This is a genomic window from Acidovorax sp. GW101-3H11, assembly GCF_001633105.1.
In the GTDB taxonomy this organism is placed as follows: Bacteria; Pseudomonadota; Gammaproteobacteria; order Burkholderiales; family Burkholderiaceae_C; genus Acidovorax.
The window spans coordinates 57672-112515 of the sequence record NZ_LUKZ01000006.1 but is presented as its reverse complement, the minus strand read 5'-3'; the positions used below and the strand labels follow the sequence as shown (position 1 = coordinate 112515).

Annotated in this window: 53 protein-coding genes and 2 pseudogenes (2 of these 55 only partly in view); 30 read left to right on the top strand and 25 right to left on the bottom strand. The window is 66.1% G+C overall.

Going from position 1 to position 54844, the window contains the following annotated elements:
- Positions 1-54, bottom strand: partial view of a WYL domain-containing protein gene (locus A1D30_RS05245; protein ID WP_063459735.1) — the 5' portion only. 972 nt of this gene lie to the left of the window's left edge; only the first 54 of its 1026 coding nucleotides appear in the window; its start codon is at positions 52-54; its stop codon lies beyond the left edge, outside the window.
- Positions 55-335: 281 nt separating this feature from the next.
- Here A1D30_RS05245 and A1D30_RS05240 point away from each other — a divergent pair, with 281 nt between their 5' ends.
- Positions 336-1109: an NIPSNAP family protein gene (locus A1D30_RS05240; protein ID WP_242421795.1), complete on the top strand. Its 774-nt coding sequence runs from the start codon at positions 336-338 to the stop codon at positions 1107-1109.
- Between the two features lie 20 nt (positions 1110-1129).
- Complete coding sequence (locus A1D30_RS05235; protein WP_063459734.1) at positions 1130-1663, top strand: hypothetical protein; 534 nt, start codon at positions 1130-1132, stop codon at positions 1661-1663.
- A 108-nt stretch (positions 1664-1771) separates the two neighbouring features.
- On the opposite strand, the gene A1D30_RS05230 is transcribed toward A1D30_RS05235, so the two are convergent.
- Positions 1772-2683, bottom strand: a complete 912-nt coding sequence (locus tag A1D30_RS05230) for an oxidoreductase (RefSeq protein ID WP_063459749.1) — start codon at positions 2681-2683, stop codon at positions 1772-1774.
- A gap of 169 nt (positions 2684-2852) precedes the next feature.
- Here A1D30_RS05230 and A1D30_RS05225 point away from each other — a divergent pair, with 169 nt between their 5' ends.
- Positions 2853-3836: a LysR family transcriptional regulator gene (locus A1D30_RS05225; RefSeq protein WP_063459733.1), complete on the top strand. Its 984-nt coding sequence runs from the start codon at positions 2853-2855 to the stop codon at positions 3834-3836.
- A 16-nt stretch (positions 3837-3852) separates the two neighbouring features.
- Here the strand turns inward: A1D30_RS05225 and A1D30_RS05220 are convergent, their stop codons facing one another.
- Positions 3853-4632 (bottom strand): SDR family oxidoreductase, encoded by a 780-nt coding sequence (locus A1D30_RS05220; RefSeq protein ID WP_063459732.1) that lies wholly within the window; start codon positions 4630-4632, stop codon positions 3853-3855.
- Between the two features lie 138 nt (positions 4633-4770).
- Between A1D30_RS05220 and A1D30_RS05215 the strand changes: the two genes are divergently transcribed.
- Together A1D30_RS05215 and A1D30_RS05210 are read left to right on the top strand one after the other, a co-directional pair.
- Positions 4771-5694, top strand: coding sequence for a LysR family transcriptional regulator (locus A1D30_RS05215; RefSeq protein ID WP_063459731.1), 924 nt, complete (start codon positions 4771-4773; stop codon positions 5692-5694).
- Between the two features lie 117 nt (positions 5695-5811).
- On the top strand, positions 5812-6882 hold the full coding sequence (locus A1D30_RS05210; RefSeq protein ID WP_063459730.1) for a serine hydrolase: 1071 nt from the start codon (positions 5812-5814) through the stop codon (positions 6880-6882).
- Between the two features lie 156 nt (positions 6883-7038).
- On the opposite strand, the gene A1D30_RS05205 is transcribed toward A1D30_RS05210, so the two are convergent.
- Positions 7039-7608, bottom strand: coding sequence for a hypothetical protein (locus tag A1D30_RS05205; protein WP_063459729.1), 570 nt, complete (start codon positions 7606-7608; stop codon positions 7039-7041).
- 178 nt (positions 7609-7786) lie between these two features.
- Here A1D30_RS05205 and yjjJ point away from each other — a divergent pair, with 178 nt between their 5' ends.
- Positions 7787-9121, top strand: coding sequence for a type II toxin-antitoxin system HipA family toxin YjjJ (yjjJ, locus tag A1D30_RS05200; RefSeq protein WP_063459728.1), 1335 nt, complete (start codon positions 7787-7789; stop codon positions 9119-9121).
- Positions 9122-9383: 262 nt separating this feature from the next.
- Here yjjJ and A1D30_RS05195 read toward each other — a convergent pair whose 3' ends face one another.
- The 4 genes from A1D30_RS05195 to A1D30_RS05180 form a co-directional block, all read right to left on the bottom strand.
- Complete coding sequence (locus tag A1D30_RS05195; RefSeq protein WP_063459727.1) at positions 9384-9635, bottom strand: hypothetical protein; 252 nt, start codon at positions 9633-9635, stop codon at positions 9384-9386.
- 182 nt (positions 9636-9817) lie between these two features.
- On the bottom strand, positions 9818-10294 hold the full coding sequence (locus tag A1D30_RS05190) for a GNAT family N-acetyltransferase (protein WP_063459726.1): 477 nt from the start codon (positions 10292-10294) through the stop codon (positions 9818-9820).
- Complete coding sequence (locus A1D30_RS05185) at positions 10291-11076, bottom strand: tRNA-uridine aminocarboxypropyltransferase (protein WP_063459725.1); 786 nt, start codon at positions 11074-11076, stop codon at positions 10291-10293. Before A1D30_RS05185 ends, A1D30_RS05190 begins: the two co-directional genes overlap by 4 nt.
- Complete coding sequence (locus A1D30_RS05180) at positions 11073-11681, bottom strand: class I SAM-dependent methyltransferase (protein WP_063459724.1); 609 nt, start codon at positions 11679-11681, stop codon at positions 11073-11075. The genes A1D30_RS05185 and A1D30_RS05180 overlap by 4 nt, the downstream gene beginning before the upstream one ends.
- A gap of 100 nt (positions 11682-11781) precedes the next feature.
- Between A1D30_RS05180 and A1D30_RS05175 the strand changes: the two genes are divergently transcribed.
- Both A1D30_RS05175 and A1D30_RS05170 read left to right on the top strand, forming a co-directional pair.
- The gene (locus A1D30_RS05175) at positions 11782-13029 is read left to right on the top strand and encodes a hypothetical protein (RefSeq protein WP_063459723.1); all 1248 of its coding nucleotides are present in this window, start codon (positions 11782-11784) and stop codon (positions 13027-13029) included.
- A 69-nt stretch (positions 13030-13098) separates the two neighbouring features.
- Positions 13099-13839, top strand: a complete 741-nt coding sequence (locus tag A1D30_RS05170) for a hypothetical protein (protein ID WP_242421794.1) — start codon at positions 13099-13101, stop codon at positions 13837-13839.
- Between the two features lie 7 nt (positions 13840-13846).
- On the opposite strand, the gene A1D30_RS05165 is transcribed toward A1D30_RS05170, so the two are convergent.
- A complete protein-coding gene (locus tag A1D30_RS05165; protein ID WP_063459722.1) occupies positions 13847-14227 on the bottom strand; it encodes a VOC family protein in 381 nt (126 codons plus the stop codon).
- A gap of 241 nt (positions 14228-14468) precedes the next feature.
- On the opposite strand from A1D30_RS05165, the gene A1D30_RS05160 reads away from it, so the two are divergent.
- The gene (locus A1D30_RS05160; protein WP_063459721.1) at positions 14469-15056 is read left to right on the top strand and encodes a flavin reductase family protein; all 588 of its coding nucleotides are present in this window, start codon (positions 14469-14471) and stop codon (positions 15054-15056) included.
- 70 nt (positions 15057-15126) lie between these two features.
- Here the strand turns inward: A1D30_RS05160 and A1D30_RS05155 are convergent, their stop codons facing one another.
- The 4 genes from A1D30_RS05155 to A1D30_RS05140 all read right to left on the bottom strand — a co-directional run bounded on the left by A1D30_RS05155 (position 15127) and on the right by A1D30_RS05140 (position 18734).
- Positions 15127-16389 carry a DUF4172 domain-containing protein gene (locus tag A1D30_RS05155; protein WP_063459720.1) on the bottom strand — a complete coding sequence of 421 codons (1263 nt, stop codon included), beginning with the start codon at positions 16387-16389 and terminating at the stop codon, positions 15127-15129.
- Between the two features lie 682 nt (positions 16390-17071).
- Positions 17072-17350: a hypothetical protein gene (locus A1D30_RS25980; protein WP_063459719.1), complete on the bottom strand. Its 279-nt coding sequence runs from the start codon at positions 17348-17350 to the stop codon at positions 17072-17074.
- Positions 17316-17801, bottom strand: coding sequence for a hypothetical protein (locus A1D30_RS05145; protein ID WP_063459718.1), 486 nt, complete (start codon positions 17799-17801; stop codon positions 17316-17318). Before A1D30_RS05145 ends, A1D30_RS25980 begins: the two co-directional genes overlap by 35 nt.
- A 183-nt stretch (positions 17802-17984) precedes the next feature.
- Positions 17985-18734: a tyrosine-protein phosphatase gene (locus A1D30_RS05140; RefSeq protein ID WP_063459717.1), complete on the bottom strand. Its 750-nt coding sequence runs from the start codon at positions 18732-18734 to the stop codon at positions 17985-17987.
- 330 nt (positions 18735-19064) lie between these two features.
- Between A1D30_RS05140 and A1D30_RS05135 the strand changes: the two genes are divergently transcribed.
- Positions 19065-19898 carry a helix-turn-helix domain-containing protein gene (locus tag A1D30_RS05135; protein WP_242421793.1) on the top strand — a complete coding sequence of 278 codons (834 nt, stop codon included), beginning with the start codon at positions 19065-19067 and terminating at the stop codon, positions 19896-19898.
- Between the two features lie 74 nt (positions 19899-19972).
- On the opposite strand, the gene A1D30_RS05130 is transcribed toward A1D30_RS05135, so the two are convergent.
- The 6 genes from A1D30_RS05130 to A1D30_RS05105 all read right to left on the bottom strand — a co-directional run bounded on the left by A1D30_RS05130 (position 19973) and on the right by A1D30_RS05105 (position 25685).
- Positions 19973-20311, bottom strand: a complete 339-nt coding sequence (locus tag A1D30_RS05130; protein ID WP_063459715.1) for a DUF2834 domain-containing protein — start codon at positions 20309-20311, stop codon at positions 19973-19975.
- Between the two features lie 143 nt (positions 20312-20454).
- Positions 20455-20805 carry a DUF4124 domain-containing protein gene (locus A1D30_RS05125; protein ID WP_063459714.1) on the bottom strand — a complete coding sequence of 117 codons (351 nt, stop codon included), beginning with the start codon at positions 20803-20805 and terminating at the stop codon, positions 20455-20457.
- Between the two features lie 67 nt (positions 20806-20872).
- Positions 20873-21466: a YbhB/YbcL family Raf kinase inhibitor-like protein gene (locus A1D30_RS05120; RefSeq protein ID WP_082836330.1), complete on the bottom strand. Its 594-nt coding sequence runs from the start codon at positions 21464-21466 to the stop codon at positions 20873-20875.
- A 226-nt stretch (positions 21467-21692) separates the two neighbouring features.
- Complete coding sequence (locus A1D30_RS05115) at positions 21693-22466, bottom strand: helix-turn-helix transcriptional regulator (protein ID WP_242421792.1); 774 nt, start codon at positions 22464-22466, stop codon at positions 21693-21695.
- 88 nt (positions 22467-22554) lie between these two features.
- Entirely contained in the window at positions 22555-22776 is a 222-nt protein-coding gene (locus tag A1D30_RS05110) for a hypothetical protein (RefSeq protein WP_063459712.1), read from the bottom strand.
- Positions 22773-25685, bottom strand: a complete 2913-nt coding sequence (locus A1D30_RS05105; RefSeq protein WP_063459711.1) for a DNA topoisomerase III — start codon at positions 25683-25685, stop codon at positions 22773-22775. Before A1D30_RS05105 ends, A1D30_RS05110 begins: the two co-directional genes overlap by 4 nt.
- Before the next feature lie 121 nt (positions 25686-25806).
- Between A1D30_RS05105 and A1D30_RS05100 the strand changes: the two genes are divergently transcribed.
- From A1D30_RS05100 to A1D30_RS05090, 3 genes are read left to right on the top strand one after another with little or no spacing between them, the layout of a single operon-like run.
- On the top strand, positions 25807-26361 hold the full coding sequence (locus A1D30_RS05100; RefSeq protein ID WP_063459710.1) for an SET domain-containing protein-lysine N-methyltransferase: 555 nt from the start codon (positions 25807-25809) through the stop codon (positions 26359-26361).
- Positions 26358-27212 (top strand): biotin--[acetyl-CoA-carboxylase] ligase, encoded by an 855-nt coding sequence (locus tag A1D30_RS05095; RefSeq protein ID WP_063459709.1) that lies wholly within the window; start codon positions 26358-26360, stop codon positions 27210-27212. The genes A1D30_RS05100 and A1D30_RS05095 overlap by 4 nt, the downstream gene beginning before the upstream one ends.
- A 27-nt stretch (positions 27213-27239) precedes the next feature.
- A complete protein-coding gene (locus tag A1D30_RS05090) occupies positions 27240-27956 on the top strand; it encodes a hypothetical protein (RefSeq protein ID WP_063459708.1) in 717 nt (238 codons plus the stop codon).
- 186 nt (positions 27957-28142) lie between these two features.
- On the opposite strand, the gene A1D30_RS05085 is transcribed toward A1D30_RS05090, so the two are convergent.
- Positions 28143-29594, bottom strand: a complete 1452-nt coding sequence (locus A1D30_RS05085; protein ID WP_063459707.1) for a sensor histidine kinase — start codon at positions 29592-29594, stop codon at positions 28143-28145.
- 80 nt (positions 29595-29674) lie between these two features.
- Positions 29675-30349, bottom strand: coding sequence for a response regulator transcription factor (locus A1D30_RS05080; RefSeq protein ID WP_063459706.1), 675 nt, complete (start codon positions 30347-30349; stop codon positions 29675-29677).
- 148 nt (positions 30350-30497) lie between these two features.
- Between A1D30_RS05080 and A1D30_RS05075 the strand changes: the two genes are divergently transcribed.
- The 3 genes from A1D30_RS05075 to A1D30_RS05065 all read left to right on the top strand — a co-directional run bounded on the left by A1D30_RS05075 (position 30498) and on the right by A1D30_RS05065 (position 33876).
- Positions 30498-31154: a response regulator gene (locus A1D30_RS05075; protein ID WP_063459746.1), complete on the top strand. Its 657-nt coding sequence runs from the start codon at positions 30498-30500 to the stop codon at positions 31152-31154.
- Positions 31151-32563, top strand: coding sequence for a HAMP domain-containing sensor histidine kinase (locus A1D30_RS05070; protein ID WP_063459705.1), 1413 nt, complete (start codon positions 31151-31153; stop codon positions 32561-32563). Before A1D30_RS05075 ends, A1D30_RS05070 begins: the two co-directional genes overlap by 4 nt.
- A gap of 101 nt (positions 32564-32664) precedes the next feature.
- Entirely contained in the window at positions 32665-33876 is a 1212-nt protein-coding gene (locus A1D30_RS05065; RefSeq protein WP_063459704.1) for a serine hydrolase domain-containing protein, read from the top strand.
- A 24-nt stretch (positions 33877-33900) separates the two neighbouring features.
- Here A1D30_RS05065 and A1D30_RS05060 read toward each other — a convergent pair whose 3' ends face one another.
- Both A1D30_RS05060 and A1D30_RS05055 read right to left on the bottom strand, forming a co-directional pair.
- Positions 33901-34833, bottom strand: a complete 933-nt coding sequence (locus tag A1D30_RS05060) for an N-formylglutamate amidohydrolase (RefSeq protein ID WP_063459703.1) — start codon at positions 34831-34833, stop codon at positions 33901-33903.
- A gap of 254 nt (positions 34834-35087) precedes the next feature.
- Positions 35088-36053: a tripartite tricarboxylate transporter substrate binding protein BugE gene (locus A1D30_RS05055; protein ID WP_063459702.1), complete on the bottom strand. Its 966-nt coding sequence runs from the start codon at positions 36051-36053 to the stop codon at positions 35088-35090.
- A 108-nt stretch (positions 36054-36161) separates the two neighbouring features.
- Between A1D30_RS05055 and A1D30_RS05050 the strand changes: the two genes are divergently transcribed.
- Positions 36162-37133 (top strand): LysR substrate-binding domain-containing protein, encoded by a 972-nt coding sequence (locus A1D30_RS05050; protein WP_063459701.1) that lies wholly within the window; start codon positions 36162-36164, stop codon positions 37131-37133.
- Here the strand turns inward: A1D30_RS05050 and A1D30_RS05045 are convergent.
- Positions 37106-37606, bottom strand: a complete 501-nt coding sequence (locus tag A1D30_RS05045) for a helix-turn-helix domain-containing protein (protein WP_063459700.1) — start codon at positions 37604-37606, stop codon at positions 37106-37108. The two genes, A1D30_RS05050 and A1D30_RS05045, sit on opposite strands and share 28 nt — an antisense overlap.
- A 142-nt stretch (positions 37607-37748) precedes the next feature.
- On the opposite strand from A1D30_RS05045, the gene recA reads away from it, so the two are divergent.
- Together recA and recX are read left to right on the top strand one after the other, a co-directional pair.
- Positions 37749-38828 carry a recombinase RecA gene (gene recA, locus A1D30_RS05040; RefSeq protein ID WP_063459699.1) on the top strand — a complete coding sequence of 360 codons (1080 nt, stop codon included), beginning with the start codon at positions 37749-37751 and terminating at the stop codon, positions 38826-38828.
- A gap of 138 nt (positions 38829-38966) precedes the next feature.
- On the top strand, positions 38967-39425 hold the full coding sequence (recX, locus tag A1D30_RS05035) for a recombination regulator RecX (protein WP_063459698.1): 459 nt from the start codon (positions 38967-38969) through the stop codon (positions 39423-39425).
- Between the two features lie 73 nt (positions 39426-39498).
- Here recX and argC read toward each other — a convergent pair whose 3' ends face one another.
- Complete coding sequence (gene argC / locus A1D30_RS05030) at positions 39499-40431, bottom strand: N-acetyl-gamma-glutamyl-phosphate reductase (RefSeq protein ID WP_063459697.1); 933 nt, start codon at positions 40429-40431, stop codon at positions 39499-39501.
- 180 nt (positions 40432-40611) lie between these two features.
- Here argC and sucC point away from each other — a divergent pair, with 180 nt between their 5' ends.
- From sucC to A1D30_RS04985, 11 genes and pseudogenes are all read left to right on the top strand, one after another.
- Positions 40612-41772, top strand: a complete 1161-nt coding sequence (sucC, locus tag A1D30_RS05025; protein ID WP_063459696.1) for an ADP-forming succinate--CoA ligase subunit beta — start codon at positions 40612-40614, stop codon at positions 41770-41772.
- Between the two features lie 15 nt (positions 41773-41787).
- The gene (gene sucD / locus A1D30_RS05020) at positions 41788-42684 is read left to right on the top strand and encodes a succinate--CoA ligase subunit alpha (RefSeq protein WP_007860711.1); all 897 of its coding nucleotides are present in this window, start codon (positions 41788-41790) and stop codon (positions 42682-42684) included.
- 436 nt (positions 42685-43120) lie between these two features.
- Positions 43121-45742 (top strand): serine/threonine-protein kinase, encoded by a 2622-nt coding sequence (locus A1D30_RS05015; RefSeq protein WP_242421791.1) that lies wholly within the window; start codon positions 43121-43123, stop codon positions 45740-45742.
- Between the two features lie 17 nt (positions 45743-45759).
- On the top strand, positions 45760-46548 hold the full coding sequence (locus tag A1D30_RS05010) for a Stp1/IreP family PP2C-type Ser/Thr phosphatase (protein ID WP_082836328.1): 789 nt from the start codon (positions 45760-45762) through the stop codon (positions 46546-46548).
- 41 nt (positions 46549-46589) lie between these two features.
- The gene (locus A1D30_RS05005) at positions 46590-47240 is read left to right on the top strand and encodes an FHA domain-containing protein (RefSeq protein WP_063459694.1); all 651 of its coding nucleotides are present in this window, start codon (positions 46590-46592) and stop codon (positions 47238-47240) included.
- Between the two features lie 84 nt (positions 47241-47324).
- Complete coding sequence (locus A1D30_RS05000; RefSeq protein ID WP_063459693.1) at positions 47325-49589, top strand: adenylate/guanylate cyclase domain-containing protein; 2265 nt, start codon at positions 47325-47327, stop codon at positions 49587-49589.
- A 30-nt stretch (positions 49590-49619) separates the two neighbouring features.
- On the top strand, positions 49620-50405 hold the full coding sequence (locus A1D30_RS04995) for a 3',5'-cyclic-nucleotide phosphodiesterase (RefSeq protein ID WP_063459692.1): 786 nt from the start codon (positions 49620-49622) through the stop codon (positions 50403-50405).
- 312 nt (positions 50406-50717) lie between these two features.
- Positions 50718-51164, top strand: coding sequence for a pilin (locus tag A1D30_RS24650; RefSeq protein ID WP_082836327.1), 447 nt, complete (start codon positions 50718-50720; stop codon positions 51162-51164).
- 1886 nt (positions 51165-53050) lie between these two features.
- Positions 53051-53815: a TfpX/TfpZ family type IV pilin accessory protein gene (gene tfpZ, locus A1D30_RS25440; protein WP_131798418.1), complete on the top strand. Its 765-nt coding sequence runs from the start codon at positions 53051-53053 to the stop codon at positions 53813-53815.
- A 183-nt stretch (positions 53816-53998) separates the two neighbouring features.
- Positions 53999-54387: pseudogene (locus A1D30_RS04990) on the top strand (transposase); the annotation flags it as partial.
- A 114-nt stretch (positions 54388-54501) separates the two neighbouring features.
- Positions 54502-54844: pseudogene (locus tag A1D30_RS04985) on the top strand (integrase core domain-containing protein) (it continues 624 nt past the right edge of the window).

Here is a 54844-nt window from a genome sequence, read left to right as displayed (position 1 = left end):
GCGGCCCCGGGTTTCGAGCAGCATCTGAAGGGAAAGCAGGCGGCTGGCGCGCATGGGGCAAAAGGGCGTGGTGGGTGCAACAAGAGCGGCTAACAAAACTCAGCGAAGCGGTTCTGGCCAGGCGCTGCGTCGCAGGCAGTACGAGTAGTACGCGCAGTACGCCTGGTACGACAAGACGCGGCAACGACGCGGCAACGACGCCAAAAGAGTTTTTTAGCCGCTCTGAAAAGCGATGCACAAAGATATCCCAAATACCTGCCATAAGGTGGCAGGTATGGCGGCGCAGACTGCGGGCTCGTTGTGTTTTTCTGCCCTTTTCTCACCAGGAGCCCCGCATGTCCGAAGCCCTCATGGCCCCGCCACTCCCTCCCTGCGCAGCCCCGCCTGCCGCCGACGAATGCGCCGTTGTCGAGCTGCGCCAGTACACATTGCACCCGCAGCAGCGCGAGGTGCTCATCGACCTGTTCGACCGCGCGTTGGTGGAGACGCAGGAGGCCCAGGGCATGCGTGTGCTGGGCCAGTTCCGCGACCTGGACCGGCCCGACATGTTTGTGTGGCTGCGCGGCTTTGCCAGCATGGAATCCCGCCGCCGCGCGCTCGAAGGCTTCTACGGGGGCCCGGTGTGGGCCGCGCACCGCAACGCAGCCAACACCACCATGGTCGATTCGGACAACGTGCTGCTGCTGCGCCCCGCCTGGCCCGGCGCCGCCATCGCTTTGCCCCAGCACACGCGCCCTGCGCCCGGCAGCAGCGGTGCAGCACCGGGCGTGCTCACGGCCACCGCCTTCCCCCTGCGCGAGAGCCCCACGCCCGCGCTGCTGGACTTCTGCCACCACCGCATGGCCCCGCTGCTGCAGCGCAGCGGCGCGCGCCAGGTGGCCTGGTACTGCACCGAGGCCAGTGCCAACACCTTCCCCCGCCTGCCCGTGCGCGAGGGCGAACCCGTGCTGCTGGCGCTGGCCCTGTTTGGCAGCGCGGCAGCGGCCCAGGCCGTGACCACCACCGGCGCGTGGCAGCGCGGCGTGGCCCCGGGCCTGGCGCCCTGGCTCGCAGGCCCGCCCCACACCTTGCGCCTGCAGCCCACGGCGCGCAGCGCCTTGCACGCGTGATGCCTCAGCGGAATACGACCATGACCACACCCCATCTCATCACCATCCCCTCGCCCGCCGTGGCCCCCAGCGCCGCGCGCGACTTTGATTTCCTCATGGGCCCCTGGCGCATTCGCAACACGCGCCTGGTGCGGCGCCTGGCAGGCTGCAACGACTGGGAGGTTTTTGATGCCGCCGGCACCGCGCATCCATTGCCCGGTGGCATCGGCAACCACGACAGCTTCACGCCCCTGGCCTGGAAGCCCGGCTTTGTGGGCATGGCGCTGCGGGTGTTCAGCCCCGAATCGCAGCGCTGGAGCATCTACTGGCTCGACAACCTCACCGGTGGCCTGGACCCTGCCACCGGCCAGCTGCTGCCGCCCGTGGTGGGTGGCTTTCAGGACGGTGTGGGCATTTTTGAAGGCGAGGAGCTGTTCGAGGGCCGCCCGGTGCGCGTGCGCTTCGAGTGGTCCCAGATGCACACCGGCGCACCACGCTGGCAGCAGGCGTTCTCGGCTGACGGCGGCGCGACGTGGGAGGTGAACTGGGTGATGGAATTTGCGCGGGCGGTGTGAGCGCGGGCAGCCCCTCGCCCGCAGCTCCCGGGTCCAGAAACTTGAGCCAAAATAACCCCTGCCGCCCGATGGCAGGGCGTCATAAGCTATCAAAAAAAGAGCAATTACTCACGCCGCCTGAAGCGCGGCTTCCTGCGCCGGGAAGTCCGTGGACGCTGCCACCGCACGCCACTGCGCCGTCTCGTTCGCCACAAAGGCATGTTTGTCGGCAATGGTTTGCAACGTGTCCGTGCCCAGCGGCAGGCGCAGCGGGGGCGTGGGGCTGGCCACCAGCTGCATCACAGCCCGGGCCAGGCGCACGGGGTCGCCGGGCTGGTTCAGGTTGATGCGGCGGGCGGCCTCGCGCACGGCGCCAGCGCTTTGGGCGTAGTCGTCCAGCACGCGGGGCGACACGGCCAGCGAGGCGCTGTCCAGAAACTCGGTGCGGAAGTACCCGGGCTCGACCACCGTGGCGTGGATGCCCAGCGGCGCCAGCTCGGCATGCAGCGCCTCGGTGATGCCCTCGACCGCGAACTTGGTGGAGCAGTACAGGCCAAACCCGGCGGCCGACTGCACGCCGCCCAGCGACGAGATGTTGATCACATGCCCGGCGCGGCGTGCGCGCATGGCGGGCAGCACGGCGCGGGTCGCGTGCAGCAAGCCGAACACATTGGTGTCGTACAGGCGCAGCACCTCGTCGGCGGTGGCTTCTTCCACCGCGCCCAGCAGGCCGTAGCCCGCGTTGTTGACCAGCACGTCGATGCGGCCGAAGCGGTCGAGCGCCGCGCCCACGGCATGGCGGGCCTGGGTCTCGTCGGTCACGTCCAGCGCCAGGGGCAGCAGAGCGTCGTGTGCGCCCAGGCGCTGCTCGACGGATGCGGCGCTGCGCGACGTGGCGACCACGGCATCGCCCTGCGCCAGCGCGGCCTCGGCAATGCGCGCTCCGATGCCACGCGAGGCGCCGGTGATCAGCCAGACGCGGGGGTACGAAGAAGAAGTTGAAGTGGAAGACGAGGGGGTGGATGAAGAGGCAATGGCCATGGCAATTCCTTGGGTGGTGGTGTTCGGTCGTGGGTGGGCGCTTTGGGTGCCCACGGCGGCGAACTTTAGGGATTCCATTGCCATGCGACTAGCCCATAATTTGGCGATTCATTCGCAAGCAATGCTTGCCAATCACCCTCCAACACAGCCTCACCACCGCCCCACCACCATGGCCATCAATGAACTGCGCGCCATCGCCAACTTTGCCAAGGCCGCCGAGCTGGGCAGCCTGCGCCAGGCAGCGGCCGCGCAGGGCATCACGCCCCAGGCAGCGAGCCAATTGCTGGTGCAGCTCGAATCGCACCTGGGCGTGCGGCTGTTCCACCGCACCACGCGCAGCCTGAGCCTGACCGAAGAGGGGCGGCAGTTTCTGGCCTCGGCGCAGCCGGGCCTGGCCACGCTGCAGCATGCGGTGCAGGGCGCGCGGCGCGGGCGCGAAGAAATGGCGGGGCCGCTGCGCATCGTGGCGCCGCGCTCCATCCTGCTGGAGGTGATCTGGCCGGTGCTGCACGCGTTCTGCCGCCGCCACCCGCTGGTGGAGCCCGATGTGCAGCTGGACGACCGCATCGGCAACTGGGTGGAAGACCGCGTGGATGTGGGCTTCCGTTCAGGCTACCCGCCCGAGGGCGGCGTGGTGGCGCGGCGGCTGCTGACGCTGCAGCTCATCGTGTGCGCCGCGCCCGCCTACATCGCACGCCATGGCGCACCCGCCAGCATCGACGACCTGGCGCAGCACCGCTGCAGCGGCTTTCGCCATGCATCCACCGGCAAGCCCATGCCCTGGGAGTTCCAGGTGGGCGACTACATCGTGGCGCGCACCATCCACCCCACGTTCTGCACCAACGACATCGAAGCCGAGGCGCGCGCGGTGCTGGGCGGCCATGCGGTGGGCCAGCTGGTGGGCGTCACGGCCGCGCCGCTGGTGCGCAGCGGCCAGCTGGTGCCGCTGCTGCCCCAGCATGTGGCGCAGCACCTGGCGCTCTACGTGTACTACGGCAGCCGCACGGCGCTGCCTGCGCGTGTGCGGGCCTTCATCGACCTGGCGGTGGAGATGGTGGCGGACAACCCCGCCTACCTGCTCACGCCCAGAGAGCTGGTGACCCACGGCCCTGCGGTGCAGAAAAAGCCCCGCGCGCGAAAGCCCACGCCGTGAGCGCCGTGCTGACTACTCAGGCCGCAAACCCGCCGTCGATCAGCAAGCTCGCCCCCGTCACCATGCCCGATTCGGGCCCGGCCAGGTAGGCCACCATGCCCGCGATCTCATCGGGGTGAGCGTGGCGGTTCAGCGCCATCAGGCCGTGCATGTCGCCCGCCATGGGGCCGTCGGCGGGGTTCATGTCGGTGTTCACGGGGCCGGGCTGCACGTTGTTCACCGTGATGCCACGCGGGCCCAGGTCGCGTGCCAAGCCCTTGGTCAGGCCCACGATGGCGGCCTTGCTCATGCCATAGACGCTGAAGCCGGGCCATGGCACACGGTCGGAGTTGGTGCTGCCGATGGTGATCACGCGGCCATAGGCGCCGCCCTGGCCCATGTGGCGCACGGCGGCCTGCGTGGCCACGAACACGGCGCGCACGTTCACGTTGAGCGTGTGGTCAAAGTCGGCCAGCGAAAAGCTGTCCAGCACACCCGCCACGGCCACGCCCGCGTTGTTGACGAGGATGTCCAGGCGGCCCAGCGTGCGGGCGGCGTGGTCCACGGCCTGCGTGAGGGCGGCGGCGTCGGCGCTGTCGGCCCGCAGGGCCAGGGCCTTGCCACCGGCGGACTCGATGGCCGCCACCAGCGCCTGGGCCGGTGCGGCAGAGCTGCTGTAGGTGAAGGCCACGGCTGCGCCGTCGCGCGCCAGGCGCCGCACGATGGCCGCGCCAATGCCGCGCGCGCCGCCGGTGACGAGCGCCACCTTGCCCGCCAGGGGTTGGTGTGTGGGGGGGCTTGCCAGAACAGAAGACATGGTGTTTCTCCAAAAAAGAAGGGGATCAAAAAGGCCCGAAAACGAACCAGGAACCCCTGCAGTGTCAGAAAACCATTGCCCGCGCGGTAGCCACCAATGGGCTGGATGAATTTCAACCCAAGGTTGAAAATACCGGCCATGCAACCGCTCAGCCACCTTGAATCCTTTGTGCAATCTGCCGAGTCCGGCAGCTTCTCGGCCGCCGCGCGCTTGATGGGCCTCACGCCAGCGGCGGTGAGCAAGAACGTGGCGCGGCTTGAAGCCAGCCTGGGGGTGCGGCTGTTCCAGCGCAGCACGCGGCGCCTGGCGCTGACCGAGGGCGGGCAGCGGCTGCTGGCGCAGATCGGGCCGCCGCTGACCGCGCTGGCCGACGCGGTGGACCACGCGGCCGAGGCCGAGCAGCAGCCTGCGGGCACACTCAAGGTGAGCATGGGCCAGGCCTTTGGCCGCGCCTACCTGGTGCCGCTGCTCACCGAGTTTTTGCAGCGCTACCCGGCCATCCAGCCCGACTGGCGTTTTGAGAACCGGCAGGTGGACCTGATCGGCGAGGGCTTTGACGCAGGCATTGGCGGCGGCCTGAACCTGAACCCCGACATGGTGGCGCGCACGCTCGGGCCCATCCACCTGGTGGTGGTGGCGGCCCCTGCGCTGCTGCAGGGCCGCAAGGCGCCGCGCCACCCCGCCGACCTGGCCGCCTGGGACGGCATTGCGCGCCGCGCCATCCGCACCGGGCGCGTGCCGGTGACGACCCTGCGCAACAAGGCGGGCGAGGCCGCGCCGGTGGAGTTTCGCCCCCGCATCGTGTTTGACGACCCCGAGGCCATGTGCCAGGCCGTGCTGATGGGCCTGGGCGTGGCCGTGCTGCCCATGCCGTTTGCCCAGCCCTGGCTGGCGCGCGGCGACCTGGTGCGCCTGCTGCCCGGCTGGTGGGCCGACGCGGGGCCGACCATGCTGTACTACCCCAGCAAGAAGCTGCTGCCCGCACGCACGCGGGTGTTTGTGGACTTTGTGGTGGAGCAGTTCAGCCAGCGCGGCTTTGCGCAGCGGGTGCGGGCGGATTGAGGCGGGCGCTGCCCCTGCATCCATGCACCACGTCATCACTTCATCTTTGGCTGGCGCAAAGGTGGCGGCTTCTACACTGGCAGGCACATCCCCGCGCCCCCACTAAAGGAGTCCCGCATGCCCATCCGCTGGCCCGCCTGTTGTGCCCCGTTGTCGCTTTGCCTGCTGGTCGGCGGGGTGGGCCTGGCGGCCAGCACTGCGCATGCGCAAACCGCCGCCACATCCGCCTGGCGCGAAACCGCCACCGCAGAAGAACAGGCGCTGGACGCCGCCGCCTTCCAGCCCGTGGAGGCCGCGCTGGCCACGCAGTACCCCGATGTGCAAAGCGCGGTGGTCGTGCTGCGCGGCCGGGTGGTGTACCGCTTCTACCGCGATGGCGAGCCGGAGAAACTGCGCGACACCCAGTCCGCCTCCAAAAGCGCGCTGTCGGCCCTGTTGGGCACGGCCCTGGCGCAGGGCCGCATCGGCAGCGTGGACCAGCGCGTGGTGGAGCTGATGCCCGAATGGGCGCCACTCAACCCCGACCCACGCGCCGCCACCCTCACGCTGCGCCACCTGCTGACGCTGACGGCGGGCTTTGCGCTGGATGGCGGCCCGCGCACCCGCTCGGGCACCGCCGCCCCTTTGCCCGTGCGCGAGGCCTGGGTCAGGCCGCTGGCGGCCGACCCGGGGCAGGTGTTTGCCTACGACAACTCCGTCACGCCACTGCTGGTGGCCGTGCTGGAAAAAACCACCGGCATGCCCCTGGCCGACTACGCGCAGCAGCAACTGGTGGGCCCTCTGGGCCTGGCCGCGCCGCGTTACCAGGGCAGCATCGTGCACCTGCGCACGCTCGACATGGCCAAGCTGGGCCAGCTCTACCTGCAGCGCGGCCAGTGGAACGGCCAGCCGCTGCTGCCCGAGGCGTTTGCCGATGCCTCCGTGCAGGTGCAGCACGCGGCCCGCCCGCCCGTGGGGCTGTCCTATGGCTACCTGTGGTGGGTGGTGCCCGGCAAGGCCGCGCGGCCCACCTTCATGGCCAGCGGGTTTGGCGGGCAGTTCATCTGGGTGCACCCGCCGCTGGACCTGGTGGTGGCCACCACGTCCACCGTGTCGCCAGAGAGCGGCCAGCGCGGGCAGGCGCTGCACCTCATCCGCAACCCGGTGTTTGCGGCGGTGCAGCGGCGGGTGGCAGCGGAGCCGAAATAACGCGGGGCGGGGCTGGCTCCCTCTCCCCTCGCGGGAGAGGGTCGGGGAGAGGGGGCCTGTGCAAGGCGCTGTGCCTTATCGCCCCCTCTCCCCCGCCCTCTCCCACAAGGGGAGAGGGAGTGAACCCCGGCGCCTTAGTGAAGACATGGAGAGCCCCTATGGCTTGCGCACAAACGCCACCTCCAGCCCCTTGGCCGTCACGGTGATGGGCCCGGGCTGCAGGCCCAGGCCGTCGAACACCGCCGTGTCCTGCGGGCGCAGCTGGTGCAGCGTGACTTCGCGCAGCGACTGCTCGGCCAGCACCGGGCCATAGGCGTTGAGCAGGTCGGTCACGGCGGGCTTGAGGGTAGGGAAGTCCAGCCGCCCCAGCTTGATCTGGTGCGCGCGCAGCGTGCGGTCGCTGGCCTCGTAGCGCAGCGCAAACTCCACATCGAAGGTGCCGCCGTGGCTGCGCCGCAGCGCGGGGCCCGCTGCATCCACGGCCATGGTGGCGCCCAGGCGGTTCACGGCGGGCAGCAGGCGCAATTGCGGTGCCTGCAGGTTCAGATCAAACAGGCCCTGCACCGGCACGCTGCGCGGGAACTTGGTGGCCACCATCTCCTGCAACTGTGCGAGCGGCACGGTGTAGCTGGGCTGGGCCAGTGCGCCGCAGCCGATGAACAGGGCCACGCCGCCCAGGGCCAGGCTGCGGGTGGTGACGGCAAGAAAACGGCGGCGGTGGGGCATGGGGTGAAGTCTCCTCGGAAGGCGGTGGGACACGGGGCGATGCAAAAGGTGCCCTTGTGGCCAAGCCGTGACCTTCATGCCCTGAACATTCTCAATTCCTATTTTCTATTCACCAACCCATGTAAACCCATGATTTCAATGTGAATTTGAATGAATTTATCTATTCATATAATCATTCATGCCCGCCCCCCATGAACTCTCCACCAAAGCCCTGTTGGCCCTGCGCCGCCAGGGGGGCGTGCTGACCAGCGCCGAGCTGCAAGCGCTGCTGGGCGTGAGCCAGCCCACGGTGTCGCGCGCGCTGGCGCCGCTGATCCATGCAGGCCAGGTGCAGAAGGTGGGCGCGGCGCGCTCGCAGCGCTATGTGCTGCCGCGCAACGTGCCCGGCGTGGGCAGCGAGGTGCGGGTGATGCGCATCGACGCACAGGGCCGCCCGTCCCCGTTTGCACGCCTGGTGCCGCTGGAGGGCGGCGCCTTCTGGGTGGACGAGGCCGACGGCGTGAGTGCGCGGCACGATGGCCTGCCCTGGTTTCTGGACGACATGCGGCCCCAGGGCTTCATGGGGCGCACCTTTGCGCATGCCCACCCCGCGCTGCAGCTGGGCCACGACCCGCGCCACTGGAGCGACGACGACGTGCTGCGCGCCATGACGCTGTATGGCGACGACCTGCCGGGCAACCTCATCATGGGCGAGGCCGCGTTCCAGCGCTTTCACACGCTGCCCGCGCGCGCGTCGCGGGTGGCATCGGCCGACAGCTACCCGGCGCTGGCCGAGCAGGCCATGCGGGGCACCCACCCGGGCTCGTCGGCCGGGGGCGAGCAGCCCAAGTTCTGCACCATCACCGCCGGGCGGCATGTCATCGTGAAGTTCTCGCCCGCAGGCGACGCGCCCGCCGACCAGCGCATGCGCGACCTGCTGGTGTGCGAGCACCTGGCGCTGCGCACGCTGGCGCAGGCAGGGCTGCCCGCCGCGCCCACGCAGCTCTTCATGGGCGCGGGGCGGGTGTTTCTGGAGTCGGAACGGTTTGACCGCACGCCCCTGGCGGCCGATGCGCCGCTGGGCGGGCGCATCGGCATGGTGTCGCTGCAGGTCTACAACGCCGAGTACGTGGGCGAGATCGACAACTGGGCCGCCACTGCCAATCGCATGGCCGCGCGCCACCTGCTCACGCAGGCCGATGCGCGCACGCTGCGCCTGCTGGAGGCCTACGGCCAGCTCATCGCCAACACCGACCGGCACTACGGCAACATCTCGCTGGTGCTGAAGGACGACGACTGGGCGCTGTCGCCCACCTACGACATGCTGCCCATGCTGTACGCCCCGGTGAGCGGCGAGCTGGTGCCGCGCGACTTTGCCAGCCGCCCGCAGCAACCCACGGCGGCCACGCTGGGGGAATGGGACGAGGCGCAGCGGCTGGCGCGGGTGTTCTGGCTGGCGGCAGCGGCGGATGAGCGGGTGTCAGCAGACTTCCGGGCCATTGCGGCCGAGAACGCACGCCAGGTGGGCGGCTGAACAGCCCCCGCCTCCCAGAGGGTTCACGGACACTCCCTCTCCCCTCGCGGGAGAGGGTTGGGGAGAGGGGGCGCGAACCAGCGCAGCGCCCTAGAAAATACCCCTCTCCCCCGCCCTCTCCCACAAGGGGAGAGGGAGCCATTCAGCGCCGCGCGACGTACAAAGGGCGGTTGCAGAAAAGACGCCGAGGCTTCTGAAACTTCAGATCACAACAGGCCTCTGCGCCTGTCCATCAAGCGCCAGGCGCTATTGTTTTTGATACTTACCGCCCCACCACCGACCAGCCCGCCTGCTGGTTGGTCTTGTCGTTCTCATACTCCCACGCCGTGCCGCAGCGGTCGCACACATAGCGGGTGAAGGTCACGGGGCCGTGGTCGCGGTCTTCCTTGCGGTTGCCGCGCTGCACCAGCTCGGCATGGCCGGGGGCCTTGCGCCAGTTGCGCTGGATGCCCTGGCAGGGCTCGCACAGGGCCATGGGTTGCAGTTCTCGTTGGCGGGCCGGGTCTTTGGTCATGGTGGGGGGGCCTTCTTTGCAGGCGGGTAGGTGGGTGGGATGCGCCGCGTGTGCGGTAGGGCGGCTACTGTAAGGCACTGGCGCCACCAGCGGGCAGCACGCAGGCAACATCACATGCCAAAAAGGCCTTCACCGCGCGATAGCTATGCCTCAATAGCTATCAAAAATAGAGCATCCCTCGACTACAGCGCCTTGCCCATGCGCGCGTTGTGCAGCACCATATCCGCGCGCTCCACCGCCTGGCGCTTTTCCACGGCAAAGCCCCGGGCCACAAAAAAGGGTTCGGCCGCCAGGCTGACATCCGCCCACAAGCGCGCCAGCCCCTGCTGCGCGGCCTGCGCATGGATGTACGCCATCAGCGCGCTGGCCACCCCCTGCCGCGCAAACGCCGGGGCCACAAAAAACATGTCGATGTAGCCGCTGGGCTGCAGGTCGGCAAACCCCGCGATGGCACCGCCATCGGCCTCGGCCACAAAGGGCTGGTTGGCCTGCATGCGCGCGGCCCATTGCGCGGCGTCGTGTTCGGCGGGGGCCCAGGCGCCACACTGCTGGGGGGTGTAGCAATGGCAGGCCAGGCCATGCACCGAGGCGTGGAACACCGCGCGCAAGGCCGGTGCGTCGCCCGTGCGGAAAGGGCGGATCTGGACGGTGGCGGTCATGGCGCAGGCGCCGTGGCCAGGCTGCGCAGCCGCAGGTGCGTGGGGTCGTCGGCCGCCACCGGCAGCTGGTGCTTGGACTGCAGATAGTGGTGGGTGAAAACGTCCAGGTACGCATCCAGCAACTGCGCGGCCTTCGCCTCGCCTGCCAGCTCCAGGCACAGGCTGGCCACCTCGCTGGTGCAGAAATGGTCGTCGCGGCGCGAGCGGCGCAGCTGGTAGCGCGAGATCTGTTCGGGCGCCAGGCTCAGCACCGGAAAGCGGTCGAGGTAGGGGCTTTTGCGGAACATCTTGCGCGCCTCGGGCCAGGTGGCGTCGAGCAGGATGAACAGCGGGCGCTTGTCTGCGGGGGCGTCGTCTGCAGGCGCCACTTGTGTCACCACCCGCTCGGGCGCCACAAACTCGCCGGGGAACACCACAACCGGCTGCCACTGCGCGTCGGCCAGCAGCGCGAGCAGGCCCGGTTGCACCTCGGTGCGCGCCCAGCCAAAGGCAAAGGTATCGGCCACCACATCGGCGATCAGCCAGCCGGTGTTGCTGGGCTTGAGGGGCTCGATGTCGGCCATCAGCAGGCACATGCCCGCGCGCGTGGGTACCTGGGGGCGCAGCGCGCAGATGCAGTGGCTGGGCACCAGGCGGCAGCCTGCGCAGCGCTCGCCCTTGGGGCCGCCGCGCGCCAGAAAAGGCTTGGCGCTGCGGGCCAGGCGCTCGGCGCGCAGGCGCGACACGGCGTGGGGCGCGCGCGGCGCCGTTGCCGCAGGCGACGGTGCGGGCGTTGTCGTCACAGCCCGGCCGCTTGTTCCAGCGCAAACAGCGGCAGCTCGGCCTTTCGGCTCAGCCACACGCCGCCGCCCAGCTCGATGGCGCCCTGCTGCAGGCCGCGCCGGTACAGCTCGGCGCGGTGGCGGAACACGCGGTTGTCGGTCAGGTCTTCGTCGATGATGTCGCGTTCATAGTCCTCGCGCGAGACGGCCTCGACATACAGCGCGCCCTTGCTGAGGCGCCCCAGGTTGTGCAGCGCGGTCTTCAGATCGGGCGGGCTCAGGTAGGGCAGCACGCCCTGGCAGATCACGAAGTCAAACGGCTCGCTGGCCACATAGTCCACCACCGAGCTCTGCTGCCAGCCAAAGCGCTCGCACAGGTAGGGGCTGAACTCGACGCCCTGGTAGCTCGCTGCGGGAAAGTGCTGCGCCACGATGTCCTTCCACAGCCCGATGCCGCAGCCCACGTCCAGCACGCGGTGCACCGGCACGCGCAGGTACTTGAGGTAGCTGCACACAAAGGTGCCCAGGCGCTCCATGTGCTGCGGGTCCACCACGCTGGTTTTCTTGTCGAAATAAAAGCGCTGGTAGTAGGCCTCGTCGAAGGTGGTGGCGCTGGCGGATTTCAATGGGCGGTCCTTGTGGGCGGGGGAAGGGCGGGGGAAGAGAAGGCAGGGAGGGCGAGAGTATCCCGCACCTCCACCGGGACGGGGCGTGTAGTCTGTCGCCATGGATTCGATGATTGCTGCCGCCGCCCGCGCGCTGGCGGGGGGCGACGCCCTCACCGCGCTGCAGCGCGTGGCCTTGCGCGACGACCCGCCTGCGCTGGCCCTGCGCGGCATTGCCATGGCCCAGCTGGGCGAACACCCGCGCGCCCGCGAACTGCTGCGCCGCGCCGCCCGCGCGTTTGGCGCGCACGAGCCCGTGGCCCGCGCCCGCTGCGTGGTGGCCGAGGCCGAGGTGGCCCTGGCCCAGCGCGACCTGGGCGGCGATGGCGGCAAGGGCCCCGCAGCCCTGCTGGCAGCGGCCCACACGCTGCAGGCCCACGGCGACACCACCAACGCGCTGCAAGCCCGGCTGGTGGCGGCGCGCAGGCTGGTGCTGCTGGGGCAGCTGGCCGAGGCATCTGCCCTTCTGGCGGCCCACCCGAACGACAGCACACCCATTCACCTGCCCGCCCCGCTGGCCACCGTGGCCGCACTCACCCGCGCAGAACTGGCGCTGCGCGCGCTGCACACCGACGCCGCCCATGCAGCCCTACAACACGCCGAGCGGGCCGCGCAACATGCCGGTGTGCCCGCCCTGCAGGCCGAGGTGGCCCACGCGCGTGCGCTGCTGGCCCAGCCCGCTGCGCGCCTGCTGGCGCCGGGCGGCGAGCAGGCGCTGCGGCTGCAAGACGTGGCCGCACTGCGTGCATCCGGCCACACGCTGGTGGTCGATGCCTGCCGCCACGCCGTGCATGCCAGCGGCGTGGCGCTGCCCCTGGCGCGCCGCCCCGTGCTGTTTGCGCTGGTGCGCGCACTGGCCCAGGCCTGGCCGGGCGATGTGGACCGCGAGGCGCTGATTGCCAGCGTGTTCCGCACCCGCCACCCCGACGAGACGCACCGCGCCCGGCTGCGCGTGGAGATGGGCCGCCTGCGCAAGCTCATCGCACCGCTGGCGGGCGTGGAGGCCACGGCGCGCGGCTTTGTGCTGCGGCCTTTGGCGGGCCGCACCGTGGCCGTGCTCGCCCCCCCGGTGGATGGCGAACAGGGCGCGCTGCTGGCGCTGCTCGCCGACGGCGCGGCCTGGTCCACATCGGCCCTGGCACTGGCGCTGGGCGACAGCCAGCGCACCGTGCAACGCGCGCTGGCCGAGCTGGAAAGCAACGGCCAGGTGCGCGCCATCGGCCAGGCCCGCGCCCGCCGCTGGGTGGCCGCGCCGCTGGTGGGATTCACGACGATCTTGTTACTCCCCACCACGCAGCCAAATCCCTAAAGTGGCCACACCGCCCACCGCACCATCTCATCCGCGTGCACCGGGCACCCCCCGCAAGGAGCCATCGACATGACCGACACCACCCTGGAAGCCACCCGCGACACCGCCTGCAGCAGCCAGCCCGGCGACACGCCCCCATCGCACCTGCAGCTGCCCATTGCCTCGCGCCGCCCCGCCGAGGTGGTGCGCGAGTACGGCCCCTTTGGCAGCGCAAGCGCCATCCACGGCGTGACGCACGACGGCCAGCGTGTGTGGGCCGCCACGGGCGAGCGACTGGTGGGCTTTGACCCGGCCAGCGGCGCCACCACCCACACGCTGGACGTGGTGTGCGACGCGGGCACTGCGTTCGATGGCACGCACCTCTACCAGATCGCCGAGGCGCGCATCGACAAGATCGACCCCGCCACGGGCCAGGTGCTGGCCACCATCCCCGCGCCCGGCTGCGGCAACGACTCGGGCCTGACCTGGGCCGAAGGCAGCCTGTGGGTGGGCCAATACCGCGACCGCAAGATCCACCAGATCGACCCCGCCACGGGCGCGATCCGCCGCACCATCGAATCCAACCGCTTCGTCACCGGCGTGACCTGGGTGGACGGCGAGCTGTGGCACGGCACCTGGGAGGGCGAGGAAAGCAGCCTGCGCCACATCGACCCCACCAGCGGCGCCGTGCTGCAGCAGCTGGACATGCCCGCTGGCGTAGGCGTGAGCGGGCTCGAATCCGACGGGGCAGGCCTCTTCTACTGCGGTGGCGGCGGCAGCGGCAAGGTGCGCGCGGTGCGGCGCCCCGGCGCCCAGAGCCAGAGCGCCTGAACCCGCATCACTTCGGCGGGCGGTGCAGCGCGCAGAGCTTGTTGCCGTCCGGATCGCGCACATAGGCCAGGTAGAGCCGCCCGCCCGGGCCTTCGCGCCAGCCCGGCGGGTCTTCGCAGGTGGTGCCGCCATGCGCCACCCCGGCGGCGTGGAAGGCATCGGCCTGCTCGGGCGACTGCATCGCAAACCCGATGGTGCCGCCATTGGCAAAGGTGGCGGGCTCGCCGTTGATGGGCGTGGTGATGCAAAACGTGCCGTGTGGGCCCCGGTAGAAATAGCGGTTCTTGTTGGCCACACCGGGCGGCACACCCAGCGTGCCGAGCAGCGCGTCGTAGAACACCTTCGACACCTCCAGGTCGTTCACGCCGACCATCACATGACTGAACATCGTGTTGTCTCCATAGGGCCCCGGGGGGCAGTTGATAGAAGCTGAGCAGCAAGAGCATGTTACTTGTTGGTAGCACCGGGACGGCGCGGCCCCGGGTGCGCGGCTTTCTCCAAAACCCTGCGGCTGTCTCGCCCCAGTTTTTCAAGCCAAAATGGCCGTCTGCGCGCGACCATCATGCGCCAGCAGCTATTAAATACATAGCAACCAACCCCCATCCACAGCGCCCAACGCGCCGCCCCACATGCCCACCCCGCCCCACGCCCGCCCCGTCCCCCTCGACAAGGCCTACCGCCTGCTCAACCACGGCCCCACTGTGCTGGTGTCGGCCGCCCACGCGGGCCAGCACAACGTGATGGCGGCGTCCTGGGCCTGCGCGCTGGACTTTGCGCCGCCCAAGGTCACGGTGGTGCTCGACAAGGCCACGCGCACCCGCGAGCTGGTGGAGGCCAGCGGCCAGTTCGCCCTGCAACTGCCCACCGTGCCCCTGGCCGCCCTCACCGTCGCCCTGGGCACCGACAGCGCCAAGACCCAGCCCGACAAGCTCCAGCGCCATGGCGTGGAACTGTTCAGCGCCCCCGGCCACCCCGCGCACACCACGCCCCCGCTGGTGCAAGGCTGCGCCGCCTGGCTCCTGTGCCGCGTGCTGCCCGAGCCCCACAACCAGCAGGCCTACGACCTGTTCATCGGCGAGGTGGTGGCCGCCTGGGCAGATGAGCGCGTGTTCCGCCAAGGGCACTGGGAGTTCGACACCACGCCGGAGGAGCTGCGCACGCTGCACTACGTGGCGGGGGGGCAGTTTTATGCGACGGGGGTGTCGGTGCGGGTGTAGGACCGCGTTCAAGGCCGGGGCCATGCTTGGTGATTCAGCAGCAGGGGCAGCTGCTGGGGGGCACGCAGGGCTATTCCACCGCAGGCTGCGTCCACCCAGGCACCGCAATCGCATAACGCGTGCCCTTGCCTTGGCCGCTTACCAGCAACAGACCTTTGTCCACCAGGTCCGCCAAGTCTCGCGTGGCCGTGGGCTTGCTGGTACCGGCAAGCTTGGTGTACTTGTCGGCCGTCAGGCCACCCAAGAAGCCGCCCCCCAGCTCCACACTGCCTGCCGTCATCAGGCGCTCCAGCACCTTGACTTGGCGCGCATTGACACCCGCACCGACCATGCGCGCCCTGAATGCGGCTTTGTCCACCGCTTGCCGCACCACGGCCTGCGATGCGATGCACCCCTGCGCAAATGCCTGCACAAACCACAGCACCCATGCCGTCACGTCGAGCGTGCCTTTTTGGGCGGCATTGAGCGCGTCGTAGTACGCGGCGCGTTTCGCCAGCATGTGGCGCGCCATGCCGAATATGGGGGCGGAGAAGCGCAGAGACTGCTCCGGTCCTGCAGCACTGCCCGCTTGCTGTGCCGCCAGGTCTTGTGCCAATGCCATGTCGGCCAGCGCCCGGCCAATGCGGCCATTGCCGTCTTCAAACGGGTGCACCGTCTCAAACCACAGGTGCGCCAAGGCAGCGCGCACCAGCCCATTCAAGCGGCCTGTCGCCGCTGGCACACCCGGCGCAACGGCGGAGGGCTGCGTCGCGTCAAACCACGCAATGAACTGCGCCATTTCAGCGGGCACCTGATGTGATGGTGGCGCCTCGTAGTGCACCACCTCACGACCCATCGGCCCGCTCACGATCTGCATGGGGTCTTCGTGGTCCCGCCACCGGCCCACGGTGATGCGCTGGATACCCGACGTGCCCCCCGGAAACAGCGCCGACTGCCAACGCCAGAGCCTGTCCGCATCCACGGGAGCGGTGCAGCGCTCTACTGCGTCCTGCATCACATCCACCAGCCCCTCCACAGACCGGTTGGACGCAGCAGGGACTCCATCGTCTTCCAGCCCCAAGCGCCGCGCCACGGACGAACGCACCGCCTCCAAATCCAGCCGCTGCCCCTCAATCTGCGCGGTGGCCAGCGCCTCTTGCACCCACAAATCTCGGGCAATTTCTTGCGCGGGCCACAGGCCAATGGCATCCAGCAACCCCAGCAGACGGCCCTGCTCGATGCGTGCCGAGTCAAGAGCCTGTGCGAGCGCCACCACATCCACTTGCAGGGTGGGCCAACCGGGCTGCTGCCACAGGTAGCGGGGTGACGGAAGAGGCGTTGAAGAGGGAGGCATGAGCCGCATTGTAGGAAATACGGCTCATTTTTTGAGCCGTATTTACAAAAATACGGCTCAAGCCTCTGGTGGAAACCTTGCACAAACAGCCAGATGGCTGGGCAAATGAACCCGTAGGGCCTTGCTTTCAGTGAACGATGCAATGCCTGGGGAACGAGGCAGATTCAAGACGAAATTGGCCGCTAGCACACGCTCCAGGTGTGGGTGGCGGCCTGGCTGGCGTAGAACTGGCGTGTGACCTCGGTTTTAAGAACCTGTTCAAGATCTTTTCAGGGTCGCACAAGTCCCTTGCCGGGATGGGATGCTAGGCGCGGTGCGCCGCCAATAGCTCGGCTATTGGCAAGCGCCGCAACGCCGCAGACCGCCCGGCAAGGCACTTGCCCGAAGGGTTGGAGTGAAATCGGGCGATTGGACGCCCCGGCTGCTTGCATGGGCATGAGCCCATGCGGCGCATCCGAGGCATCCACTCATCCCGATTGCACTCCAATGCGATCCCCGAAAAGATTTTGAACAGGTTCTAAGGGGCAGCAGGTTCACAAAGTGGCTCCAGCTCAATTGTCGCGACAGCGTCGCGATAATTTCTGGCTGCGGGTAAGCCTGTGCAAACTTCACCATGCGGCGCAGGTTTTGGCCTCAAACCCACGGCCAAACTCTTGCGTCAGTTGCTCGCCCACGCGCTCGATCAGCTGGTCGCCATATTTGCACGGTCTGCGCCACCCAGCACTTCGGTGCGCAGGTCGGCCATAGCGGCGTTCAACTCGCGCATCACCATGCGGGCCACCAGTGCGGGTTCGTCGTGCTGGGCGTCTACCGTTTCTGCGCTGTCGTCTTTGAGCCAGCCGATGTCCAGGTCGCCGCCACGGGCCTTGATTTGCTCGTGGGTGAACTTGCGCCAGCGGCATGCCGCGCCCGTGCCCCCTCCGCCCTCACAGCCCGCCCGACGACTGCGACTGCAGCTCACGGATGCGCAGGCCGCCGGGGGTGCGGGCCAGCACCAGCGCGTCTTCGCTGGTCACCGTCATGCTGGGCAGGCCGCCTGCCTGCACGGTGGTGCGCTGGGTGTACTGCAGCCGGGCGGTGGTCCATGGAAAGCCGCCGCGTGTGATGCGCACGTTGTCGAACTCGGTTTGGGTGGTGGCCTGCAGCACCGTCAACGCGGCCGCCGATTGCTTGAGATAGCCACACATCTCGGCCTTGCCGCCCTCGACCTCCCAGCGCCCGCGCTGGCCTTTGGCGGTCAGCTCGACCTTGAGGTCGTCGGCGTAGTCATCACAGGCCACGCTGTCGCCCTGCATGCTGCGCGCAGCGTGTTGTGTCATCCAGCCCATCACGCGCGGCTCGGAAAACGCCAAACGGCCATGCGCATAAAAGCCGCCCAGCAACACCAGGGCGATCAGTACCAGTCGGATCATGAGAGCATGGGCGCACCAAAGCGCAGCAGAAAAGTAAAGCTGGGCATGCTACCCACGCGGGCCCGCTGAATCCGGGGCATCGGCCGCGCGCCGCAGAAAAAACAGGGGCCTGCAGCGCACAAGCAACAGTGCGCCGTGGTCGGTAGGCTGCGCGCACGCCAACCAGCAAGGCGCATCAGGGCGTCACACCGCCTGCAGGTACCGCCCCGCCAATTCCTTCTGCGCAACGGCATCCACGCCCAGCACATCCACCAGATACGCATGCACGCCGCCAAAGTCGTTGTCCACCATGTGCAGGGCGGCGTCCAGAAACTCCTCCTGCACGCGCCACAGCACGGCCAGCACTTCTTCGGGGGCGTGGCCGCCCATGCCGGGCGGGCGTTGGTAGAGCGCGTTGGTGAGCAGGTAGTCGTGCATGACCACGTCGCGTGGCACGCCCAGCGTGAGCAGGATGAGGGCGGCGGCAAAGCCGGTACGGTCTTTGCCTGCGGTGCAGTGGAACACCATGGGCGCGTCGCTGGCCAGCAGCAGACGGAACAGCTCGGCAAAACGCGGGGCGTTGTCGTGCACAAAGCCCCGGTAGGTGTCCTGCATCAGGCCCACTGCGTCTTGGGCGGTGAGCTGGCGGCCGGTGCGTTGCAGCTCCAGTGCACGCTGCACCACGGTGGGCTCGATGTGCAGGGGGTGGTAGGCCACGCCGGGCAGTGCGTAGGCGTAGGCGGCGCTTTCGGCCTGGCCACGAAAGTCCACCGCGCGGGCCACGCCCAGCTCGGCCAGCAGGGCCTGGTCTTGTGCGGTCAGGCCCGCCAGGTGGTCGGAGCGGAAGATGCGCCGCCACTTCACGGGCCGCCCGCCGTGGCCGGTGTAGCCGCCCAGGTCGCGGAAGTTGGTGGCGCCTGCCATGGGCAGGGATCGGGTGGGGGTGGGCTGCATGGTGCGGGGCGCGGGTGTGCGTGGGCCGGTGGGCGAAGCGCAAAGCATAGTCGGGGCGCGCGGCAGGCGCGTGTCGCGCGGGTGGCTGGCGCACCTGCCAAGGCGCTGGTGGATTGGCCACCACGCCTGGCCCTAGGGATCCTCTGCACGAATCGAGCGGCAAGTGTGCGCTGCGGGTCGGGATGGGCTGCAAGGCGCAAAACGCAGCAATAGCCGTAGCTATTGCGAGTATTTGCAACGCCGCAGGCCGCCCGAGTCCGCAGATGCACACGGCGCGGTGATTCGTGCAGAGGGTCCCTCGGTGTGCAGAATCCGGGCATGCAGCGCCTGATGCCCGTCCCCTCCGATTTACAGCCCTGGCTGATGGCCGCCGTGGTGGTCGATGCTCCAGTGGCGCTGGCACAGTCGCATTTCCCGGCCATGGTGTCGAGCATGTTGGTGGTGCGGCTGGCCGGGCAGGTGGTGTGCCGGGGCGCGCCCGTGCCGCCAGCGGCCTGGATGAGCGCCAGCACCACGGCCACGGTGTATGAACACAGCGGGCCGGTGCAGGCCGTGGGGCTGGTGCTGCAGCCCGAGGCGGCTGCGGCGCTGTTTGCCAGCGCGTGCGGGCTGGTGAACACGCTGCGGCCGCTGGCCGAACTGGTGGGCCCCGGGTGGGCTGAGGTGGAACACGCGGTGCGCGCGGCGGCAGACGATGGTGCGCGGCTGCAGATGCTGTGCGACTTCATCCGCCAGCGGGTTGCACCGCCATCGCCCTGCGAAACGCGTCGGCAGCAGGCGCTGACCCTGCTGCAGGCAGCCAGCGACAACGCCACGGGCGCGTGCCAACCCTTGGGCCTGAGCCAGCGGCAGTTTGAACGGCGCTTTGTGGCGCATTGGGGCATGTCGCCCAAGCAGTTTCAGGTGATTGCGCGGCTGAACAACACGTTGGGCAACGCCCTGGCCGCGCCCGGCAGCCCGGTGGTGGGCCTGGCGGTGGACCAGGGCTACTACGACCAGTCGCACATGGCGCGCGATGTGCGCAGGCTGGCGGGCCAGCCGCTGCAGGCCCTGGTACAGGGCAGCCGCAGCCCGGTCACCGAACACTGGCCCCTGCAGGTGGGCGCGCAGGCGCAGCCGGGTCGTACTGGTATGCGTTCAAAAATACAAGTCCGTTCACGCTGAGCCTGTCGAAGCGCCACGCAAGGCTTCGACAGGCTCAGCCCGAACGGCTTTTGTTGATTGAACGCAAACCGGTATCAACCGCCGGAGCGGGCTGCGTCCATGCGCAAGCGCTGAGCCAGGTACAGCGGCATCACAAACGCGAGGCCAATGCCAAAGCAGGCCGCGATGCAGGCCCAGCGCCACGCGCCCAGGCGGCGGTCGGCCGCCACCCAGGCCGAGAACGCCACGGCGGCCAGGTACACGTCGCAGGTGATGCCGGTGGTGAGCGCATTGGCAAAGGCGTCGCGCCAGAAGACATCGGGCATCACACTGCCACCGGCCAGAAAGTACAAGGTGTTGAAGTACCAGGGGACGGCCAGGCCCAGTGCGGCCAGCAGGAAAAGAAAAACGCGCAGGGGTTGGTGGTGGTGCATCGGTGCATGTGGCCCCCAAAAATGAGAGAGGCCTGAGGTAGTGAGTCAATGCACCGATTGAATCCGCGCAGCCCCCTCGCGGGCTAGGAAAAAAACGACATCTGCCCCACGGGCCAGCGCGCCACTGGTGGCAGATCAGCCGCTTACTGCGCAGGCGGCAGCGACGTGACTGCGCCATCCACCGGCAGCTCCTGGCTGCCCTGGGGGCAGGGCTGGTCGGTGTAGGTGGTGCGGCCGTCCCGCACACATTTGCGCGGCTGTGGGGCCACGGGCTGGGATGCACCCGCTTGCGCGGGGCGGGCCTGAGTGGCAGCGGGGCGCTTGTCGGGCGGCAGGGATTCGGGCCCGGGACGGGTGATCTTTTTCCAGGCCTGTTCGGTCCAGGGCCCGGCCTGGGGCAGCCACTGGTCGGATGTCCACCAGGCCGCCGCTGCGGCGGCCAGCAGCAGTGCGGCCAGAAGGGACCAGAGGGCTCGTTCGCGGGTGCTGCGCATGGGGTGGGCCTGTGGTGGGGTGGAGGACCACCGAGCTTAAAACATCACAGCGCCCCACCCCACACGGTCACGGCTGCTTGCCTTTGGCCGCAGGGCGCCCGTAGCGCGCCGTGAGCGTGGCCTTGCCCAGGCTGTTGGCGTTGATCATGTACCCGGCCAGCGCGGCGGTGGCGTCGGCGGGCAGGTCCAGGCGCGGCACCTTGAGTGCATGCACGGTGAAGATGTAGCGGTGCGGCGCATCGCCCTCGGGCGGGCAGGTGCCGCCCCAGGCGGCCACGCCGTAGTCGATGCGCACATGGCTGGCGCCTGCGGGCAGCTTGGCACCGCCTGCAGCGCCCGCGTCGGGCCGCAGCTCGGCCGTGCTGGCGGGGATGTTGACCACCGACCAATGCCACCAGCCCGAGCCCGTGGGCGCGTCGGGGTCGTAGGCGGTGATGGCAAAGCTCTGCGTGCCTGCGGGTGCGCCGCTCCAGCGCAGGGCGGGCGACTGGTTATCGCCCGCGCAGCCAAAGCCCTTGAACTCGAAGCGCTGGGGCAGCATGCTGCCTTCGGCAAAGTCGGGGCTGGTGAGCGTGAAGGCCTGGGCTGGGGCGGCCAGTGCAAGGCCCAGGGTGGTGGCGGCGGTGAGGGCGCGAAGGGGGCGCGAAAGAGGAAAAGACATCAGAAAGGCTCCTTGCGATAGCGGGGTGAAACAAGGCCTTGATGGTGCGGTGCGCCGCGCCGTGGCGCTGGCCCGGCGGCGTCAAAGGTTGTGCGCGGCGCGTCAGGGGGGCCTGCGTCCGATCCAGCACCACCGTTCTGGCTGAGCTTGTCGAAGCCTCTCGCGGCGCTTCGACAAGCTCAGCGTGAACGGGTTTTGTTGTTGGAGAGGGTGCTTCGATTCAGCATCAGGGGCGCAGCTGCGATGGCGGAAATCCAAAACGCTCGCGGAATGCGGCGCTGAAGCGGCTGTGCGATTCGTACCCGCAGCGTGCCGCGATCTCGGACACCTGCAGCGCGGAGCTTTGCAGCAGCACCAGGCCCGTCTCCAGCCGCACGTCGCGCAGGCACTGGCTCACGGTTTCGCCCTCTTGGGCCAGGCGGCGCTGCAGGGTGCTGGCGCTCATCGCAAACGCGGCGGCGATGCGCTCCAGCGTCCAGTCGGCCTGGGGGCTGGGGCCGATGAGGCGGCGCACACGCTCGGCCCAGCCCAGTTCGCCGGGCGGGGCAAACACGATGCCCGCCTCGGCCAGCATCAGCAGCACTTCGAGCGCGCGGTGTTCGCGCAGGGCCTGCGAGCTGGTGTCGCTCTCCAGCGCGGCCACGGCGCGCCGGTAGCTGTCTTCAAACGCCGCATCCGCCGCCAGGCCCGCGCAGCCTTGCACTGCGGGCACGGCTGCAAACTGGCCGAACTGGCGGTGGAACTGCGCCACCAGCTCGGGCGCAAAACAAAGGAGCCGCGCCACATAGCGGCCCTGCGGGGCGGGGTCGTTGACGATTTCCCACTGCGCGCCGCGTGGCAGCACAAACACGCGACCGCTGGGGTAGCGATGCCCGCCCCCGGGCGTGACCAGGTGTTTGGTGCCCGACACCACCCAGCCCACCGAATCCATGCGCACCGTGACGGTGTGGATGCGGTGGTGGACGGCGGTGGCGATCTGCAGGGACAGTGCGGGTTCCATCATCTTTCTCTCCCGTGCGGCGCCCGCTCCATCCATCGCGCTGCGCCGTGCTGGGCGGCGGCAGGCTTCGCGCGGGCGCGGGGTGCCGTCAGCGCGTGCGCTCTCGCGTCACGCCCACATCGATGTCGCCAAACACGGTCACGCCGCTGGCGCCCTGCGATGGCTTCGGGCTGGCGGGGTCGCTGGACCGTGCGGAGCCCGGCGTGCTGCTGCAACCGCCCAGCACAGCGGCAACCGCCACGGCCACCAGCGCGGTGCGCCACACGCCCAGGGCGGGCGATGCGGCGGGCTTGGCGCCGTGGGGCGTCATCCTTCGCCGCCCAGGTGGTTGCCGAGGATGCCCGCCAGCTCGAACATGCCTGCGCTGTCCTTGCCAAACACGGCGCGCAGCTTGTCGTCGGCCACGATGGTGCGCTTGTCCTTGGGGTCCTGCAGGTTGTGGGTCTTGATGTACTCCCACATCTTCTTCACGGCCTCAGGCCGGGCCACCGGCTCGTTGCCAATCACGGCGGCCAGGGCGGCGCTGGGCGCTTTGCCTGCAGCCGCCTTGCGCGGGGCTTTGGCGGCCGTGGTTTTGGCAGCGGCCTTCTTTGCAGGGGCTTTTTTGGCCGCTGCGCCCGTCTTACTTGCCTTGGCAGCTACTGTTTTTGCAGCAGCGCCGGGGCGCGGCGGGAACTTGCTGGGCGCAAATTCAAAGTTGACCTTGCCCGCCTCCTTGTCCCACGCCAGGTGGGCCTTGAAGTTCCGGCGCGTGCGCATGCTCACAAACTTGTCGAGCAGGTCGGTCTTGCCCGTGTCCAGCAGCTTGGTCATCTGCTCGCGCTCCACGGGCTGCTGCAGGATGATCTTGCCGCTTTTGAAGGTGCAGCTGGGCGTGGGCTGCGCGGTGGTGGGCACGGCCTTGCTGCACACGTAGTTGCTGCCGTGTTCGTGCACTTCCGAGCCGCAGATGGGGCAGGCGCCCAGCGAGGCGTCTTCAAACTCCACGATCTCGCCAGACTCTTCGCCCTTCTTGTCGTCGCCAAAGTCGAATTCGAGCTTGTAGTTGTGCGCCTCGTCGTCATACTTAATGACGATCTCGGACGTGAAGGGCCAGCCTGCCTTGGAGCGGAAGCCCTCCAGCGGGCCGATCTTCTTGTCGCGCAGCAGGGTGTTGGCCTCGGCGGTTTCAAAGGTGCGGCCTGCGGGCGACTTGCCGAAGCTGAAGCCACAGCCCTCGGCGCCCGCCTTGCCTACACAGGCAAAGCGGCGGTAGTTCTCTTTGACCACGCCACCGCAGTTGGGGCACGGCGATTCGAGCGTGGCGTAGTCGCCGGGGATGGTGTCGCGGTCGTATTCCTTGGCCTTCTTGACCATGCGCTCGGTCATGGCGGCGATCTCGGCCATGAAGGATTCGCGGCTGAGCAGGCCCTTTTCCATTTGCGAGAGCTTGAACTCCCACTCGCCGGTCAGGTCGGCGCGGCAGAGTTCTTCGACCTCCAGCCCGCGCAGCAGCGTCATCAGTTGAAACGCCTTGGCCGTGGGGATGATTTCGCGGCCTTCGCGCAGCATGTACTTTTCGGTCAGCAGGCCTTCGATGATGGCCGCGCGCGTGGCTGGCGTGCCCAGGCCTTTTTCCTGCATGGCTTCGCGCAACTCGTCGTCGTCGATCTGCTTGCCGGCGCTTTCCATGGCGCCCAGCAGCGTGGCTTCGGAATAACGTGCGGGCGGTTTGGTCTTGAGGCCCTTGGGGTCCACCTGCAGGGTGTTGACCATTTCACCGGGCTTCACGGGCACCAGGTTCTGGCCCTTGTCGCCGTCCTTCCCGCCTTCCACCTCCTCGGCCGCTTCCTTGCCGTAGATGGCCAGCCAGCCCGGCTTGACCAGCACCTTGCCTTCGGTCTTGAAGCTGTGGGGCGCCACGGTGCTGATGCGGGTAGTGACGGTGTATTCAGCGCTTGGGAAGAACACGGCCATGAAGCGGCGCACGACCAGGTCGTACAGCTTCTGCTCGGCTTCAGACAGGCCGCTGGGCGCCTGCAACGTGGGGATGATGGCAAAGTGATCGCTCACCTTGCTGTTGTCGAAGATACGCTTGGACGGGCGCACGTAGTTGTTGTTCAGCGCGGTGAGCGCGTGCGGGGCCAGATGGCGCATGCCGCTGTCGGCCAGCATCTCGAAGGTCTGCTTGGCCACGGGCAGGTAGTCCTCGGGCAGCGCGCGGGAGTCGGTCCGTGGGTAGGTCAGGGCCTTGTGGCGTTCGTACAGGCTCTGCGCCAGGGCCAGCGTGGTCTTGGCACTGAAGCCGAACTTGCCGTTGGCCTCGCGCTGCAGGCTGGTCAGGTCGAACAGCAGGGGCGAGGCTTGCGTGGTGGGCTTGCTCTCTTCGGTGACCGTGGCCTGCTTGCCGCGCACGGCGTTGGCAATCGCCTGGGCTTCTGCGGCAGACCACACGCGGTCGGCGCGGGCTTCCACATCCTCGCCCTTCTTCCACTTGGGGTCGAACCACTTGGCGGGGTATTCACCGGCCTGTGCGCCGAAGGTGGCGTGGATCTCCCAGTAGTCGCGGCTGATGAACTTGCGGATCTTTTCTTCGCGCTCCACCACCAGCGACAGCGTGGGCGTCTGCACGCGGCCCACGGTGGTCAGGAAGAAGCCACCGTCACGGGAGTTGAACGCCGTCATGGCGCGCGTGCCGTTGATACCGACCAGCCAGTCGGCCTCGGAGCGGCTGCGCGCTGCGTGGGCCAGGCCCGCCATCTGCTGCTCGGTACGCAGCGCGCTGAAGCCGTCGCGGATGGCCTGGGGCGTCATGGACTGCAGCCACAGGCGCTTGACGGGTTTGCCCAGGGGTTTGGCACCACCGGCGTACTGCTCGATCAAGCGGAAGATCAGCTCGCCCTCGCGGCCCGCGTCACAGGCGTTGATGAGTTCGGTCACGTCCTTGCGCTTGGCCTGCTTGACCACCGCGTTCAGGCGGCTCTTGGTCTTGTCCACGGGCTTGAGGTCAAAGAACGGCGGGATCACGGGCAGGTGGGCAAAGCTCCACTTGCCGCGCTTCACGTCGAACTGCTCGGGCGCCTGGATCTCCACCAGGTGGCCCACGGCGCTGGTGACTACATAGCGGTCGTTCTCGAAGTGGTCTTCGTGCTTGTCGAACTTGCCCGCCACGGGGGTCAGTGCGCGCACGATGTCTTGCGCCACCGAGGGTTTTTCTGCAATTACCAGGGTCTTGGTCATTTTTTGGTTTCTCGCCAGTCTGGCTGTCCGGCATCCGGCCGGTCGCTTCTACAATTCGTTGCCTCACGCGTACACGCGCACGCGCATGTGTGTGCATATTCAAGTTAACAGAGTTTTTGCCATGCCCCGCACCGCACCGCCCGCTGCCCCCCCTGTTGCACCAGGCCGCCGCATCCAGACCCGGCGCTCGGGCGTGCACGGCAAGGGCGTTTTTGCCGTGCAGGATATTGCGGAGGGCGAAGTCCTTGTCGAATACACGGGCGAAGTGATCGGCTGGCAGGAAGCGCAGGACCGCCACCCGCACGACCCGCTGCAACCCAACCACACGTTCTACTTCCATGTGGATGAAGACCATGTGATCGACGCAAAGTTCGGCGGCAATTCGTCGCGCTGGATCAACCACAGCTGCAACCCCAACTGCTACGCCGACGAGCAAGACAAGCGCATCTTCATCACCGCGCTGCGCAACATCAAGGCCGGGGAAGAGTTGAATTACGACTACGGCCTGATCATCGAAGAGCGCTACACCCCGAAGCTCAAGGCCGAATACCCCTGCTGGTGCGGCAGCAACAACTGCCGGGGCACGCTGCTCGCGCCCAAGCGCGGCTGGGCGCCGCCCGTGCCGCTGCCGCCATCCAAACCCTCCGCCAAGGCCGCCAAAAAGGCCGGGCGATGAATGCCCCCATCCGCTGGCCTGCCGAGGCCGTCTGGGAAGCAGTGTCACCGCTGTTACCGGGCTTTACCGTCGAGGTGCTGCCCACCATCGACTCCACCAACACCGAACTCATGCGTCGCGCGCGTGCAGGCCAGTGCGAGCCCACCCTGCTGGTGGCCGAGCAGCAGACCGCCGGGCGCGGGCGGCTGGGGCGGGTGTGGCAAAGCGATGTGGGGGCTTCACTGATGATGTCTCTGGGGTTGCCGCTGGCGCCCAAGGACTGGTCCGGCCTCTCGCTGGCTGTGGGTGTGAGCGTGGCCGAGAGCCTGCAACCCGTGCTGCCGCCCCTGGGCGCAGGCCAGCCCGCGCGCGTCGGCCTGAAGTGGCCCAACGACCTGTGGCTGGGCGGCGCGGCGGGCGACCGCAAGCTGGGCGGCATTCTGGTGGAGACCGCCAGCTTTGTGGCGCCCCAGGCGGTGGCCTCGCAGGCCAGCACCAGCACCGCGCGCTATGTGGTGGTGGGCATTGGCATCAACGTGCTGCCGCGCAGCCCCGAGGGCATGAGCATGCCCCCCGGCAGCCTGCAGGACGTGGAGCCGGGCCTGGATGCGCCCACCGCCCTGCTGCGCATCGTGCCCCCGCTGGTGGCCATGCTGCAGGCCTTTGAAGGCTATGGCTTTGCGCCCATGCAGCCCCGGTTTGCGGCACGTGATGTGCTGCAGGGCCGCGCGGTGACGCTGAGCGACGGCCACACCGGCACCGCGCATGGCGTGGGCGATGATGGCGCGCTGCTGGTGCACACAGCCGGTGGCATGCAGGCCATCACCAGTTCTGAAATCAGCGTCCGGCCCAGCGCCGTTCCGCCGGTTTAAGAACGCCCACAGAAAGGCCCTCCCCCCATGCTCCGACTCGCCGTGATCGTGCTGCTGCTGGCCAACGCGGGCTACTTCGCGTGGTCGCAGGGCCATCTGCGCCCTTGGGGCTGGGCCCCGCAGGAGCAGGCCGAGCCCCAGCGCATGAACCAGCAGATCCGGCCCGAAACGCTGCAAATCCTGAAGGTGAATGCGAGCAAGACCTCCTCCAGCGCMCCCATGCCCGCCCCTGCCACACCGGCAGCCCCCGCCGCCAGCACCGCAGCCACCGACACCCCCGCATCCGCCGCCACCGACCCCGCCGAATGCCTGCAGGCCGGTGTGTTTGACGAGCGCCAGGCCGAGGCCCTGCGCACCGCCGCTGCAGGCCTGCCCCAGGGCAGCTGGGCGCTGGAGCCCACGCCCATTGCAGGCCGCTGGATGGTCTACATGGGCCGCTTCGAAGACCAGGAAACGCTGGACAGAAAACGGGCCGAGCTGCGCGCCCGCAAGGTGGACCACGACCGCGCCGGGGGCACGCTCGAACTGGGTCTCTCGCTGGGCCGCTTCACCACCAAGGACGCCGCCGAGCGCGAGCTGGCCAACCTGGGCACCAAGGGCGTGCGCACGGCCCGCGTGGTGCAGGAGCGCCCCGACGCCCCCGGCTTCACACTGCGCCTGCCCGCCGTGAACGATGCCCTGCGCCCCCAACTGGACGCCCTGCGCAGTGCCATGGCGGGCAAGACGCTGCGCAGTTGCACCTGACAACAACCCCCTGAGCGGCTGCGCCGCTTCCCCCTTCTCTCGAACTGCTGCGCAGTTCGGGAAGGGGGACGATGCCCTCGCTGCGGGGCGGCCCTTGCTCGGCATCTCTGGCGAGGCTGCGCCAGCGTCAAAGAACGGCTGCGTGTAGCACACAGCGCGCCCCCCCCCCCCGCAATCGCAGACACGCTAGCCTTCCGCCACCACGTCCCGCGCCACAAACCGCACGCTGAAGCGCGCCCCCGGCGGTTGCTGGCCGGGGCGGGCGTCTTCAAGCGTGACCTCGGCGCCGTGCTTGCGCGCGATCTCCAGCACGATGGGCAAGCCCAGGCCCGAGCCGTCGGCCTCGCTGCCCAGCGCGCGGTAGAAGGGCTGGAACACCAGCTCGCGCTCGGCCTCGGGCACGCCGGGGCCGGAGTCTTCGACCTGTAGCAGCAGAACCTGGCCAAAGGTGTCTGCCAGCACGCGGGCGGTGACCACGCCGGGTTTCTCGGCCGTGGAGGGGGTGTAGTTGATGGCGTTGTCCAGCAGGTTGCGCACCAGCTCCTTGAGCAGCGTGGGGTTGCCGTCCAGCGCCACGCCGGGGGCGCCGGGCTCGGCGCCGTCGTAGCCCAGGTCGATGTGTTTGTCGAGCGCACGCGGCACCGAGTCGCGCACCACCTCGATGGTCAGGCGCGCCAGGTCGCAGGGCTGGCGGGCAATGCCCACGCCGCTGCCCTCGGCACGGGCCAGCGCGAGCAGCTGGTTGACGGTGTGGGTGGCGCGGATGCTGGAGCGGCCGATCTGCTGCAGCGAGCGCTTGAGCTCTTCGGTGCTGGTGCCTTCGCGCTGGGCCAGGTCGGCCTGCATGCGCAGGCCCGCCAGCGGGGTCTTGAGCTGGTGCGCGGCGTCGGCCAGAAAGCGCTTTTGCGTGGCCAGCGAGTCGTTCAAGCGCTGCAGCAGGTCGTTCACCGACGCCACCAGGGGCGCCACTTCGAGCGGCACGGTGCGGTCGTCCAGCGGCGAGAGGTCGTCGGGCTTGCGCGCGCGGATGCGCTGCTCCAGCTGGTTCAGCGGCTGGATACCGCGCGCCAGCGCCAGCCACACCAGCAGCACGGCCAGCGGCAGGATGACGAACTGCGGCAGCATCACGCCCTTGATGATTTCGGTGGCCAGCACGCTGCGTTTTTCGCGCGTTTCGGCCACCTGCACCAGCGCCATGGGGGTGCCGGGCAGCGGCAGCCGCACCCAGATGTAGGCCACGCGGATCTCGATGCCACGCATCTCGGCGTCGCGCAGGCGCACCTCGCCGGACAGGGGCACCTCGTCGGCTGCGGGCTCGGGCAGCTCGCGTTCGCCCGACAGGAACTCGCCCCCCGGCCCGATGACCTGGTAGTAGACGATGTCGGAGTCGTCGGCGCGCAGGATCTCGCTGGCGGGCTGGGGCAGGTTGAACTGTGCGGCATCGCCCGCCACGGTGACCAGCTGGGCCAGGGCGTGGGCGTTGTACTCCAGCGCGCGGTCGAACGGCTTGTTGGCCAGGCCCTGCGCCACCAGCCAGGTCAGCGCCAGACTCACGGGCCACAGCAGCAGCAGCGGCGTGAGCATCCAGTCAAGGATCTCGCCGAACAGGGAGCGCTGCTCTCGCTGAAAGATCTTCAAGGCGTTTGCCGTGCTGGTTTTATGAAGAAAATTGGCCGCTACCGCGCATCCATCATGCCTTGATAGCTATCAATTTCATACTATCCAGGGATTTTCTCGAGGCAGTAGCCCAGGCCGCGCACGGTGGCGATGCGGATGGGCCCGCCCTCGATTTTTTTGCGCAGGCGGTGGATGTAGACCTCGATGGCGTTGTTGCTCACCTCTTCGCCCCACTCGCACAGGCGCTCCACCAGCTGCTCCTTGCTCACCAGGCGGCCCGCGCGCTGCAGCAGCACCTCCAGCAGGCCCAGCTCGCGCGCCGACAGCTCGATCATCTTGCCGTCGATGGTGGCCACGCGGCCGGCCTGGTCGTACACCAGCGGGCCGTGCTTGATGGAGCTGCTGGTGCCGCCCATGCCCCGGCGCGTGAGGGCACGCACGCGGGCTTCCAGCTCCTGCAGGCTGAAGGGCTTGGCCATGTAGTCGTCGGCGCCAAAGTCCAGGCCCTTCACGCGCTCTTCCACGCTGTCGGCGGCGGTGAGGATGAGCACCGGCAGGGCCGAGCCCCGGCTGCGCAGCTTTTTGAGCACTTCCAGCCCGTGCATCTTGGGCAGGCCCAGATCCAGGATGAGCAGGTCGAACTCGTTGTTGGTCATCAGCGCCGCATCGGCCTCGGTGCCGCTGGCGACATGGTCCACCACGGCGCCCGAGGCACGCAGGGTGCGCAGCAGGCCATCGGCCAGCACCTGGTCGTCTTCGGCAATGAGGATGCGCATGCGGACTGTCTCCTTGGGTGGTGCGGCCCGTGGGCGGGCCTGTGTCGTCATTGTCTGCCTGTGCGAGGATTTTAGGGGGCCCAAGGCGCCAGCTCACCGTCCGGCGCCTTTGGCTGGCTGCAAGCTTGGGGCACGGAAAATGGCGGCCATGCACATCCTGCTCATCGAAGACGACCTGGACCTGGGCCAGGCTCTGCTGCAAGCCCTGCAGCAGGGCGGCTTCACAGTGCAATGGCTGCGCAGCGTGGCCGCCACGCCGCCCCTGCCCGACGCCAACGAGATCGCCGCCGTGCTGCTGGACCTGACCCTGCCCGACGGCCAGGGCATGGCGCTGCTGCGCCGCTGGCGCCGCGCGGGCCTCAGCCTGCCGGTGATCGTGATCACGGCCCGCACCGCCTTGCAGGACCGGCTCGACGGCCTGGACGGCGGCGCCGACGACTACGTGCTCAAGCCCTTCGATGTGCCCGAGCTGCTGTCGCGCCTGCACGCCGTGCTGCGGCGCAGTGCGCGCCAGGCCAGCGAGGAATGGGCACTGGGCGCGCTGCGCCTGGCGCCCCGGCGGCACGAAGCCTGGCTGGGCGACGAGCGCCTGGCGCTGTCGCCGCGCGAGTTCCGGCTGATGGTGGAGCTGGCGCGCGAACCCGGCAAGGTGGTGGCCAAGAACGTGCTTGCCCAGCGGCTCGAACCCCTGGGCGACGCGCTGGACGCCGCCACGCTGGAGGTGCATGTCTCCAACCTGCGCAAGAAGATCGGCGCAGAGCGCGTGGTCACGGTGCGCGGCGTGGGCTACCGGCTGCAGCCATGACACCACCGACCGAAACCCCCGCGCCCCCACGCGGCTGGTGGGGCCCGAGCCTCATGCGCCGCACCCTGCTGGCGCTGCTCGCGGCCATGGCGCTGGTGTGGCTGGTGCTGCTGGGCCAGGCGGCCATCACCCACTTCCGCGCCATGGACACCAACCCCGGCGTGCGCCAACTCGCCCAGGGGCTGGCAGGGGCGCTGGCCACGCTGGACCAGCCCGCCGAGGCCCGCGCGCTGGTGCACGGCATGGCCCATACCCTCAACGCCATGCGCGCCGATGTGGACCTGTTGCAGGGCACCTCGGTGCTGCTGCAGCTGCAGGACCGCACAGGCCAGCTGCTGCACAGCAGCACGGCCGGGCTCCCGGCCGTCCCGCTGGCAGGCGACACGGGCCATGCCGCGATGGACGTGGCCGGCATACCCCATTGGGTGGCGTGGGAAAGCACGGGCCCCTGGCGCGTGGTGGTGGCCGAGCCCCGCCTGGCCGACGCGCGGCTGCTGGGCTTCATGGGCGAAGACCTGGCGGCCTCGGTGCTGCTGGCGCTGCCGCTGGTGGGCCTGCCGCTGTGGCTGGCCGTGCGCACGGGGCTGCGCCCGCTGGCGCGGCTGGGTGCCCAGATCGCCGCACGCTCGGCCCACGACCTGCGGCCGCTGCAGCACCTGCCGCCCCAGCGCGAGCTGCACGGCCTGGCCCAGTCGTTCGACCAGCTGCTGGCCCGCCTGCGGGCCCACCTGGCGCGTGAGAAGGCGCTGGTGCATGACGCCGCCCACGAGCTGCGCACGCCCATGGCCGTCATCGCCACCCAGGCCCATGTGCTGGCGCAAGCCCCCGAAGGGCCCGCACGCGCGCAGGCCAGCGAGGCGCTGACGCGCGCCGTGCAGCGCGCCGCGCACCTGAGCGAACAGCTGCTCACGCTGGCGGCACTGGAAGAAGCCCCCGCGCTGCACCCCACCGCGCCCCAGGACCTGATGGCGCTGCTGCAGGACTGCCTGGCCGAGCGCGCGGGCTGGGCCGAGGGCCTGGGCGTGGATCTGTCGCTTGACGGCCCGGACACCCTGGCGCTGCCGTTCGACCGCCAGCTGCTCTGGTCCGCCCTGGGCAATGTGCTGGACAACGCGCTCAAACACGGCTGCGGCCCGGGCGCGGGGCGCGAGGTGCAGTTGCGGGTGCGGCAGGAGGGCGGCGACGTGGTGGTCTGGATTGCCGACGACGGCCCGGGCATAGCGGCCGGTGAGCAAGACCGGGTGTTCGAGCGCTTCTGGCGCTCACCCCGCGCGCGCAGCAGCGGATCGGGCCTGGGGCTCACCATTGCGCAGCAGGCCATCAGCCACCTGGGTGGGCAGGTCCGCCTGGGGCCGGGGCTGCACGGGCGGGGCGTGGGCTTCACGCTGCGCTGGCCGGTGGCGGGCTGACAACCCGCACCCGGCAGCCTCCATTGCCCACACAGATCTTTGGGTTCGCCCAAGGTTGGCGTTTCAACAATCCCGGCATCTTCTTCACTTCATGAGATGCCATGAACCCTACCCGCCTTGTTACCCCGTTCACGGCGCGCGGCGCCCTCCTCCTCTCACGCCGCCACTGGCTGGCCGCTGCAAGCCTGTCCACACTGGGCAGTGTGCTCACCGCCTGCGGTGGGGGCGACGACGACGGCCCCCGCGAAGCCCACAAGCGGGTGCAGGCCCTGGCCCAAGGGCTGGTGAAGCAGGGCGTGGTGGGCGCCGCAGCCGGGTGGGCGGACCCGCACCAGGTCCACACCGCCGTCGCGGGGCTGCGCCGCCTGGGTGGCAATGCGCCCCTGGCCACCGGCGACCTGATGGCCATCGGCTCCAACACCAAGGCCATGACGGCCTGCGCGGCCGCGAGCGTGGTGGACCAGGGCCTGCTGCGCTGGGACAGCACGCTGGCCCAGGCCTTGCCCGAGCTGGCGCGGAGCGCCCTGCCCGCCTACCAGCAGATCACGCTGCGCGACCTGCTGGACCACCGCGCCGGGGTGATGGGGTTTTCGGCCATCGAAGACGTGGACCTGTTCGTGAATGCAGTGGGCCCCGAGGTGCTGGCGCGCTGGCAACAACCTGCGCAGGCGGAGGCGTTCTTCCTGCAGTGGCTGCTGCGCCAGCCGCCCGTTCGCGGGACGGGCGCAGACCCGGGCTTTGCCTACTCCAACGCAGGCTATGCGCTCGCGGCCCGCATGCTGCGCGCGGCCACGGGCCTGGGATGGGCAGATCTGCTGCGCCAGCGCGTGGCCCAGCCTCTGGGCCTTTCGCTCTTTGTGGGGGAGCCAATGCGTGCGGGCAGCCAGCAGCCCGCCGGGCATGAAATCCTGGACGGGCGGCTGCAGCCCCTGCCGCTGGTCGAAGCGCCGGAACGTGTGTGGCTGGAGATTCTGGACCCGGCAGGCGCCGTGAGCCTGACGGTGGAGGAGGACGCACGGTGGCTGCAGTGGCACCTGCAGGCATTGCGCGGCGACGCAACCCCCTTGCCGCGCAGCTATGTGAAGGGCCTGCAGGACCTGGGGCATGCCCCCGCAGGCCGCTATGGCCTGGGCTGGCTGGTGCATGCGGCGCACGGCACAGGCTGGCTGCTGCACAACGGCCAGGACGCGGGTTTTCAGGCGCTGTCGGTGGTCGCACTCGATGGTTCGCGCGCGGGCCTGGCACACAGCAACATCGCCACGGCGGACAGCATGGGCCTGCTCTACGAAGGGGTCTCCACGCTGCTGGCCTGAGCCCGCCGGGCCTGCGCCGGTTGCTCAGCGCGGGTCGTGCGCCAGCAGCTTCTGCACCAGGGCTTTCAGATCCGCCTGCAGCCGCGCCATGCCCTCGGGCACCTGCGCGAGCGTCTGCTCGTCCATGTAGAGCTTGCGGTTGATCTCGACCTGGATGCTGTGGCGGTGCTGCGCCGGGTGGCCATACCGGCGCACCAGCTCCACGCCCTTATAGGGGTGGTTGTATTCGACGCTGTAGCCACACGCGCGCAGGTGCTCGCAAATCAGCGCCGACAGCGCCGGGCTGGCCGTGGTGCCGTCGCGGTCACCCACCACAAAGTCGGCATGCTCCAGCCCCGGAAACTCGGTGGCAAAGCGCCCCGCCACGGCGGGCATCGAGTGGCAGTTGAGGTGGATGCTGTAGCCGTGGCGTGCATGGGCCGCGTCAATGGCCTGGGCCACGGCCGCGTGGTAGGGGCGCCAGCAGCGGTCGATGCGCGCGCGCACTTCGGCCACGGTGAGCAGGCGGTGGTAGATGGGCTCGCCTTCGTCGGTGAACTTCCAGACCAGGCCCTTGCCCAGGCGCACCTTGCTGAGCACCTTGGGGTCGGTGGAGATGGGGTCGGGCCAGTCGCCGTCGAGCAGGGAGGTGTCCAGCTCGGTGGTGTCGCGGTTGGCATCCAGGTAGATGCGGGGGAAGTGCGCCTCCACCCAGGCCACGCCGAGCGCGGGGGCAAAGGCATAAATTTTTTCGACGTGGGTGTCTTCGGCCCGGCGCAGGGTGGCCAGGTCGCAGGCGGAGCCGAAATCGGCCGGGTACTGCGTGCCGCTGTGGGGCGAGTCAAGCACCAGCGGGGTGCTGCCCGGCACGGCGGTGACGGTGGCTGCCGATGGCGTGGCGGCCATCCCCGGCGAGCCGGTGACGCCGGGCTGGGCTTGCTGGAATCGGTGGTGGATCAGTCTCAAGGCTGCATGCATAGGCAGAGTGTGCGCAAAGTGGGGCGGCTGGCCTAGCCGCCCAGACCGGATGGAGGCCATGGTTATCCCTTAAAAAAGAGTCATCCATCTTCTCCATCGGCTGTGGCCGCCGGGCTCCCGGGCCCGGCATGGGAATCTTTCTGTGATGCGGGCACGGCCCGGTCAGAGCCGCCGCGCTGGCCGCCTTCCCCTCGGGGAAGGTGCCAAGCGGCTCAAAGGGCTCAATGGGCTCAAGGGGCGTCCGATCTCGGATCTCAATCGAGCACCACCTTGGCATAGGCGGCAACCCCCTTCATCTTGTCGATCTCGTGGGCAATTTGCGCGGTGAACTCCTTCGAGGTCGTGCCCGAGGAATACAGCCCCTGGCCTGCAAGGCGCTCGCGCACGGCGGGCTCTTTGAGGGCAAGCGCCACGGCCTGCTGGATGCGGTCTACCGCTGCCGTGGGCGTGCCAGCCGGGGCCACCAGGCCAAACCAGGAAGGCTCGTTGGCCTGTTTGTAGCCCAGCGCGGCGTAGGTGGGCACATCGGGCAGAACGTCCAGTCTCACGGGCCACGACACGGCCAGGGCCTTGAGCTTTCCCGCCTTGATGTGCGGCAGCGAGGAGGCCACCTGGTCAAAGTACACCCCCACCTGCCCAGCCAGCACGTCGTTGATGGCCGGGCCTGCACCCCGGTAGGGGATGTGAACCATGGAGACACCTGCGCTGCGCTTGAACAACTCGCCCCACATGTGGCCAATGGTGCCGTTACCCGGCGTTGCATAGGACACTTTGCCGGGGTTGTCCTTGAGGTGCCTCACCAGGTCCGCCAGGTCCTTGGCAGGCAGGACAGCGGGATTGACCACCACCACACCGGGCGCCTTCACGATCTCTGTCACGCCCACGAAGTCCTTGATGGGGTCATAGGGCAGTTTGCTGTAAACGGCAGGGTTCACGCCGTGGGTGGACAGCGTGGCCACACCCAGTGTCAAGCCGTCCGCAGGGGCCCGTGCGACTTCGGCCATGCCGATGGAGCCCCCCGCGCCGCCCCGGTTCTCCAGCACCACGGGCTGCTTGAGGATGCGGGCCAGTGGCTCCTGCAAGCTGCGGGCCGTGATGTCGGTCGCGCCCCCGGGCGGGAAGGGCACAAGGATGCGCAAGGGCTTGCCCTCTTGCGCCAAAGATATTCCAGGAACGAAAGATACAGCGGCCAGCGCTGAAAGCATGTGACGGCGTTGCATGGGCTCATCTCCTTTAAGGAGCCCAGAGATTAAGGGAGGCACACCCAAGAACCAAGCAATGGATACGCCTGATAACATTCCACAATGGAATGAACTGACCCCAAGACCATGTCCTCTCTGCGCCGACTTTCACCCCCTTTGCACCTGCTGCGCGCGTTTTCCATGGTCACGCGGTTCGGCAGCGTGTCGCGCGCGGCCGAGGCCTTGCACCTCACACAAAGCGCCGTGAGCAAGCAGGTCAAGGAGCTGGAGGGCTGGGTGGGTGTGCCGCTGTTCGAGCGCAGCCGCAAGCGCCTGGCGCTGACCCCGGCGGGCGAGCGCTACGAAAAGGCCGTGCGCGCGGTGCTGGCCCAGCTGGAGGCCGCCACGCTGGAGCTGATCACCAGCGACGACGGCGGCGGCGCGCTGCACCTGTCCAGCCTGCCCACCTTCGCCGCCAAGTGGCTGATCCCGCGCCTGCCGCAGTTCCAGCAGCAGCACCCGCAGGTCACGCTGCATTTTGTGCCCTACATGCACAGCTACAACTTCGACCGGCCCGAGCTGGACTGCGCCATCCTGTTCGGCGACGGCCACTGGCCCGGCGCCCACGCGCACTACATCACCGGCCACGACGTGGCTCTGATCGCGCCCCGCAACAAGGTGGCCGACTGGCCCATCCACACCCCGCGCGATGTGGCGCGCCACACCCTGCTGCGCCATGTGACCGTGCCCGAAGCCTGGCTGCGCTGGAGCGAAACCCATGACGTGCCGGGCCACATCGACCCGCTGGCCGGGCCCCAGTTCGACCAGTTCCAGACCATGATCCGCGCGGTGATGGCGGGCATGGGCCTGGCGCTGGTGCCGCGCTGCCTGGTGCAGGACGAGATCACCGCCGGGCTGGTGCGTGAGCCCCTGGCCGACGCGGCGCTGCGCGGCGGCTACCCCAGCACCGTGGGCTACTGGCTCTGCTACCCCGAGGGGCGCACGCAGCTGCATGCGCTGCAGTGTTTTCGGCAGTGGCTGCTGGCCTGTGCAGAGCCGGTGGTGGCGGGCGAGGGCGTCGCCAGCCCCCTTCAGCCTGCAGCGCCCCCGCCTGCATAGGCTTCCAGCCCGATGGCCACCACTGTGGCCACGTCACGCCCCACTTCTTCGCGGAACTCGGCCTCGGCCTGGGCCACGGCGTCCTGGAAGGCCTGCAGCCAGGCCAGCCCTACGGGCGTGAAGCACACGCGGCGCGCACGGGCGTCCAGCGGGTCGGCCTCGCGCGTGACCAGGCCCCAGGCCTCGCACTGGTCCACCAGGTTGGCCATGGCCTGCTTGGTCATGCCTGCGCGCTGTGCCAGGTCGGTCAGCCGGTCGCCCGAGAGCGCCAGGTGGCGCGTGATGTGCACATGGGCGGCCGTCACCTGGTCGCGCGCAGCCAGGTTGGACAGGGCCAGCGGCACCTCCACGTTGTGCGCCATGAGCTGCAGCACCCGCGCGTCGAAACGGCGCATGGCGTGGCCCAGCAGGCGACCCAGGTGGGTCTGGCGCCAGCCGTCGTCGGCAGGGGATGGAAGGGGCGAATCAGGCATGTTCAAATTGTCAGGCAAACTGACCAAATTATCCTTGAACAACAAAAGACGGCTCGCATAAACTACTGTTCAAGCATCCAGCCTGTAATTAATTGCAGAGCCATGCAAACACCCAACCCGTTGTTTCTCAAGGAGTTTTCTCATGGACGTCGCAGTCAAAGGCACCAACCCCGCATTGCCCGTGAACACCGAAAAGGCCAAGGCCCTGGCCGCTGCGCTCGCCCAGATCGAGAAGCAGTTTGGCAAGGGCACGATCATGCGCCTGGGTGAAGGCGAGGTGATCGAGGACATCCAGGTGGTGTCCACCGGCTCGCTGGGCCTGGACATTGCCCTGGGCGTGGGCGGCCTGCCCCGGGGCCGCGTGGTCGAAATCTACGGCCCGGAATCGTCGGGCAAGACCACGCTCACGCTGCAGGTGGTGGCCGAGATGCAAAAGCAAGGCGGCACCTGCGCCTTCGTCGATGCGGAACACGCCCTCGACGTGCAATACGCCCAGAAGCTCGGCGTGCAGCTGTCCGACCTGCTGATCAGCCAGCCCGACACGGGCGAACAAGCGCTCGAAATCGTGGACAGCCTGGTGCGCTCGGGCGCTGTGGACCTGATCATCGTGGACTCGGTGGCCGCACTCACACCCAAGGCCGAAATCGAAGGCGAGATGGGCGACGCGCTGCCCGGCCTGCAGGCCCGCCTGATGAGCCAGGCGCTGCGCAAGCTCACCGCCACGATCAAGAAGACCAACTGCATGGTCATCTTCATCAACCAGATCCGCATGAAGATCGGCGTGATGTTCGGCTCGCCCGAAACCACCACCGGCGGCAATGCGCTCAAGTTCTACGCCTCGGTGCGCCTGGACATCCGCCGCACCGGCACCATCAAGAAGGGCGACGAGGCCATCGGCAACGAAACCAAGGTCAAGGTGGTCAAGAACAAAGTGAGCCCGCCTTTCAAGACGGCCGAGTTCGACATCCTGTTCGGCGAAGGCATCAGCCGCGAGGGCGAGATCATCGACATGGGCGTGACCGCCAAGATCGTGGAAAAGAGCGGTGCCTGGTACGCCTACAACGGCGAAAAAATCGGCCAGGGCCGAGACAATGCCCGCGAGTTTTTGCGTGAGAACCCGGACCTGGCCCGTGAAATCGAAAACAAAGTGCGTGAGGGTTTGGGCATTGCGCTGCTGCCCGCCGCCTTGGCGCAGGCCAGCGCCGACAGCGACGAGGCGTAAGCCAAGAACTGCCATGCCGCCAGAACAAGGCCCGCAAGGTTTTGGCGGCGGGCAGGCATCCACAATCTAAGCCAAACAAGGCCTCACCGCGCGATAGCAAAGCTTTGTTTGCTATCAATTTTGAATATTCCAATCACCATGGGCTTCACCACGCTGTCGCTCAAGGGGCGCGCACTGCGGCTGCTGAGCCAACGCGAACACTCGCGCGCGGAGCTGTTGCGCAAGCTGGCTCCGCATGTTGAGGAGGGCGATGACCTCAACGCCCTCCTCGACGACCTGCAGGCACGCGACTTCATCAGCGAGGCGCGGGTGGTGGATTCGGTGCTGAACCGCCGCGCGGGCCGCTTGGGCGCAGCGCGCATACGGCAGGAGCTGCAGTCCAAAGGCCTGGGCGCCGACGCGGTGCAGCAGGCCGTGGCCCAGTTGCAGGGCAGCGAACTGGAGCGCGCCCGCGAGGTGTGGCGCCGCAAGTTTGGCGAGCCCGCAGCAGACCCACAGGCCCGCGCCAAGCAGATGCGCTTTTTGCTGGCGCGGGGGTTCTCAGGGGATGTTGTGCGGCGCGCTGTGCTGGGCGCCGACGAGTCTGACGGGGGTTGAGCGCACTGCGAACGGCGGGGCACCGGCCCCACCTCCTGGTGCGCCCAGACGCACTCTGGGCGCTCTGTGGCGGTTACACGCCCAGCATCAGCTGCAGGTTTTGCACCGCCGCGCCGCTGGCGCCCTTGCCCAGGTTGTCCAGGCGCGCGATGACCACGGCCTGCCGGTATTGCTCGTTGGCAAACACGCGCAGTTCCAGCTTGTTGGTGTCGGTCAGTGTGTCGGCGGCCAGCTTCAAATCATCGGTGGGCGGCAGCACGCTGACCCACTGCTCGGGCGTGTTGGTGTGGCTGTAGTGGCTGGCCAGCGCGTCGTGCAGATCGCTGGCCTTGGGCGCGCCCGGCAGCAAGTCCAGGTGCAGCGGCAACTGCACCAGCATGCCCTGGCGGAAGTTGCCCACCGCAGGGATAAACACCGGGCGGCGTGTGAGCCCGGTGTAGCGCAGGATTTCGGGGATGTGCTTGTGCGACAGGCCCAGCGCATAAGCCTCGTAGGGCGCTGCGGTGCCTGCCTCGTAGGCTTCGATCATGGTGCGGCCGCCGCCCGAGTAGCCCGAGACCGAGGGCAGGCTCAGGGGGTAGTCTGCAGGGATCAGGCCCGCATCGACCAGCGGGCGCAGCATGGCAATGGCCCCCGTGGCGTAGCAGCCGGGGTTGGAGACGCGGGTGGCGTCGCGCACTGCCTGCGTCTGCGATGCTGCGAGTTCTGGAAACCCGTACACCCAGCCGTCGGCCGTGCGGTGGGCCGTGCTGGCGTCGATCACCTTGACCTTGCGGCCCGAGCTGCGCTCGATCTCATCGACCATCGCCACGGTATCGCGCGCGGCATCGTCGTGCAGGCACAGCACCACCAGGTCCACGCCCGCAATCAGGTCGCGCTTGGCGGCCGGGTCTTTGCGCAGCTCGGGCGCAATGCTGACCAGCTCGATCTGCGGCATGGCCTGCAGGCGCTCGCGGATCTGCAGGCCCGTGGTACCTGCTTCGCCATCAATAAAGACTTTGGACATGGGGTGTTCCTTGGTGTGCAACAACGGGCTGTGGCCCGATGGTAAGGGGATGTACGTACTAGGCACATGGGATGGTGCGTTGCAACATGATACAGTCGCTGGTTGCCATGTTCCAAGCCCGCGGCCAGACATCTGATCATGGCAAACGGGTAAATACCACCCTTCCCTGAGAGAGACCTCATGAAGATTCACGAATACCAAGGCAAGGAAATCTTGCGCAATTTTGGTGTGCCCGTTCCGCGTGGCATTCCCGCATTCACGGTGCAAGAAGCCGTCGAAGCAGCCCAAAAGCTCGGCGGCCCCGTGTGGGTGGTCAAGGCCCAGATCCACGCCGGTGGCCGTGGCAAGGGCGGCGGCGTGAAGGTTGCCAAGACCATTGACGATGTGAAGGCACGCGCCAGCGACATCCTGGGCATGCAACTGGTCACGCACCAGACGGGCGCTGAGGGCCAGAAGGTCCGCCGCCTGTACATTGAAGACGGCGCCGACATCAAGAACGAACTGTATGTGTCGCTGGTCACCGACCGCGCCACGCAAAAGGTGGCCCTGATCGCTTCGAGCGAAGGCGGCATGGACATCGAGGAAGTGGCCCACTCCACGCCCGAGAAGATCATCACCGAGATGATCGACCCCATCGCTGGCATCACCGAAGCGCAAAGCCGCAAAGTGGCCGCCGCCATTGGCCTGACTGGTGCCTCCGTGGACCAAGCCGTAGACATCTTCGCCAAGATCTACAAGTGCTACATGGAAACCGACGCGTCGCTGGTGGAAATCAACCCGCTGAACTGCGACTCCAAGGGCAACCTGATGGCCCTGGACGCAAAGTTCAACTTTGACGCCAACGCCCTGTTCCGTCACCCCGAAATCGTGGCCTTCCGCGATCTGGACGAAGAAGATCCGGCCGAAGTGGAAGCCTCCAAGTTCGACCTGGCCTACATCAGCCTGGACGGCAACATCGGCTGCCTGGTGAACGGCGCCGGCCTGGCCATGGCCACCATGGACACCATCAAGCTGTTCGGCGGCGAGCCGGCCAACTTCCTGGACGTGGGCGGCGGTGCCACCCCCGAGAAGGTGACCGAAGCCTTCAAGATCATGCTGAAGAACCCCAAGGTCGAAGGCATTCTGGTCAACATCTTCGGCGGCATCATGAAGTGCGACACCATCGCCACCGGCGTGATCACAGCCTGCAAGGCCGTGAACCTGAGCGTGCCGCTGGTCGTGCGCATGAAGGGCACGAACGAAGAGCTGGGCAAGAAGATGCTGGCCGAGTCCGGCCTGCCCATCATCGCTGCAGACACCATGGCCGAAGCTGCGACCAAGATCGTTGCTGCCGTCAAGTAAGCCCGGAGAACACACATGTCGATCTACATCAACAAAGACACCAAGGTCATCACCCAGGGCATCACGGGCAAGACGGGCCAGTTCCACACCGAGAAGTGCCAGGAATACGCGAACGGCAAGAACGCCTTCGTGGCGGGCGTGAACCCGAAGAAGGCCGGCGAGTCTATCTTCAACATCCCGATCTACGCCTCCGTCAAGGAAGCCGCAACGCAGACCGGCGCCACCGTGTCGGTGATCTACGTGCCCCCAGCAGGCGCTGCTGCCGCCATCTGGGAAGCCGTCGAGGCCGACCTGGACCTGGCGATTTGCATCACCGAAGGCATCCCAGTGCGCGACATGCTGGAAGTGCGCAACAAGATGAAGGCCAAGGAAGCCGCAGGCGGCAAGAAGACCCTGCTGCTGGGCCCCAACTGCCCCGGCCTGATCACGCCTGACGAAATCAAGATCGGCATCATGCCCGGTCACATCCACCGCAAGGGCCGCATCGGCGTGGTGTCCCGTTCGGGCACACTGACGTACGAAGCCGTGGCCATGCTGACCGAAGTCGGCCTGGGCCAGTCGAGCGCCGTGGGCATTGGTGGCGACCCCATCAACGGCCTGAAGCACATCGACGTGATGAAGGCATTCAACGACGATCCAGACACCGACGCCGTCATCATGATCGGCGAAATCGGCGGCCCGGATGAAGCCGAAGCCGCCCAATGGTGCAAGGCCAACATGAAGAAGCCTATCGTCGGCTTCATCGCTGGCGTGACCGCCCCTCCCGGCAAGCGCATGGGCCACGCCGGCGCGCTGATCTCCGGCGGTGCTGACACGGCCGATGCCAAGCTGGCCATCATGGAAGAGTCGGGTTTCATCATCACCCGCAACCCTTCGGAACTGGGCAAGCTGCTCAAGGCCCAGCTGAAGTAAGGCACGCTTCGCCCACGGCAACCGCCATGCGCTTTTGCATGGCAGCCGCCAGATGGGCAAGTCCGCAGTGGCCCCAGGCGCCCGGAACCCAGGTTCCGGGCGCTTTTTTTTTGCCCCCAGAACTGTCCACAGGTGTTTTTCCGGGGCCCTGTCACCCCAAAAGAAAGACGCTTTGCACCGATGCCAGGGTGGCGGCACAAGTCCACACGCCGGGAGCAAGTGTCGCCCCAGGTGACAAAAATGGCACCTCCGCCGGATGCCAAGCCCCGCGCCCGACAAGAACGGCACAGGAAGCATTCCCACCGCGTTGTTTGGTACAGAAATCTGCGGGAATGGCTGCCCCAAGGGCTGGGCGCAGTTATTGCTTGAAATGCTGTTCAATACCTGAGTGGAACAACAGCAAGTGGGCAGAAAATCCTCGGCACGGCGACTGAATGTGTGGCGTACCGATGGCTTCTGGAGCGCATTGGCGGGGCTGGCAGTAGTGGCCCTGTGTGCGGTCACGGGCCTTGCACAGCGGCTGGACCTTGCGCTGTATGACGCGGCCATCCGCACTACCACTCCCGCACCCCTGCCTGAAATCGCCATCGTCAACATCGACGACGCAAGCCTGGCCGCGCTGGGCCCCTGGCCCTGGTCCCGTGACATCCACGCACGGCTGATCGATCAGCTGGCAGCCAGCGGCGCCAAGACCATCGTCCACACCGCCTACCTCACAGAACCCCAGAGTGACCGGGGCCTGGGCCATGTGCGCAAGATCCGGGAATTGCTTGCCGCTTCCGGCGACAACGGCCCGTTGGCCACAGAACTCAGCCGCATCGCTGCCGACGCCGACCAGGCGCTCGACACGGATGCCCGCCTGGCGAGTGCCATCCAGCGCGCGGGCAACGTTCTGCTGGCATCGCGCTACGCCCCTTCGGGCACGCCCACAGCGCTGCCGTCCCATGTGCGCCGCAGCACGCTGCCCGACCCCGGCACCTTCGCCACGCCCGTCCAGTCCGCGCAGCACCCCGCTGGAAACCTGGGGGCCTCTGCCGCTGCCGTGGGCCACCTGTACCCAGAGGTGGACGAGGATGGAAAAACCCGCCGGGTGCCCCTGCTTTTGCGCTACGACAACGCCGGGATTCCTGCGCTGGCCCTGCTGGCGGCCCAGCACAGCCTTCACCTGGGGTCGAGTGACTTGCAGACCCAGGACACGCCCCCCGGGCTGCGCCTGGGAGGGCTGCACATTGCAACTGATGCCACTGCTGTGATGCAACCGCGTGTGCAAACGGTGCCGGGCGACAACCCGGCGTTCCCCACGTTCTCCTTCAGCAGCGTGCTCGACGGCAAAACGCCTGCCAGCAGCTTCAAGGGCAAGATTGTGCTGGTGGGCAGCAACACCGAGGCGCTGGCGCCGCAGGGGGGGCAAGGCACGCTGTACCCCGTTGAGACACTGGCGCGCACCGTGTCGTCGATCCGGCTGGGCCTGGGCGTGCAGCAACCCACCTGGGGGCCCTGGGCATCGGGGCTGGTGGCGGCAGGCGCACTGTTGTACGTGGCCTTGCTGGCCCACCGGGTACGGGCGCCTGTTGCGCTGGGTGTTGGCGCAGCGCTGGTGCTGGCACTCGCAGCCGCCGGGTGGGGGCTGCTGCATTACGCAGGCCTGTGGGTTGCGCTGGCGCTGCCTGCCACCGGGCTCGCTGCAGGAGTCGCCGCGAGCCTGCTGCTCGGCTGGAAAAACGGCCGGGGCTACCCACCATCGGCCGAAGCCGCAGAAGCGGACCGGATGATGGGACTGGCCCTGCACGGGCAGGGCCAGCTGGACATGGCATTTGAGCGCCTGCGCAAAGTGCCCGCCAGCGACGCTTTGCTGGACAACCTGTACCACCTGGCCGAAGACTTCGAACGCAAGCGCAACTTCGCCAAGGCCAAGGCGGTGTACGAACACATCCTGCGGCACAACAAGCAATACAAGGACACGCGAAGCCGCTACAAGCGGGCACGCGCCAAGGCCGACAGCGGCGGCCCCAATAGCCAGCCTGCATCCATCCCCCCACAGGGCACCGCCAACCCACGGCTCCCGGGTGACGCCACGCTGGGCATGCCCATGCTGGGTCGCTACCAGATCGACCGGGAAATCGGCAAAGGGGCCATGGGCATCGTCTACTTGGGGCGGGACCCCAAAATCGGGCGTGTCGTCGCCATCAAGACCCTGGCCCTGGGCCAGGAGTTCGAAGGCGATGCGCTGATCGATGCGCGGGCCAGGTTCTTCCGCGAAGCCGAGACAGCCGGGCGCCTGCAGCACCCCCACATCGTGACCATTTTCGATGCTGGCGAAGAGCATGATCTGGCCTACATCGCGATGGAGTTCCTCAAAGGCCGGGACTTGGCCTATGCCTGCGCGAAGGAACATTTGCTGCCCGTGCCCACCGTGCTGTCCATTGCCGCGTGTGTGGCCGATGCGCTGGACTACGCCCATGCCCACAACGTGGTGCACCGCGATATCAAGCCCGCCAACATCATGTTTGACAGCGCCACCCACGCGGTGAAGGTGACGGACTTTGGCATTGCGCGCATTACCGACTCCAGCAAGACCCGCACGGGGCTGGTGCTGGGCACCCCCAGTTTCATGTCGCCAGAGCAGCTCGCCGGGAAAAAGGTGGACGGCCGGTCGGACCTGTATTCGCTGGGCATCTCGCTGTTTCAGCTGCTGACCGGCACCCTTCCGCTGCGGGGCGCCTCCATGACCGAGCTGATGCACAAGATCGCCAGTGTGGACGCACCAGATATCCGCGAGTTGCGCTCCGACCTCTCTCCCGCCGTTGCCCGGGTGGTGGCGCTGGCCTTGCAAAAACGCCCGGAGGCCCGCTACCAGACAGGCCGCCAGTTTGCCGCCGATCTGCGGCAGGCTGCCGCTGGAACAGCCGGTGCCGAGAGCCCGCCCGCGCCCGAAACAGTGGTCTATGATGCGGACCGCGAAGCAACAGGGCATGAGATGACGGATTTTCAGGAAACCGTGATGGATCCCCCCGCTGTGCGGGGAGCGTCAGCTCCGCCCGTTTCAGGCGCCCAATGACGCTCGCCCACACATCCATGACCTACGAATTTTTCGCGCGAACCGACAAGGGCCGGGTGCGCACCAACAACGAAGATGCGGTGGCGGTCGATCGCGAAGCGCAGGTCGCCATACTGGCGGACGGTATGGGCGGCTACAACGCCGGAGAAGTTGCCAGCGGCATGGCCACCACCTTCATCCGCACGGAAATGGCACGCTGGTTGGCCCAGGCGGGCACCACGCCCCAATCCACCGATGTGCGGCGTGCGCTGGAAATCTGCGTGGAGAATGCCAACCACGCCATCCTGGGCGCATCGCTGTCGAACCCCCAATATGCCGGCATGGGAACCACCCTCGTCGTCGCCGTGTTCCATGGCAGCCGCCTCATCCTCGGGCACATTGGCGACTCGCGCTGTTACCGGTTGCGGGATGGTGCGCTGCAGCAGATCACGCGGGACCACTCGTGGCTGCAAGAGCAGATCGATGCCGGCCTGCTGACAGCCCAGCAGGCGGCGCTGTCTTCCAACCGCAATCTGGTGACCCGCGCCCTGGGCGTGGAGCCCAACGTCATGATGGAAGTCAACGAGTTCCAGGTGGCTGCCAATGACCTCTTCCTGCTGTGCTCGGATGGCCTCACGGACATGGTGTCCGACCCCGACCTGGCGGAGATGGTGCGCGCGCCACTTCCACTCGAAGAAAAAGCCACATTGCTCATCGACACCGCCAACGCGAACGGCGGGCGTGATAACGTGAGCGTGCTGCTGGTGCAGGCCGCTGCGGGAGGCAAGAAGCGCGGCCTCATGTCCCGATTGCTAGGGGCCGCCTGAACGGCCCAAACCACAACAATTCATCACATCAGGAGTGGATCATGCCGAGAATGATCGTTTCAATCGACGGGGTCGTCATCAAGGAAGTGCAACTGACCAAGGAGCGGACCACGCTCGGCCGACGCCCGTACAACGACATCGTGATCGACAACCTCGCCGTGAGCGGGGAACACGCCGTGATCCACATGGCAGAACACGAGGTCGAGATCGAAGACCTGGGCAGCACCAATGGCACCTATGTGAATGCCAAAGCCGTCAAGCGCCAGGATCTGCGCAATGGCGACACGATCGAAGTGGGCAAGTACAAGATTCGCTTTCTGCAGGAAGCCGAAGGCCAGAACTTCGAAAAAACCATGATCTTCAAGCCGGGCATGGTTCCCCCCGTGGGCACAGCGGCACGGCCTGTCCCGGCAGCGCCCGCCCCGGCCCCCATCGCCGCCGTGATCCGCGTCATGTCGGGCGCGGCGGCAGGGCGTGAAGTGTCTCTGCAGAAGGTGGTGACAACCATTGGCAAGCCCGGCGTGGCCGTTGCGTCCATCACCAAGCGCCACCAGGGCTTTGTGCTGGCCCATGTGGAGGGCCCTGAAATGCCGCTGCTCAACGGCTCCTCCATCGGCGCGTCTCCCGTGCCGCTCAAGCATGGAGACAGGCTGGAACTGGCCGGCACCGAGATGCAGTTCGAACAAGCCTGACGGTCGGTGCATGGTGCGGCGCCCTGGCGGCAACTGCACCAGCGCCGCTGTCGCCCACACTGACACCCCCATGCGGCCAAGCCCATGCGACAGCAGCTCTCGCACTTGTTTCTGCGCCGCTGGCGGCGCATTGCCGTCACCCTGATACCGCTGGTTTTTGCGCTGCTGCACATCTCGGATGTGCTTCACCTCCAGGTGTTGGAGCGGCTGGACAACATCATCTATGACACGCGCTTGCGGGTCACCATGCCCCGCACGCTGGACGAGCGCATCGTCATCATCGACATCGACGAAAAAAGCCTGGGTCAGGTCGGACAATGGCCCTGGAGGCGCGACAAGCTGGCAGCCCTGGCGCGCGAACTGTTCGAGCGGCAACAGGTTTCCGTGCTGGGGTTCGATGTGGTGTTCGCCGAGGCGGACGAAAGCTCGGGCCTGTCCACATTGCGCGAGCTGGCCCAAGGCCCCTTGCGCAATCAAACCGGGTTTCAGGAGCAGCTGGAGCGCCTCGCACCTTCGCTGAACTACGACGCACTGTTTGCGCAATCACTGCAAGGCCGCCAGGTGGTTCTGGGCTACTACCTTTCAGGCGATGACCGCGACGGCATTACCAAAGGGGCACTCCCCCCGCCCGCGCTGCCGCTGGACCGCCTGCGTGGCCTGCCACTGATTGCCACGTCGTGGAAAGGCTACAGCAGCAACATCGAAAGTCTGGCCGCCGCCGCACCCACCGCCGGGTTCTTCAATTCGATCACCGATGAAGATGGCGTGGTGCGCTCCCTCCCGCTGCTGGCCGAGTACCAGGGGCAGTACTACGAATCCCTGGCCCTGGCCATGTTTCGCGCCGTGATTGGCTCGCCAGACATCCACCCAGGCTTCGCCAACCCAGTCCCCAACGGCTCGCACGACGCCCTGCAGAGCATTGTGCTTCGCGCCGATGGCCGCGCCTTGGCCCTGCCGGTGGACGATCAGCTGGCCACCCTTATCCCCTACCGGGGCCCGGGCGACGCCCGGGGTGGCTCGTTCCGGTACGTCTCGGCTTCGGATGTGCTGGAGGGCAAGCTGCCGCCTGGCCAGCTCAAAGACCAGCTGGTGCTGGTGGGCTCCACCGCCCCCGGCCTGCTGGACCTGCGGGTGACCCCTGTCGGCAGAACCTATCCGGGCGTCGAGGCGCATGCCAATGTGCTCTCGGCCTTTCTGGACGGCAAGAACATCGTGCGGCCCGACTACGCCGTAGGATTTGATGCCTTGCAACTGCTGTGTGCCGGATTGCTGCTGGCCGTGGCATTGCCCCTGCTGTCAGCGTCCGCAGCCGTGCTGCTCAGCGGCGGTGTGGTGGCATCGCTGGTGGGCCTCAACCTCTGGCTCTATCTGGGCCATGGGCTGGCCTTGCCACTCGCCACCGCCGTGGTGATGGCGCTGCTGGCGTTTGCACTCAACATGGCCTACGGCTACTTTGTGGAAAGCCGCTCCAAACGCGAATTGGCCACGCTGTTCAGCGCCTATGTGCCGCCCGAACTGGTGGCCGAGATGGTGAAGCAGCCCGAGCACTACAGCATGCAGGCCACCAACCGCGAGCTGACCGTGATGTTCTGCGACATGCGCGGCTTCACTGCCATGTCGGAACGCATGGAACCGCTACAGCTGCAGGCGCTGCTCAACGAGGTGTTCAGCAAACTCACCCACATCATCCGCAGCCACCGGGGCACCATCGACAAATACATGGGCGATTGCGTCATGGCCTTCTGGGGCGCACCGGTCGCCACCCCGGACCACGCCCACCTGGCCGTGTCGGCCGCGATGGAAATGGCCCAGGCCATCGGGCAGATCAATGCCGACCACCGGCAGCGTGGCCTGCCTGAAATCGGGGTGGGCATCGGACTCAACACAGGCATCATGTGCGTGGGCGACATGGGCTCAGACATCCGGCGCGCCTACACCGTCATCGGCGACGCCGTGAACCTGGGCTCCCGGCTGGAAGGCCTGTCCAAGCACTACGGAACCGCCATTGTGGTGAGCGAAAGCGCCAAATCGCTGGCCCCCCAATTCGCCTGGCAACAGATGGACCGTGTCCGCGTCAAAGGCAAGGCCCAGGCCGTCCCCATCTACCAGCCGCTGGCCAAACTGGACCAGTTACCACACCGCCAAGCGGAAGAGCTGGAGGTGTGGACGCAATTTCTCGCTGCCTATGCTGCCCAGGAATGGGCACAATGTGATGCACTGTTGACGCGGCTGAGAGAGTTTGAGCCTCACGCCGTGTTGCACGCGTTGTACGCAGAGCGCGTGTCCAGTCTTCGTTTGTTGCCTTACAACCCAGACTGGGACAGCGCCACCAACTTCGATACCAAGTAGGCGAGCAAGCAAATAGCGGGAAGGCTTCACATGCAGATTCGCGTGCTGGGTTGTTCCGGTGCCATCGCCAAGGACTGTCGCACGACATCGTTCTTGGTTGGAGACAGCATCCTGATCGATGCGGGCACCGGCGTGGGCGATCTGACCCTGGAGGAAATGGGCCGCATCGACCATGTGCTCCTCACCCACTCCCACCTCGACCACATCGCCGCACTGCCGCTGATGCTGGATTCCGTCTCATCCTTGCGCCGCAGCCCCGTACAGGTTCACGCACTGCCCGCCACCATCGAGGCGCTCCAGGCCCACGTGTTCAACAACATCATCTGGCCAGACTTCAGTGCCATTCCATCGCAAGCGGCGCCATTCCTCAGATACCAGCCCTTCGAGACTGGCGACTTGATAGCGATTGATGGCACAGAGATCGAGGCGCTCCCCGCACGCCACACCGTCCCGGCCGTCGGCTTCGCCGTGCGGGGGCACACGGGCTGGTGGGTCTTCAGCGGTGACACCGAACGCAACCAGCCGTTCTGGGACCGGGTTAACGCGATGCCCGTGAGCTACCTTGTCATAGAAACCGCCTTCAGCAACCGCGAACGCGAACTCGCGCGCCGCAGCCTGCACCTGTCGCCCGACACCCTGGCTCAGGAGTTGGCGCATATCGATCCCGCAAATCGTTACCCCATATACATCACACACACCAAGCCGTCAGAGACCGAACTCATCATGGAGGAGATCCGACGGTTGGATGGCATAAGCGGCTCTCTGCACCCACATGACATCCGGTGGCTGGGTGCGGGCCAAGCGCTGGAGGTGTGAGGTACCAGCTTGACAATACTGACTGACAAAAATGTTAGGCCAGAGGGTTTGACGGTGCTTTTTTGGCGCGCAGCGGATCGCTCAAGCGCCGACCTCCTTGGAGATTTGTGAACAATGTTGAAGAACACGCTTCTTTGCCGATGTTTGTTCGTCAAATGCTTGACTTTGTTGATTCATCACCCCTTTATAGGGGCGCAAGTTGCCCGTTGCGAGGCTGGGCACCGCAATCCAGCAGCCGCCCGATGCAGGCAGCCAAGCAGGCACGCGGATTGCATAGCAACTGCGCATTTGCAACTTTCCTAGGAGTTTTTCATGAAGCGCTCTATCCAAAAGGGTTTTACCCTGATCGAACTGATGATCGTGGTTGCGATCATCGGTATTCTGGCTGCCGTGGCACTGCCTGCGTACCAAGACTACACTGTGCGTGCACGCGTGTCTGAGGCACTCGTTGCCGCATCTGGCGCCAAAACAGCAGTCGCAGAGAATGCCTCTAACGGAACTGCTTTTGACCAAGGTTTTGTGGCTCCTTCTGCCTCTTCGAATCTGACGAGCTTGGCCATCTCGCAAGCTACTGGCGCAATTACAGCAACCACAACCTCTCGTGCTGGCAATGGTACGGTCATTTTTGTCCCCACGTCTGGCGGCGCAGCACTTGTAGGCAGCGCAGCCAGCTCTACAGTACCCACTGGCGGTAGCATTCAATGGGCATGCAACACTGGTACGGTTGTGGCTAAGTACCGGCCCGCACAGTGCCGTTAATTTGAGCCTTGCTCTCACGTAAAGGGGCTGGAGATTTTCTCCAGCCCCTTTTTGGTTTTTGCCCCTCAAACGGCACAACATGTGTCGATCATACGCACATGACAGAGTCACTCAACTCAGCGCAACAAGACATGAGTCGCAAGCGATTTTTGATTTGCGTAGTCGCGTTGTTCTTCGCCATTTCAGCACCTTGGCTTCAACCTTACGCATCCCTCCCTGTTCCACAGCTTAATTCGAATGCGACCGCCGTCATTGGATGGTCACTTTTTTTGTTACTCTCCGGATCTCAAATAGAGAATGGTTCGTTTTGGAATCTGCATTTCAAAAAATCTGCCGATGCGAATTTTATTTTTTGCGCAGGAATTTTATTTTCACTAAAAATTGCGCTTGATTTATTTTCCAGCAAACTTGGCTTCCCATCTACATTCGCATCAGCAATCGCCGTCTTAACTCTAACATTGTTAGTAGCTGCACATGGATTTCATATTTCAACCAAAGATGAATCGAAAATAATATTTAAAACAATCGCATGCTCATTATTATTCGCATCCGTCTGCAGCGCAATAATCGGCTGGCTTCAGTTTTTTGATATTCGATTCCCTCCATGGGTATCCCCACTGACCGAACCAGGAAGAGTTTTCGCCAATGTACGCCAACCGAATCAGTTAGCATCCCTTCTTGCGATTGGAATATGGTCTGCATGCTGGCTGCGCGATCAGAAAGAAATTCATCGCATTACGTTAGCATTGCTACTACTGGCGCTGACCCCATGCCTCGTCTTTACGGGATCGAGAATGGCCATTTTGCTACTTCTTTTCATTGCTTGCTGGGGAGTTTACTCCGAGGCCCGAGGCAAGACGAGGTTAAATTTCACATATGCATATCTAATTTTACTCTACACAGCAACCTGGTACCTTGCAGAATATGCACGCCAGCAAGGCATTCTTTTTTTTCACGGTGGCGAGAGAATTTCTAGTGCTGACCCTACCGGTCTACGCTGGCAACTTTGGAAGAATTCATTTGAAATTTCGCTCTTAAATCCCATTATGGGATGCGGTTTTAATCAATTCAATTTTTGTTTCATGCATGCCCCATTGGATCCCCGTGCACCAGCGGCATTCGATCACGCACACAACATAATCCTGCAATGGGCTGTTGAACACGGTTGGCCACTCACCATAGTTATAACACTGCTGGCAATCTTTTGGTTTTTCAAAATTTTCNAATAATTTTCATTCACTCAATGCTGGAGCATCCACTTTGGTATGCTGCATTTCTCATGCCCACAGCCTTTTTGATAGGATTTTCCTCGGGAAGAGTCCATTCGGGCGAAAAACCATCATCATCAGGCGATGCATCTCTTAAAAGATATAGGAGCGTGCGGGTTGTTTTACTGTCTTTCATATTGACATGCTCTATTTACAGCATTTACATTCACACAAAAATTGCAAAAAATTACGACCCCAGCCATACAATGACCGCAGCCCAAAGGCATGAAAACACGAAGGCTTCCTGGATATTCTCTCCCCAAATTGCTTATGCGCAGGCAATGTATGTGTCAAATGGCGCGCAAATAAATGAAATGCCTCAAATATTGGAGTTTTTCAAGCTGGCCAGCCATGCGCATATGGATGGGAAATTCCTGATCCGATATGCTCAAGTTGCCGCACTCGCTGGTGACTTTGATCTCGCACGGCATCTCGCTTGGCGCTCAATTCAGATTGACAAAGAATCTGCGGAAATCTATGTGCTTGCAGCTGAAAAATCGGAGAATGAATCCCTAAAAAAGCTTGCTGCGTTCGTACAATCAGGCGCGCCATTCAACCTGCCATTTAATCAAACGATGCGCAGCATAAAATAGTCAAAATCAATTACCAAAAAATACTATGCCCGCCTCAGAGTGGAAGAGCAAGGTAAAAGCCTCCTGCATTCATCTCCTAGCCAGTCTGGGGCTTGGACTGTTAGCTGGAATATTTATTTTTTTTATTTGGTACCCATCTCCGTATCAAAAAATATCAGGCGGCAACGATCTTTTTTTATTGCTAATATCAATAGACATTGTTATCGGCCCGATGATAACCTTTGTTATCTACAGCAGAAAAAAATCACGGCAAGCCATCGCACTTGATTTTATTGCCATTGCCATATTGCAGAGTGCCGCATTGGCGTACGGCATGTGGACGCTCTTTGTCGCTCGCCCCGTCTATTTGGTGTTTGAATACAAAAACTTCAGCGTAGTACATGCCATTGATTTAGACCCTATGATTTTAGAAAAATCATCCAGCCCATTCAAAAATATTCCACTCTATGGGCCAAAAATTATTTCATTGCGAAAACCAGAGCGCGGAGATGAGCAACTTGAAACCATGACCATTGCACTTCATGGAGTTACCGAGTCTGAGCAACCCAATTTGTGGCAGCCCTATGAAATGGCAAAAAACAATGTTCTCAGCGCTTGTAAAAGCATGTTTACACTTAAAGAAAAATTCCCGCAGAGTGAATCAGACATCAACAATCTAATTGCCCAAACAGGGGCCGAAGAATATGGCCTTTGCCACTTACCTTTGCTGAGCCGAGGTACAGTTTGGACCATTATTATTGATCGATCAACTGTCATGCCCGCAGGATATCTTCCACTAGATTCGTTCTAAGCACTCCAATAATTTCATCAATCGCATTAATTTCACAAAAAAGAGCTCGCAGCGAATTATTCAAAAGAAAATTTTGAACTAAATTATTAAATTAATTAGATATTAAAGATATCTGAGCGGCTTCGTTGCAAACACCCAGTTGCACGAACTGATAGCGGGGAGTTTGAGTGAACCCTATGGGCAAAAGCTCGCCACGAGACCACCAATCGGGCTGAGTACAACGCTGCGCTCAAAACCCGAAGGACGCCAGACGATTTGGGAGAATGAAGACTGCAGTGGTGTGCACCAGCCAATGCCAAGCAGGGTCACCAGCAGACGTTCACGGATGCGGCCATCCAGTTTTGCCTGAGCATCATGTGCCTGTTTTGCCTGCCCTGCGCCAGAGTCTGGGTCTCGTTCACAGGCTGCTTTGCCTGGCCAAGCTCAATTGGCGCGAGCTCGGTTTCAGCACCATCAGCTGCAGCCAGAAGACAGTGCCGGTGCACCTGACTTACAAGCACCGCGACACGGCGCAAGAACTGCTGGTAGACAACACTGATATCAAGCTTCTGGGCGAAAGAGTGTGGAAACGCTAGCTATCGCATCCCGGACGATGGCGTAGACTTCAACCGCTATTCCCTCTTCGTGGCTCGAGCCGTCCTGAGGGAGTTGATAGAGTCCTTGCAATCCACCCAGGGAGTGAAGTCATGTTGGGTGCCCTGCGCAAGAACGCCCGCACCACTCCCGCCGTGTGCGTCGAAATCGCAGCCCGCAATGAGCCAGCCAGTGTCCTGACCCAGCGCTTTGGGATCACCGAGCAGACGGTCTACAAGCGGAAGCAGCGCTCTATCTTTGGGGACAGCTCACACGCGAGCCTATCACCTGCAGACGGTGCTCACGCCAGCACGAAAAACTGTGGTGGTTCACCTGCGGCGTACCTTGATGCGGCCGCTGGATGACCTGCTGGCCGTGACACGGGAATTCATCTGTCCCTATGTTTCTCGCTCGGGCCCTGATCGGTGCCTGCGCCGCCATGACGCGGGCAACCTC

What these genes read in the sequence shown, in the direction of transcription:
- A1D30_RS05240 (WP_242421795.1), top strand. Translation starts at nt 336, where the DNA reads ATGTCCGAAGCCCTCATGGCCCCGCCACTCCCTCCCTGCGCAGCCCCG.
- A1D30_RS05235 (WP_063459734.1), top strand. Translation starts at nt 1,130, where the DNA reads ATGACCACACCCCATCTCATCACCATCCCCTCGCCCGCCGTGGCCCCC.
- A1D30_RS05230 (WP_063459749.1), bottom strand. Translation starts at nt 2,683, where the DNA reads ATGGCCATTGCCTCTTCATCCACCCCCTCGTCTTCCACTTCAACTTCT.
- A1D30_RS05225 (WP_063459733.1), top strand. Translation starts at nt 2,853, where the DNA reads ATGGCCATCAATGAACTGCGCGCCATCGCCAACTTTGCCAAGGCCGCC.
- A1D30_RS05220 (WP_063459732.1), bottom strand. Translation starts at nt 4,632, where the DNA reads ATGTCTTCTGTTCTGGCAAGCCCCCCCACACACCAACCCCTGGCGGGC.
- A1D30_RS05215 (WP_063459731.1), top strand. Translation starts at nt 4,771, where the DNA reads ATGCAACCGCTCAGCCACCTTGAATCCTTTGTGCAATCTGCCGAGTCC.
- A1D30_RS05210 (WP_063459730.1), top strand. Translation starts at nt 5,812, where the DNA reads ATGCCCATCCGCTGGCCCGCCTGTTGTGCCCCGTTGTCGCTTTGCCTG.
- A1D30_RS05205 (WP_063459729.1), bottom strand. Translation starts at nt 7,608, where the DNA reads ATGCCCCACCGCCGCCGTTTTCTTGCCGTCACCACCCGCAGCCTGGCC.
- yjjJ (WP_063459728.1), top strand. Translation starts at nt 7,787, where the DNA reads ATGCCCGCCCCCCATGAACTCTCCACCAAAGCCCTGTTGGCCCTGCGC.
- A1D30_RS05195 (WP_063459727.1), bottom strand. Translation starts at nt 9,635, where the DNA reads ATGACCAAAGACCCGGCCCGCCAACGAGAACTGCAACCCATGGCCCTG.
- A1D30_RS05190 (WP_063459726.1), bottom strand. Translation starts at nt 10,294, where the DNA reads ATGACCGCCACCGTCCAGATCCGCCCTTTCCGCACGGGCGACGCACCG.
- A1D30_RS05175 (WP_063459723.1), top strand. Translation starts at nt 11,782, where the DNA reads ATGGATTCGATGATTGCTGCCGCCGCCCGCGCGCTGGCGGGGGGCGAC.
- A1D30_RS05170 (WP_242421794.1), top strand. Translation starts at nt 13,099, where the DNA reads ATGACCGACACCACCCTGGAAGCCACCCGCGACACCGCCTGCAGCAGC.
- A1D30_RS05165 (WP_063459722.1), bottom strand. Translation starts at nt 14,227, where the DNA reads ATGTTCAGTCATGTGATGGTCGGCGTGAACGACCTGGAGGTGTCGAAG.
- A1D30_RS05160 (WP_063459721.1), top strand. Translation starts at nt 14,469, where the DNA reads ATGCCCACCCCGCCCCACGCCCGCCCCGTCCCCCTCGACAAGGCCTAC.
- A1D30_RS05155 (WP_063459720.1), bottom strand. Translation starts at nt 16,389, where the DNA reads ATGCCTCCCTCTTCAACGCCTCTTCCGTCACCCCGCTACCTGTGGCAG.
- A1D30_RS05145 (WP_063459718.1), bottom strand. Translation starts at nt 17,801, where the DNA reads ATGATCCGACTGGTACTGATCGCCCTGGTGTTGCTGGGCGGCTTTTAT.
- A1D30_RS05140 (WP_063459717.1), bottom strand. Translation starts at nt 18,734, where the DNA reads ATGCAGCCCACCCCCACCCGATCCCTGCCCATGGCAGGCGCCACCAAC.
- A1D30_RS05135 (WP_242421793.1), top strand. Translation starts at nt 19,065, where the DNA reads ATGCCCGTCCCCTCCGATTTACAGCCCTGGCTGATGGCCGCCGTGGTG.
- A1D30_RS05130 (WP_063459715.1), bottom strand. Translation starts at nt 20,311, where the DNA reads ATGCACCACCACCAACCCCTGCGCGTTTTTCTTTTCCTGCTGGCCGCA.
- A1D30_RS05125 (WP_063459714.1), bottom strand. Translation starts at nt 20,805, where the DNA reads ATGCGCAGCACCCGCGAACGAGCCCTCTGGTCCCTTCTGGCCGCACTG.
- A1D30_RS05120 (WP_082836330.1), bottom strand. Translation starts at nt 21,466, where the DNA reads ATGTCTTTTCCTCTTTCGCGCCCCCTTCGCGCCCTCACCGCCGCCACC.
- A1D30_RS05115 (WP_242421792.1), bottom strand. Translation starts at nt 22,466, where the DNA reads ATGGAACCCGCACTGTCCCTGCAGATCGCCACCGCCGTCCACCACCGC.
- A1D30_RS05110 (WP_063459712.1), bottom strand. Translation starts at nt 22,776, where the DNA reads ATGACGCCCCACGGCGCCAAGCCCGCCGCATCGCCCGCCCTGGGCGTG.
- A1D30_RS05105 (WP_063459711.1), bottom strand. Translation starts at nt 25,685, where the DNA reads ATGACCAAGACCCTGGTAATTGCAGAAAAACCCTCGGTGGCGCAAGAC.
- A1D30_RS05100 (WP_063459710.1), top strand. Translation starts at nt 25,807, where the DNA reads ATGCCCCGCACCGCACCGCCCGCTGCCCCCCCTGTTGCACCAGGCCGC.
- A1D30_RS05095 (WP_063459709.1), top strand. Translation starts at nt 26,358, where the DNA reads ATGAATGCCCCCATCCGCTGGCCTGCCGAGGCCGTCTGGGAAGCAGTG.
- A1D30_RS05080 (WP_063459706.1), bottom strand. Translation starts at nt 30,349, where the DNA reads ATGCGCATCCTCATTGCCGAAGACGACCAGGTGCTGGCCGATGGCCTG.
- A1D30_RS05075 (WP_063459746.1), top strand. Translation starts at nt 30,498, where the DNA reads ATGCACATCCTGCTCATCGAAGACGACCTGGACCTGGGCCAGGCTCTG.
- A1D30_RS05070 (WP_063459705.1), top strand. Translation starts at nt 31,151, where the DNA reads ATGACACCACCGACCGAAACCCCCGCGCCCCCACGCGGCTGGTGGGGC.
- A1D30_RS05065 (WP_063459704.1), top strand. Translation starts at nt 32,665, where the DNA reads ATGAACCCTACCCGCCTTGTTACCCCGTTCACGGCGCGCGGCGCCCTC.
- A1D30_RS05060 (WP_063459703.1), bottom strand. Translation starts at nt 34,833, where the DNA reads ATGCATGCAGCCTTGAGACTGATCCACCACCGATTCCAGCAAGCCCAG.
- A1D30_RS05055 (WP_063459702.1), bottom strand. Translation starts at nt 36,053, where the DNA reads ATGCAACGCCGTCACATGCTTTCAGCGCTGGCCGCTGTATCTTTCGTT.
- A1D30_RS05050 (WP_063459701.1), top strand. Translation starts at nt 36,162, where the DNA reads ATGTCCTCTCTGCGCCGACTTTCACCCCCTTTGCACCTGCTGCGCGCG.
- A1D30_RS05045 (WP_063459700.1), bottom strand. Translation starts at nt 37,606, where the DNA reads ATGCCTGATTCGCCCCTTCCATCCCCTGCCGACGACGGCTGGCGCCAG.
- recA (WP_063459699.1), top strand. Translation starts at nt 37,749, where the DNA reads ATGGACGTCGCAGTCAAAGGCACCAACCCCGCATTGCCCGTGAACACC.
- recX (WP_063459698.1), top strand. Translation starts at nt 38,967, where the DNA reads ATGGGCTTCACCACGCTGTCGCTCAAGGGGCGCGCACTGCGGCTGCTG.
- argC (WP_063459697.1), bottom strand. Translation starts at nt 40,431, where the DNA reads ATGTCCAAAGTCTTTATTGATGGCGAAGCAGGTACCACGGGCCTGCAG.
- sucC (WP_063459696.1), top strand. Translation starts at nt 40,612, where the DNA reads ATGAAGATTCACGAATACCAAGGCAAGGAAATCTTGCGCAATTTTGGT.
- sucD (WP_007860711.1), top strand. Translation starts at nt 41,788, where the DNA reads ATGTCGATCTACATCAACAAAGACACCAAGGTCATCACCCAGGGCATC.
- A1D30_RS05010 (WP_082836328.1), top strand. Translation starts at nt 45,760, where the DNA reads ATGACCTACGAATTTTTCGCGCGAACCGACAAGGGCCGGGTGCGCACC.
- A1D30_RS05005 (WP_063459694.1), top strand. Translation starts at nt 46,590, where the DNA reads ATGCCGAGAATGATCGTTTCAATCGACGGGGTCGTCATCAAGGAAGTG.
- A1D30_RS05000 (WP_063459693.1), top strand. Translation starts at nt 47,325, where the DNA reads ATGCGACAGCAGCTCTCGCACTTGTTTCTGCGCCGCTGGCGGCGCATT.
- A1D30_RS04995 (WP_063459692.1), top strand. Translation starts at nt 49,620, where the DNA reads ATGCAGATTCGCGTGCTGGGTTGTTCCGGTGCCATCGCCAAGGACTGT.
- A1D30_RS24650 (WP_082836327.1), top strand. Translation starts at nt 50,718, where the DNA reads ATGAAGCGCTCTATCCAAAAGGGTTTTACCCTGATCGAACTGATGATC.
- tfpZ (WP_131798418.1), top strand. Translation starts at nt 53,051, where the DNA reads ATGCCCGCCTCAGAGTGGAAGAGCAAGGTAAAAGCCTCCTGCATTCAT.